We start from the raw sequence: 57671 nt of genomic DNA on the forward strand, positions 1-57671 counted from the left end.
GGAAAATCAATTGTTAGCTGGAAGGATCCTCGCTTTGAAGAATATCAATTAGTTGAAGTCTTTAACGAGTTTGCTAATATGGATGATAATAAATTTCATGTTTGGGATCCGGAAATTGGTGAGGAAAATATAAAAATAGCAGAAAGAGCTAACATTGGAATTACGTTTTCAGATATAACTTTAGCTGAGTCAGGAACTGTTGTCTTATTTAGTGAAAAAGGAAAAGGCAGATCTGTGAGTCTACTTCCAGCAACATATATTGCTATAATTCCTAAAAGTACAATCGTACCAAGAATGACACAAGCAGCTACAAAAATACACCAAATGTCACAGGCTGGGCGCATCCCATCATGCATCAATTTTATCTCTGGACCTAGTAACAGTGCAGATATTGAATTGAATTTGGTTGTTGGTGTTCATGGCCCAATTAAAGCAACATATATAATTGTTGAAGATATATAATAAGAAAAGCATCGGCACTGAAGTGACCCCTAAAAGTTAGACACGGTTATTTTGTCAGGCAGCTTGCTCAAAATGAGTTCGGTATTGTACCGGACTCATTTTTAATTTTGCCTTCATCCGTTTCGTATTATAGTATTTCATATACTTTTCCAGTTCTTGCATAAAATGCTCTATACTTTCAAATTCCTTATAATAAAGGAATTCTGATTTCATAATCCCAAAGAAATTTTCCATCACCGAATTATCGTAACAGTTTCCTTTACGAGACATACTTTGAATGATTCCTCTTTCTTGGAGGGCATGACAATACTGTTTCATCTGATAATGCCAACCTTGGTCTGAATGCATTAGTAGTTCATGCTCTTCTGGTAACCTCTCTAGAGCTTTCTCTAACATCTTTGAAACAAGTGAATATGTTGGTCTTGAGCCGATTGTATACGTAATAATTTCTCCATTAAATAAATCTAATACAGGTGATAAATAGAGTTTCTCACCAAATAATTTAAACTCTGTAATATCCGTTACCCACTTCTGATTTGGGGCATCCGCTGTAAATTGGCGATCTAAATGATTCGGCGCGATTTTTCCTACAGTACCTTTGTAAGATTTATATTTTTTCATGCGTACCAGACATTTTAGACCAAGCTCTTTCATGATACGTTGAACCTTTTTGTGATTCACTTTTTGCCCACGAATTGTTAGCTCATCACGAATACGACGGTAACCGTAACGACCTTCATGTTCTTCATAAATGGCCTTAATTTCAGCTTTTAAATCACTGTCTGAATCTGGACGTTTCATTCTCTTCACTAAATCATAGTATGTACTACGTGGAATATCAGCGAGCTTCACGAGTGCCTTCACCGGGTATTTATGCCTTAATTCATAGACTACTTGTGCTTTGTCTTGTTTGGTGATTTTTTTTGAACTAAGGCATTCAACTTTTTTAAATACTCATTTTCCATTTCTAATTGTCTTATACGCGCTTCATATGCCTCGACTGATCCTTTGGCTGGTGCCTCTTTTGGTTGGTTAGTAGATTTATTTTTCATGGATAGACGTCCCTTTTGTTTCGGTTCAAGGGCTTCTACACCACCAACCTCCATCTTTTTCTGCCAATCATACACCATTGTATAACTAGAGAGTTTAAAAAGGGCTGCGGTATCCATTAATGACGCACCAGTTTGAACCATGTAGTTTAGTACATCTAGTTTAAATCCAACAGAACAGTTTGTATAGGTGTTTTTAAGTCCTTCTTCTCCATGTAATTCATATAACTTCAACCAATATTGGAATTGTGCTCTTGTAACACCTAGCTGCTTTGCATATTCTTTTTGAGAAGTTATTTTCGAGTTATAGCCTTCAATGATCATTAATTTCGTATCACTTGTAAATTTAGTCATAAATAAAACTGCACCCCAATCGTTAGTTGTGTCTAACAATTGGGGTGCAGTTCACACTGCCGATGCTTTTTCTTATTTTGCTATTTTTTCAAGATTTCCATTCTTATCCATCCGGAATTTAGGTGATTGTACTTGCTCTTCTTCATCTTGAAGTAATGCCATTCGACGAGCACGATTCATAATTTGAATTAAGGATTGGTAGTCTTCTTCAACAACGCGGTGGTCGTTTTCAAGTTTAGAAAGCTTAGTTTCTAACTCTTTTTTCTCAGTCATTAGTTGAAGGTTTTCTCTCATTAGCTTTTCATTTTCTTTTCTTAATTCAGATGAACTACCTTCATTTGATGCTAATGATTGAATAAAGTTAAGTACCTCTTTCAGACCAATATTCTGATGTTGTGGTTGATGATTTTTTGTCATCACATGTACTTCAGAAGCTGTCATCGTAGGCATCATTGCTGTCTCCATTTGAGTATGAACCGTCGTTGGTTTAAATGACATTCTTCTTTTCATTTCTTTTCTTTGTTTTTTTGCTAGTTTTATTGCTTCGTTATACTGATTTCTAACTACGGCATTCCAGCGGAACCCGCATGCAGCTGACGTACGGTTTAACTCATCTCCTACTTCATCAAAGGCTTTTAGCTGTGTACCACCTTCTCTAATGTGGCGCAAAACTGTTTCTGCTAATAATAAATCGTCTTCTGATGACCATGCATCCTGTCTAATTTTCATAATCGTTCATCTCCTTATAATTCGTTTCTATTTTTCTACCCATTTTGTAAATGAGAAAAAATGTTAATTGTTTAGTAATACTTTTGCCAGATTTTGATGCAAATATACATAGACTAGGAGCATTTTTTGCCAAAATAATTAGTTTTAGACTGGGATCTTCTTTAGTTAGTTAGATTTATAAGGATAAGAAAAAAAGAATTTGTTTGCTTAAGGTAAAATAATAGATACGAAAAACTATAAAAGGAGATAACATACCGTCAATTGTATAAAGTACTAGATGTTAAACAAAAAGAGTGCAGAATGTAATTTTTTTTACATTCTGCACTCTGCTTTTTACATTTTTTTTCGTTTTTCGAAGTAGTCTAAACGTTTCGTTACAGTCAACTCATAGCCGTTTTCTGATGGTTTGTAGAAATTTTTTCCAAGCATATGATCAGGCAAATATTGTTGGGAGACGTAGTTCTTTTCATAATTATGGGGATATTTATAGCCTACTCCATGCCCCAATTCTTTTGCACCTTTATAATGAGCATCTCTTAAATGTACAGGTACTTCACCTGTTTTCTCCTTTTTTACCGCTTCTAAAGCATTATCAATCCCTACAATAACAGCATTACTTTTAGGCGCAGTTGCTAAATAAAGTGCTGCTTCCGCTAATGGAATTCTTGCTTCAGGCATACCGATGAAATTAACTGCATAGGCAGCAGCCTGTACAATTAGTAAGGCATTAGGGTCTGCTAAACCAATATCCTCTGCGGCATGAACATATAATCTTCTCGCGATAAACTTTGGATCTTCTCCTGCGTACAACATTTTTGCAAGCCAATATAGTGTTGCATCTGGATCTGAACCACGTATACTTTTAATAAACGCAGAAATTGTATCGTAGTGGTTATCACCCTTTTTGTCATATCTGACTATGCGCTTTTGAATTGACTCTTCGGCAATCTGTAAAGTAATACTAATACACCCTTTAGAGTCTGGATTGGTAGTTAAAACGGCGAGTTCAAGAGCGTTCAGAGCAGATCTTGCATCTCCATTTGAAACATTCACAAAATGATCAAGTGCTTCATCCGAAATAGTAACTTGATAGTTTCCAAATCCTCGTTCTTTGTCCAAAAGGGCATGATTTAGTATTTTTCTAATGTCTTCCTCATTATGTGGTTTAAGTTGAAACAACCTTGATCTAGAAAGTAGAGCTTGATTAATCTCAAACATGGGACTTTCAGTTGTTGCACCAATTAAAATAACTGTTCCGTCTTCAACGTTTGGTAACAAGGCATCTTGTTGGCCTTTATTAAATCTATGGATCTCGTCTATAAACAAGACTGTTTTTTTACTGTACATCAAAAGACGTTCTTTTGCTTCGTCAATCACTTTTCTTATGTCGGCAATTCCAGCTGTTACAGCATTTAACTGTTCAAATGTTGCTGAAGTTGAATTTGCAATAACCCTTGCAATTGTTGTCTTTCCAGTTCCAGGTGGTCCGAAAAATATCATTGGTGTAAGACGATCAGCTTCAATAGCACGTCTAAGTAAGGAACCCTTGCCAAAAATATGGTCTTGGCCGACCACTTCATTAATGGTTCTAGGACGCATCCGATTTGCTAAAGGTCCTTTTAAGTTATCATTATTTTTTGAAGAATAGTTAAATAAATCCACGGCTTTCCTACTCCTTACGAGTCTTTTGAGTCAGATTAACTGAATAAAAGTTGAAATGCAACGATTTTCTATATTGTTCTTAATCTTACCAACAGTTTTTGGAATCATGATATAATTGGGGATAGAAAAGCCACAATGTTTACGAACAGAGCCTTAGATAAAGATAAAGATAAAGATACAAGCGAGAGTAGGAGACAACTTGGGGACAAACAAACGAATATTAGGTAGAAGATGGCTTATTTTCATAGTAGGTTTACTTATTATGTCTTTAGGAATAGTCTTAATGATTGAAGCAAACTTAGGCGTTGCACCATGGGATGTTCTTCATATAGGGTTAACGAAACAAGTAGGCCTTACAGTTGGATCTTGGTCAATCATTGTAGGTTTTTGTATTATTTCAATCACAAGTTTATTAACGAAAGAGTTACCTAAACTAGGGGCCTTTATTAACATGGTACTTGTAGGTGTATTTATTGACATTTTCCGACTTTTTATTGAGACACCTGCCACAACCGTAGGTCAATATGTTATGCTTTTGGTTGGAGTCATTGTCTGTGGATATGGAATTGGTCTATATATTGCACCAAAATGTGGTGCAGGCCCGAGAGATAGTCTAATGATTGCAATTACTGAATTGAGTGGTTGGAAAGTTCAACACGTTCGTCTTGTAATGGAAATCATTGTATTAATCATTGGTTGGCAATTAGGTGGACCAGTATTTATCGGAACAGTTATTTTTAGTTTAACAATTGGTAATGTTGTAGGTTATACACTACCACAATGTCAAACTTTAGTAGATCGAATGATAGAAAGAGGGATACAAATTGAAAATATCGACAAAGGGACGCTACGGGTTAACAATCATGATGGCGTTAGCAAAGAAGCACGGTGAAGGGCCGGTATCATTAAAGTCTATAGCAAAGGATTACGATCTTTCAGAACATTATCTAGAACAGTTAATTGCACCTCTTCGAAATGCGCTACTAGTGAAAAGTGTCCGTGGGGCTTATGGCGGCTACATGTTAGCTAAAGAAGCAGACAAAATCACAGCCGGTGATATCATTCGGGTGTTAGAAGGACCAATTAGTCCTGTTGAAGTACTTGATGATGAGGAACCTGCAAAACGAGATCTTTGGATCAAGATTAGAGATGCTGTTAAAGACGTGTTAGATAACACAACTTTGGAGGATTTAGCAAACTTTGAAGACAAAGGAAACCAAGAATACTATATGTTTTATATTTAGTCCATAATATAAATTATGAATTAGGAATTTTGAATTGTGAATTGAGTAATGTATTGCTTCGAAGCTTTGCTAAGCCAATTCATAATTCTTAATTCAACATTCACAATTGATTTTAAGAAGGTGTCAAAACGAAAATGAATCCTATCTACGTAGATCATGCAGCTACTTCACCAACACATCCTAAAGTTGTAGAAGCAATGCTGCCTTATTTTTATGAAAACTTTGGCAATCCATCAAGCATTCATCAATTTGGTCGAAAAACTAGACAAGCTATTGACGAAGCACGAGCGTATTTAGCCAAAACAATCAATGCCGAAGAAAAAGAAATCATCTTTACCAGTGGAGGTACCGAGGCAGATAATCTAGCCGTAATTGGTTTTGCCATGGCAAACCAAGATAAAGGTAAGCATATTATCACATCTGCTATTGAACATCATGCACTTTTACATACGTGTGATTATTTAGAGAAGCAAGGTTTTGAGCTTACCTACCTACCTGTGGATGAAAGTGGTAAGATTTCCATAGAAGAATTAAAGCAATCTCTTCGTCAAGATACAATATTAGTGTCAATCATGTTTGGAAATAACGAGGTAGGGACGATTCAGCCGATAACTGAAATAGGACAATTGTTGTCTGAGCATGGAATTGCTTTTCATACTGACGCAGTTCAAGCATACGGAATTGAAACAATTGACGTAAAAGAAATGAACATTGATTTCTTAAGTGTTTCCTCTCACAAGATTAACGGTCCAAAAGGAGTAGGCTTCCTTTATGCTAATAGTCAAAGGAGGATACAACCTAGTCTTTATGGTGGTGACCAGGAAAGAAAAAGACGAGCAGGGACAGAGAATGTAGCGGGAATAGTAGGGATGAAGGTAGCAGCCAAGCTTGCTTTTGAACAACAAATTGAAAAGCGAGCTCAATATAATTCTTTCAGAAATCAGATGGTTACTATTTTTAGAAATTCAGGTATTAACTTTCAAATTAACGGTGATCAAGAAACATACTTACCGCACATTTTAAATGTAAGTTTTGAGGGAGTAGGGGTTGAGTCATTGCTAGTTAACCTTGACTTATTAGGTATTGCAGCATCTAGTGGATCAGCGTGTACTGCTGGAAGCTTAGAGCCTTCCCATGTGTTAGCAAACATGTTTCGCAATGATACACCACGAGTCATGTCAGCTATTCGCTTTAGCTTTGGTCTAGGTAACACCAAAGAAGAGATTAACCTAGTAGCAAATGAAACCGTAAAAATTGTTCAGAGAATTAAACAGTAAGTGAGAGGTAGTGAGGTAATGCTACAAAACAACAAAGCACCAAAGGATACAAGGGTAGTAGTTGGAATGTCAGGTGGGGTTGACTCATCTGTAGCTGCCTATCTTTTGAAGGAACAAGGGTACGACGTAATTGGTATCTTTATGAAAAACTGGGATGATACAGACGAAAATGGAGTTTGTACAGCAACTGAAGATTATAATGATGTCATCCGTGTCTGTAATCAAATTGGTATTCCATATTACGCAGTTAATTTCGAAAAACAGTATTGGGACAAGGTTTTCACTTATTTCTTAGATGAATACAAAGCAGGAAGAACGCCAAATCCTGATGTAATGTGTAACAAAGAAATAAAGTTTAAAGCCTTCTTAGATCATGCGATGTCTCTGGGGGCGGATTATTTAGCAACAGGGCATTATGCAAGAGTAGCATTCCGTGATGGAGAATACAAAATGCTTCGTGGTGTTGATGAGAATAAAGATCAAACCTACTTTTTAAACGCGTTAGGACAAGATCAATTATCCAAGACGATGTTTCCGATTGGAGATCTACCAAAGAAAGAGGTACGCGAAATTGCTCAAAAGGCACAATTAGCTACAGCCAATAAAAAGGATAGTACTGGGATTTGTTTTATTGGGGAGCGTAACTTCAAAGAATTTTTAGGTCAATTTTTACCTGCGCAACCAGGGGAAATGCAAACCTTTGAAGGTGAAGTGAAAGGAAAGCATGATGGGTTAATGTACTATACATTAGGGCAACGTCATGGTCTTGGTATTGGTGGTTCTGGTGAACCGTGGTTTGCTGCAGGGAAGGATTTAGAAAAGAATATTTTATTTGTAGCTCAAGGCTTCCATCATCCGAGTTTATACTCAGAAGGTTTAACAGCAACTAATATTAACTGGGTTAGTAATCAAGAGGTTCCTCAAACATTTACCTGCACCGCTAAATTTCGTTACCGACAGCCAGATAATGGAGTCACAGTGTATCTTGAAGAAGATGGAACGGCCAAAGTGATCTTTGATGAGCCGCAGCGTGCGATTACGCCTGGACAAGCTGTAGTTTTCTATCGAGATGATGAGTGCTTAGGTGGCGGAACAATTGATAAAATAATTAAAAAAGTGGACTGATCTCAACTAGCCATTGAGACAGTCTTTTTTTCAGATTAGACCTTAATGAAACTTAGGAGTGATACAAATGGAAAATAAACAAGCTGAGGCAGCGAAATTGATTCAAGAAGGTAAAGTAGAAGAGGCCGCAAAATTATTAAATGAAGCAATAGCAGAGAACCCAAATGATGCTGTTGCGTACGTGAATTTTGGCCATTTACTATCGGTTATTGGTGAACGTGATCGAGCAATCACATTCTATAATCGGGCAATTGAGATAGATTCGACAATGGCTACAGCCTTTTATGGTGCTGGAAATACATATTTTGAACAAGATAAATTCGAAGAAGCGATTGGTATGTTTAAAGAGGCGATTGCTAACGGTTTGGTCGAGGCTGATGCTTACTTTATGCTAGGGCTTTGTTATTCAAATATGGGTGTTTTTCCGTATGCATTAGCTAACTTCTTGACAGCAACTGAAAAAAATCCAAATGATATTGATGCTCTCTTCCAATATGGAATAACACTAGCACAAACAGAACAAATTGATGAGGCAATTGCTGTTCTTGAGAGAGTAATAACTTCAGATGAAAATCACGCAGATGCTTATTATAATCTAGGTGTAGCCTATGCTTTTAAAGAAGATGGAAAAAAGGCTTTAGAGATGTTTGAAGCGGCGCTAAAGATCCAACCAGGTCATCTTTTGGCAGGGAACGGAAAAAAACAACTAGAGGCATTGCTCCAAGACGAATAAAACTTGGAAGAGGTTAAAATTATGGTTGTGGAAAATCAAAATGATAGTCCTTTTATTAAAGGTGAATTAGTTAACGTCATTTATATGAATGAAGAAAACTTCTATACTGTTGCGAGAGTAAAAGTACTTAACACAAATCTAGAACTATTGGATAAAGTCATAGCCATAGTTGGCACACTTCCAAAGCTAGATGAAGATCATCCATATACATTTTACGGCAAAATTCTTGAACACCCGAAATTTGGGCAACAATTTCAAGTTAGTTCCTTCGAAAAAGAAATGCCCAAAACTAGTGAAGGGATTATTCGTTATTTAAGCAGTGATCGCTTTAAAGGAATTGGTCGAAAAACTGCTGAAGCTATCGTTGAAAGATTAGGGGAACAAGCCATATCAAAAATTATTGAGAATAAAGACATTTTAAAGGAAATTCCATCTTTAAAAGACGAAAAAATTCAGATCATTTATGAACAAGTTATTGAAAATCAAGGGATTGAGCAAGTACTTATTGAGCTTTATAAATATGGCTTTGGACCCCAAATGGCCATGAAAATCTTTCAAGCTTATAAAGAAGAAACGTTACAGGTACTAAAAAATAATCCATATCAGCTCATTTATGATGTTGAAGGAATTGGATTTGCAAGGGCCGATGCCTTAGGTCAAGCGATTGGATTTACAAAAGGTCAGCCGGAACGAATTCATGCTGGATGCCTTCACATTGTTCAAGAGATGTCTTTGCAAGAAGGTCATGTTTATGTTATAAGGGATAGTCTAATCAGAGAGGCTATCTCCTTGCTTAGTGATAATAACTATAACCTTTCTGTTGAAGATGTTGAGAAACAATTAGTGTTCTTAGAAGAAGAAGGACAACTTATTGTCGAAGGTGAAAATGTTTACTTACCTTCCTTATTTTTCGCGGAAAAGGGACTTGTTACAAGCATTAGTAACCTCCTTTCTAACAACCAACATATTGAAGAATTTCCGGAAGCTGAATTTTTAAAAGCTATCGGTGAAACTGAGGAAGAGTTAAAAATTGAGTATGCTCCATCTCAGAAAGAAGCAATCAAAACAGCTTTACAATCCGGTATGATGATCTTAACGGGGGGACCTGGGACTGGTAAAACAACAGTAATAAAGGGAATTGTTGAATCCTATGCCAAACTTCATGGACTTTCCTTAAACAAAAGAGATTATGGGAAAAATAATCCCTTTCCAATCATCTTAGTAGCTCCTACTGGCAGAGCGGCAAAAAGGATGTCAGAAGCAACGGGGTTACCAGCTGAAACCATTCATCGACTGTTAGGTTGGAAAGGTGGTCACTCAGGTTTTGAAAAAGATGAAGATAACCCCATTGAAGGCAAATTACTGATTGTTGATGAGGTATCAATGGTAGACATCTGGCTTGCGAATCAATTATTTAAATCATTGCCTAGTTCAATACAAGTCATACTTGTAGGAGATGAAGATCAACTTCCTTCTGTAGGACCAGGACAAGTACTTAGTGAACTACTCCACTCGAATGTCATTCCAACAGTAAACTTAATTGATATTTATCGTCAAGCTAAGGAATCATCAATTATTCAGCTTGCTCACAAAATGAAAGAAGGTCAGTTGCCAGGAGATATTACTGATGCAAAATCAGACCGTCGTTTCTTTGCATGTAGCCAGGATCAAGTCATTTCTGTAATTGAACAAGTGTGCCAAAATGCAATGAAGAAGGGTTATTCTGCTAGAGAAATTCAGGTCTTAGCCCCTATGTATCGGGGAAATGCGGGGATTGAAGCATTAAATATAAAACTACAGAGCATATTTAATCCGAAAAAAGAAAGACAGCGTGAAATTGTCTTTGGAGAAGTAACCTATCGTGTCGGTGATGTTGTTCTTCAACTTGTCAACAATTCAGAAGAGAATGTTTTTAATGGAGACCGTGGAGAAATCGTTGCCATTATGTTTGCAAAAGAGAATGTTGAAAAACAAGATCAAATTGTTATTTCCTTTGAAGGAATAGAAGTGGTTTATACAAAGCAAGATCTAAATCAGATTACCTTAGCCTACTGTTGTAGTGTCCATAAATCACAGGGTAGTGAATTTCCTATTGTCATTATGCCCATTGTAAAGGGGTATCATCGTATGCTTCGTCGAAACTTAGTCTATACCGGAATTACAAGAGCGAAGGAATTTCTAATTCTTTGTGGGGAAGTGAAAGCCTTTCAAACGGCAATCCAACAACAGAATGAAATGCAGAGAAATACAAAGCTGAGAGAGAAGCTAATTGAGCAATGTAGATTGTAGAATGTGGAATGTAGAATGCAGAATGCAGAATGTAGAACTTCCCTTTCTGAAGTGAAAATTTGTACATTGCAGTTGGAATTAGTTGCTTTGCATGTTTCTTGACAAATTACAAACGATATAAATGTTCGGAAAGGTGGGAGAATGACTTTGCGAACGTTTTCCGTTCTAAATGGTTTATCCGTTATATCTCTAGAAGGTGGAGAGGAAATCGGGAAAGTGATCGATTTGTTATTTCAGGAAACAAAAGTTAAAGGCTTGCTTATTGATAAAAATGGTTGGTTAAATCGCCATTTATTTGTACCTTTGGACCATATCCATGCAATAGGACATGATGCGTTAATTATTGATAACGTTAATATGCTGTCTTCATATGATAAAAAACAATTTCCGTATTTTACACTTCACAATGGAGTGAAAAAAATTGTTGGAAAAACGTTAATGTCGACTGAAGGCGAAAAGTTGGGCTTGGTAGAAGATGTATATTTTCATGAAAAAATGGGCAATATCGTAGGGTATGAAGTGACAGACGGATTTATCGCTGATTTGAAAGAGGGGAAACGCGTGTTGCAATCAACAGCTCCTTTAACAGTTGGTGAAGAGGTTCTAGTCATTGATCTAAATTGTTAAAGGAGGCCCTACGATGCGTTGTCCTAATTGCAAAGGGAAAGATATTGGAAAAATAGGTACAAATCAATATTATTGCTGGCATTGTTTTATTGAATTAACTATCGTAAACGGGCGATTTTCACTGCACCAAGTAGAGGAAGACGGAAGTTTAAGCTCACTTGATGACCTCTTTGAAGATGAGGATATGAGCGTAGAAAGTAGTTAATAACTTTCATCAAGTGTTAGAGGTACTGATGACCTAAAGTCTAAGCACTAACACTCTAAAATTGGTGGTGATTGAATTGCGTACAAGAACTTTATTAGCTATAGGTTTAGGTGCAGCTGCAGTTTCAATGATGGATCCTAAGCGTCGTAAACAAATGATGCGTATGATGGAACCCATGACAAACAATTTCGAAATGGCTGAAATGATGCCATCAAAACAAACAATAAAGAAGCTTCAAAAGCGCATGATGCGAACATTTTCGTAATCGAGTTAGCTCCTAGTTTAGGCTAGGGGCTTTTTTGTTTTAACTTGAATTGATAAATTCGATAATAATTTTACAACTTCTGTTAAACAATAAGGTCTACATGGATAAAAATGGGGTGATATTTTGGAACCATTACCAACAAAATGGCTTTTGCGTTTAGCGAGTCTTTTACTAATCTTATTATGTGGGTATGTATTCTTTTTGCTTTCACCAATTTGGGAACCAATTTTTATCGTAATCATTAGAATTCTAATTCCTTTTATTATTGCTGGAATTATAACTTATCTACTTCACCCAATTGTTGAACAACTAAAAAATTTGGGAATTGCCAGGCCGTTCTCAATCCTGTTAATTTACATTGTTATTATCTTTGGATTTGGATATTTATTAGTCAAAGGGACCCCGTACATTGTTGAAGAAGTAAAAGATCTATTTGTAAACATCCCGCACTTTGCAAATATTTATCGGAACGTTGTAAGTGACTTCTATAAGCAAACCTCGATGTTGCCTGATGGATTTCGGGTTACGGCAGAAGGATGGTTAACGGACATTGAAGCAGTGGCTGCAGAAGGGGTAGTTGGAACAATTGAAGGATTAGGTGGATTACTTGATTACCTACTCGTAGCAATCATTATCCCGTTTCTTGTTTTCTATTTATTAAAAGACTTTAACTTGATTGAAAAAACGGTTTGGTATCTAACTCCTCGGAAATGGAGAAGTTCTGGAAGAGAACTATTGAGAAATATTAATGTTTCTTTAGGTAACTATATAAGAGGTCAAATAATCGTTTGTGTTGCTGTAGCAATCATTGCCTCAATAGGTCTTTGGATAATTGGAATGCCATATGCACTAATTCTAGGCATTTTTATTGGTGCTACAAATATCATTCCTTATTTCGGTCCAATTATTGGTGCAATTCCCGTAGCAATAATCGCTTTTACAGAATCATTTCAACTTGTTTTATTAGGTTTGCTCGTTAACTTTGGGATTCAACTCATCGAAGGTAATATTTTATCACCACTAATCGTTGGAAAAAGCCTACATATGCATCCTATATTAATTATGTTTGCACTAATTGTTGGTGGGGAAGTAGGCGGGGTTATTGGTTTAATTATTGCAGTACCGATTTTAGCTATAGTGAAGGTATTCATCATGCATATAAGAGAGGCTATTCAAAAAAGACATAAAGAAGACGCTAGCATTTAAAAATGGAGAATGTAAAAAGAAGAATTTAGAATGGTCCGCTTTGCTTTGGAGCTAAACATTTTGCATTCTTGACAAAGGCATTTGCCATAACTATAATGACCATTATAAGAATATATTAAAACTTGATGAAGGAACCCTTTATTAAAGTCCATCTATTAGAGAGGAATTTCCTAGGCTGAAAGAAATTCTAGATGAAGGTTAATAAACTGCTACTCCTGAAAGCAGGCCAAAACCTGCCGGCCAAAACCGTTATTAACACAAGGTGATGAACAATTTGTTCATAACTAGGGTGGTACCGCGTGAGTTCAGCTCTCGTCCCTTTTTGGGATGGGGGCTTTTTCTATTTCAATTGTGAATTATGAATTATCAATGTTGAATTGCTTTGAGCTATTCTTCGAAGCACAGCATAAATAATTCATAATTCACAATTCATAATTCAAAATTTATATTGGAGGAATTTAAGGTGAAACGATTAACTTCAGTTGAAGTAAGACAAATGTTTTTAGACTTTTTTAAAGAGAAAGGACATGCAGTTGAGCCAAGTGCATCACTTGTTCCTCATGAAGATCCATCATTGCTTTGGATTAACAGTGGCGTAGCAACTTTGAAGAAATATTTTGATGGACGTGTAATTCCGGACAATCCGAGAATTACGAACGCACAAAAGTCAATTCGAACGAATGACATTGAGAATGTCGGTAAAACAGCTCGTCACCACACGTTCTTCGAAATGCTAGGAAACTTTTCGATTGGTGATTACTTTAAGAAAGAGTCTATTGAATGGGCTTGGGAGTTCTTAACTAGTAAAGATTGGATTGGCTTTGATCCTGAAAAACTCTCGGTTACTATCCATCCCGAAGATCATGAAGCATTCGATATTTGGAGTAAAGAAATTGGGATACCTGAAGAGAGAATTATTCGTCTAGAAGGAAACTTCTGGGATATTGGTGAAGGACCAAGTGGACCAAATACTGAGATCTTTTATGACCGTGGCGAGCGCTATGGTAATGATGAAAGTGATCCTGAACTATATCCAGGAGGGGAGAACGAACGTTATCTAGAAGTTTGGAACCTTGTCTTTTCTCAATTTAACCATAATCCAGATGGTACATATACACCACTCCCTAAGAAAAATATTGATACTGGAATGGGCTTAGAAAGAATGGTATCTGTTGTTCAGGACGTTCCTACTAACTTTGATACAGATTTATTTGTACCAATTATTAAAGCAACAGAAGAGATTTCAGGAGTAGCTTATGGTCAAAATAAAGATTTAGATGTTTCATTTAAGGTTATTGCTGATCATGTTCGTACAGTTAGTTTTGCTATAGCAGATGGAGCACTCCCTTCTAACGAAGGACGTGGGTATGTTTTAAGACGCTTGCTTAGAAGAGCTGTTCGTTACGCAAAATTAATCAACATCCATCGTCCTTTCATGTATGAGTTAGTACCAATTGTTGGTGAAATTATGGTTGACTTCTACCCAGAGGTAAAAGATAAAACAGAGTTTGTTCAAAAGGTGATTAAAAACGAAGAAGAGCGCTTCCATGAAACGCTAAATGAGGGTTTAGCTATTCTCTCTAAAGTTATAGAACAGGCGAAAGCAGCAAACCTAGAGCTTATTTCTGGTGAAGATGTTTTCCGTCTATACGACACGTATGGTTTCCCTGTGGACTTAACAGAAGAATATGTTGAGGAAGCTGGTCTTTCTATTGACCGTGCTGGTTTTGAGACAGAAATGGAAAAACAGAGAGAGCGTGCCCGTTCTGCTCGTCAAACAGGTGAATCGATGCAATCACAGGACACACTGTTAGGAGAGCTTAAGGTCAAGAGTGAATTCGTAGGTTATGAAAAACTTACAGCAACGTCTAAAATTGAAGTGATTATTAAAGATAAGGAACTAGTAGAGAATGCAATAGCTGGTGATGTCGTAAAAATAATGCTTGACCAAACACCTTTTTATGCTGAAAGTGGTGGTCAGGTCGCTGACAAAGGTTCCCTAAGAGCTGAAGGTGTTGTTGCTCAAGTAGAAGATGTCCAAAAAGCGCCAAATGGACAAAATCTTCATACAGTACGTGTTGTTGAAGGTACTCTAGCAAACGGAATGACTGTAATAGCAACAGTGGAGGAAACGGAAAGAATTGGTACTGTAAAAAATCACACAGCTACTCACCTTCTTCATCGTGCCTTAAAAGATACGCTAGGTGAACATGTAAATCAGGCTGGTTCACTAGTTTCTGAAAATCGTTTGCGTTTTGATTTCTCTCATTTTGGTCAGGTTACTCAAGAGGAATTAGCAAACGTTGAAGCAATTGTTAATCAAAAGATTTGGGATGCTATAGCTGTTGAAATTTCAAATAAAAACATTGATGAAGCAAAAGCGATGGGAGCAATGGCTCTATTTGGTGAAAAATATGGTGAGGTTGTTCGCGTTGTTCAGGTGGGAGAGTATAGCCTAGAACTTTGTGGTGGTTGCCATGTGAAAAATACTGCTGAAATTGGATTGTTTAAAATTGTTTCAGAATCTGGAATTGGAGCAGGAATTCGCCGAATTGAAGCGGTAACAGGAAAAGGTGCATATGAGTATATGAATGGACAGGTAGATTTACTAAAAGAAGCGGCTAGTTTAGTCAAATCTAACCTAAAGGATGTACCTGATAAAGTAGAACAATTGCAATTACAAATTCGCAAGCTGCAACGAGAAAACGAGTCATTAGCAGCCAAGCTAGGGAACATGGAAGCTGGAGATCTAATTGAAAATGTACAAAAAGTAAATGATGTATCACTCATTGCAGCAAAAGTGAATGTTGCTGATATGGATAGCATCCGTGGTTTAGTGGATACTTTAAAAAATAAACTAGGTTCAGGTATTGTTGTTTTAGCTGCTGTCAATAATGAAAAAGTAAATATTGTTGCGGGAGTAACAAACGATTTAATTAAAAAGGGCTATCATGCAGGGAACATTGTTAAAGAAGTAGCAACGCGTTGTGGTGGAGGCGGCGGAGGTCGTCCAGACATGGCACAAGCAGGTGGGAAAAATCCAACTCAGCTACAGGAAGCTTTAGATTTTGTACCACAATTTCTGAAAACAATTTCCTAAATAATTCATGTTAGTGTACAATATGGTTATTAGAATTATTAAATGTCCAGTTTATTAGTTTTAAATCAATTGTGCATTGTAGGAAAGAGGTGTTTGTGATGAGTTCTATGGACAATACGATGAAATTTAATTTTCAAGATGACTCAGAAGATACGAATGTCCAAGAGGTACTTTTAACGGTATATGAGGCATTAGAAGAAAAAGGGTATAATCCAATTAATCAAATTGTAGGTTATTTATTATCAGGAGACCCAGCTTACATTCCGAGACACAAAGACGCAAGGTCATTAATTCGTAAGCTTGAAAGAGATGAATTAATTGAAGAACTAGTAAAATCGTATTTATCACAGCACCAAGAGGGGTAATATGAGAACATTAGGTTTAGATGTAGGAACAAAAACAATTGGAGTTGCGGCTAGTGATGAACTTGGGTGGACTGCCCAAGGTATTGAAACGATTAAGCGCAACTTAGAGGATCCAGAAAAAGACTGGGAGAAATTATCGAAGCTTATCACCGAACTTGAAATAAACAAAGTCGTAGTTGGTTTGCCTAAAAATATGAATGGTACAATTGGTCCGAGTGGTGAAGCTTGTCAACAGTTTGCTGATGAAGTAAAACATCGCTTTAATTTACCTATCATTATGTGGGATGAACGTTTAACAACTGTTGCAGCTGAACGGATGCTTATAGCTGCGGATATGAGTCGGAAAAAGCGTAAAAGTGTTATTGATAAGATGGCAGCGGTTATGATCTTGCAAGGATATTTAGATTCTTCATCATAATGTAAAACGAATGCGATTAAGAAAATATGTCAATATTAACTTAAGAGTATGAAAACATTTTGATATAAAAAATAATGAGGTGTTATTGTGGAAAATACAGAAAGAGAACGTATAATTATTCCAGATGAAAATGGAGACGAGCATTTATTCGAAGTACTTTTTACTTTTGATGTAGAGGAAACTTCAAAGTCATACATGGTACTTATTGCTGTTGGCGAAGAAGAAAGTGAAGACGAGGAAGCAGAAGTTCATGCTTTCCGTTTTGAAGAAACAGGTGAAGGTGACGACGATTTACAGCTGTTTCCTATTGAAACAGACGAAGAATGGGATATGGTTGAGGAAATGCTTAACACGTTCCAGGCAGATGACGAAGAAGAAGAGTAGTTAAGAGGAGGCAACCGAAAAGGTTGCCTTTTTGCATTTCATTCGCTATTCTTTTCATGAAATTGACATAGTTAATGAAATTATGTAGAAATATAGGTATAATAGGAGTGTTGTACTTTTACGATAGAAGTCCTCTATAAGGGTTGATAAGAGGGGGAGGGAAATAATGACTACAGAAGATAAACAAAAGCAAAAACAGGAGATAAGAAAGCAGTTATTACGAGAACGTGGAGAAGAAGCAAGTATCGTACGAAAAATTGTAACCGCCTGCTTACTCTTGTTAATAATCGCCTTTGGTGTAACCGGATATTCTGCCTACCACTATATAAAGGGTGTTTTAGAGCCAGTTGATGTAACTAGTGATGAGCTAATAGATGTACACATACCAATTGGTTCAACAGGGACTAGAATCGGAAACATCTTGGAAGAAAACGGACTCATCAAAAATGCTAGTTTTTTTAGATATTATATTAAGTATAAAAATGAATCAGGTTTTCAAGCGGGCGATTACCAATTGTCTAAAAGTATGACCATGGATGACATGATTGCTGCATTAAAAGAAGGAACAGTATATCAAGAATATGCGTTATCTTTTACAATTCCAGAAGGCAGATGGTTAGAGAGTATTTTAAATACGATTTCTGAAGAAACTAATCATACAATTGAAGCCTTAACAGAAAAGGTTACAGATCGCGAATATCTTGAAGGCCTAATTAGTAAATATTCAATTCTTACTGAAGACATCTTAGATGAACGTTTACGATGGCCTCTTGAAGGGTACTTGTTTCCTGCAAGATATGATTTTGTTGAGGAAAATCCTTCGATTGAAGATATTTTAGAGACAATGTTAAAGAGAACGGAACAAATTGTTGGAAAATATTTTGAAGACCTCGAAGAAAGTGAATATACTATTCACGAAATCATGACTTTAGCCTCAATCATTGAAGGTGAAGCACAAAGAACAGAAGACCGTTATAAAATTTCCGGAGTGCTTTATAATCGCTTAAAAATCAATATGGCGCTACAAGTTGATCCAACTATTGCTTATGCACATGGTCAACATTTTTCAAGGACACTGTATGAACATTTAGATATTGACTCACCTTATAACACTTATCGTTATGCTGGTATTCCAATAGGACCAATTAATAATCCAGGTGAAGCTTCTATTAAAGCAGCTCTACAACCTGAGGACCACAAAAACCTTTATTTCTATGCAGATAGTGAAGGAAACGTTCATTATAGCGAGACATTCCAGCAGCATCAAGAGATCTTAAGAAAATATCGTAATTAACTTTTAATGCTGTATAACCTTTAGTGAGAGTGTGATTATTCGCATTCTCTTTCTCTTTATGGTACAATAAATCGTTCTTTTTAGAATGAAGATTTTTTATAAGGAGCTTTATTTATGGTGTCTGATCAAGTAAATTCTTATATTAGCTCATTAATAAAACAGCGGGGTCCTTTAGTGACGGAGATCGAGCAGTATGCTTTAGAACATGGTGTTCCAATAATGGACATTGTTAGTATTGAAGTCATGCTACAAATACTTTCCTTGGCAGAAATACGCAAGGTGCTAGAAGTAGGTACCGCGATTGGCTACTCTGCAATTCGTGTTGCAGATCATTTACCTCAGTGTGAAATTGTTACCATTGAGCGTGATGAGGAAAGATTTAAGAAAGCTGAAGAAAATGTAAAAAGAGCTAATTTAGATAATCGTATTTCCTTAATTTTTGGTGATGCATTAGAAGTTGGATCTCAAGTTGAACAGTATGGTCCTTTTGATTGTCTTTTTATTGATGCAGCAAAAGGTCAGTATAAACGCTTCTTTGAATTATATAGCCCTCTGGTTAAGCAAAATGGCCTAATTATTAGTGACAATGTATTATTTAAAGGCATTGTGGCAAATGATGGGAAAATTGCTAAAGGAATACGCACAATGGTAACTAACTTGCGAGCTTATAATGAAATGTTAATGATAAATGAACAATATGAAACGACGTTCTATCCAATTGGTGATGGAATGGCGATCAGTAAGAAAAAATAGGTGGTGACTATAATGAAAAAACCTGAATTACTTCTCACACCAACGAAGGTTGAGGATATAAGTAGATTAATTAAAGCGGGAGCTACTGCCTTTGTTATCGGTGAAGAAAAATTTGGTTTACGTCTGGCAGGAGAATTTAACAGAGATCAGGTAAAAGAAGCTGTTCGTATTGCACATGAGTCTGGAGTTAAGATTTATGTTGCAATGAATGCCCTTTTTCATAATGATAAATTAGATTTGCTTCCTGATTATCTTAAATTTTTAGCCGAAGTGGAAGTTGACGCCGTTGTGTTTGGTGATCCAGCAGTCCTTATGGCAGCAAGAGAAAATGCTCCAGGTCTGCCTTTGCATTGGAATACTGAAACGACAGCAACGAATTATTTTACGGCCAATTATTGGGGGCAAAAAGGAGCAAAACGTGCTGTAATGGCGAGAGAAATTAATATGGATGCAATTGTTGAAACGAAAGAAAATGCGGAAGTTGAGATTGAGGTTCAAGTTCATGGAATGACTTGTATGTTTCAATCTAAGCGGATGTTGTTAGGCAACTACATGGCGTTTCAAGGAAAGGATCTGAAGGTTGAAGGGCGAAGTAAAGATAGATCCTTACTTTTACATGATCCTGAGAGAGATGCAAAGTATCCAATTTTTGAAGATGAAAATGGAACACATATCATGAGCCCAAATGATATCTGCATTATAGATGAATTAGAAGAAATGCTTGATGCTGGAATAGATAGCTTTAAAATTGACGGAATTCTTAAAGAGATTGACTATCTAGAGAAAGTAACATCTCTCTACCGTGAAGCAATCGATCTATATTTTGAGGATCCCGATGCATATCAGGATAAGAAGTATCATTTTCTACAAGAAATAGAAAAAATACAACCGAAAAATCGGAAACTAGACACCGGATTTTTCTTTAAAGAAACTGTTTATTAAGGAGGGGTGTATAATGGAACAAATTTCAACAGTTACCCCAGAGGGAAAACGTGTCATCACTAAAAAACCTGAGTTATTAGCTCCTGCTGGAAGCTTAGAAAAATTAAAGATAGCTGTTCATTATGGTGCTGATGCGGTATTTATTGGTGGACAAGAGTTCGGATTACGCTCTAATGCTGATAATTTTTCAATTGAAGAAATGCGTGAAGGTGTTGAATTTGCCAAGCAATATGGGGCCAAGATTTATGTTACAACAAACATCTTTGCACATAACGAAAATATGGAGGGGCTTGAAGAATATTTACAAGATCTCCAAGACGTTGGTGTTGCAGGGATTATTGTTGCCGATCCGTTAATTATTGAAACATGTAAGCGAGTAGCACCAAAAGTTGAGGTTCATTTAAGTACACAGCAGTCATTAACAAACTGGCAAGCGATAAAGTTCTGGAAGGAAGAAGGTTTACACCGAGTTGTACTAGCACGTGAAGTTGGCTTAGAAGAGATGCTAGAAATGAAAAGAAACGTAGATATTGAAATTGAGACGTTTATTCATGGTGCCATGTGTATATCATATTCAGGACGCTGTGTATTAAGTAATCACATGACGGCTCGTGACTCTAATAGAGGCGGTTGCTGTCAGTCATGTCGTTGGGAGTACGATCTTTATGAGGAAACAAATGGACAAGAAGAAGTGATTGAAAATCCATTGTTTAGCGGTGAAGACCTACCTTTCTCAATGAGTCCGAAAGACTTAAATCTAATTGAAGGAATTCCTCAGCTTATTGAAGCCGGAATTGACAGCTTAAAAGTAGAGGGTAGAATGAAATCTATTCACTATGTTGCTACAGTCGTTTCCGTCTATCGTAAAGTGATTGATGCATATTGTGCTGACCCGGATAACTTTAAGATGGATCCTGAGTGGGTTATAGAATTAAGTAAATGTGCAAATCGTGACACAGCTTCTTCATTTTTTGAGAGTGAGCCAACATATTTAGAACAGCTTTTCGGTAGAACAGAAGGAAAGAAAACTCCATTTGACTTTGCAGGACTTGTTCTAGATTATGATAAAGAAACAAAGATTGTTACGTTAGAACAGAGAAATTACTTTAAACCTGGTGATAAAGTAGAATTTTTTGGTCCGGAAATTGAAAACTTTACTATTACAGTTGGGGATATTTTGGACGCAAAAACAGGTGAAGCAATGGATGCGGCTAGACATCCACTTCAAATTGTGAAATTTAAAGTGGATAAACCACTATTCCCAAATAATATGATGCGTAAAGGAGTACTATAATGACGAAAAAGCCCGTTGTTATTGGTGTTGCCGGAGGAACAGGGTCAGGAAAAACAACGGTAGCCAACGAAATTTATCGAAACTTTATTGATAAATCTATATTAATGATTGAACAAGATGCATATTATAAAGACCAAAGTCATAAAACAATGGAAGAACGGGTTCAGACAAATTATGACCATCCATTAGCCTTTGATAATGATCTTTTATTAAATCATTTAGAAAAATTATTGGCGTACGAAAGTATTAATAAGCCACAGTATGATTACGCTAGACATACGAGAGCTGAAGAATTCACGATTGTTGAACCAAAAGATGTGATTATACTCGAAGGGATTTTAATCCTAGAAGACAAGCGACTTCGAGATTTAATGGATATTAAACTCTTTGTTGATACTGATGCTGATATTCGCATAATAAGAAGGCTTGTAAGAGATATTGAAGAACGAGGAAGAACATTAGACTCGGTGATTACTCAATATACTTCAATTGTGCGTCCAATGCATCTCCAATTTATTGAACCAACAAAGAGATATGCCGATGTGATTATCCCTGAAGGTGGACAAAATCGTGTCGCAATTGATCTAATGGTAACAAAAATTAGAACAATCCTTGAAGAAAAAGAAATTTTGTAATAGCATAGGGAAATAGGGTTTTTATTTTCAGCTTGTTATTTCATAAGATGGTAAAGAAAAGCTTGTGCAATTTGCTTGAGAAGCGACTTGCTAAGCTTTTCTGTACATATAGTTGGCAGATTTTATACTTACGATAATTTTTGCTAAGCACTATTGAAAACCTTACCAAAATATTTTTACTGACCAGTAAATGAATGTACATTATAAGGAGTGATCGACAAGATGAGTGAAGACAAAAAGTTTTATATGACGTTGGATGGTAAAGCAAAACTAGAGCAGGAATTAGAGTTCTTAAAAGCAGAAAAACGAAAAGAAGTTGTAGAGCGAATTAAAATCGCACGCTCTTTCGGGGATTTATCTGAGAACTCTGAATACGATTCAGCAAAAGAAGAACAAGCCTTTGTAGAAGGTCGAATTGTTACTATTGAAAAAATGATTCGTAATGCTGTAATTATTAAAGAAGATGAGACAAATTCTTCCGTTGTTTCGTTAGGGAAATCTGTAAAGTTCAAAGAGCTACCTGATGGGGACGAGGAAGTTTACACGATTGTAGGTAGTGCAGAAAGTGACCCTTTTGAAGGGAAAATTTCAAATGACTCTCCAATGGCTCAAAGCCTTTTAGGGAAAACAGTAGGCGATAAGGTAACTGTTCAAACACCTGGTGGAGAAATGAAAGTAGAAATTCTAGAAATAAAATAATGATTATAGAGTGCCTAGCTTCTACCAAAGTGTAGTGTTAGGCATTTTTTTATTTGAGACAAGTTGCTCTAAGCGTAGCGTAAGCAAATTTTTGAATAAACTTCCATGAATTAGTAACAATGAGTAATGGAGGTGATAGCATGACTGTTCGCAAACGGATGATTTGGGTACTAGGAATATTTTTGCTCGCAATGTTCGTTTTTATTATTAGACTTGCATATGTTCAACTCATCGCTACTCATCACATAACAAAATACGATATTGATCTAGTTCAGGAAAGTATTAAACAGCGGACGAAAAAATTTGTTCTGCATTCTGGAAGAGGTTATTTTACTGATCGAAATGGTCAATCATTACATATGGACTATTTTCCAAGCCTTATTTTGTTCCCTTACTTAAAGGAAGAAGGCTGGTCATTATCTAAAGTTGCGCAAATCCTTAATATAGACACTGAAAAGCTTATCACATCGATTGAACATGCCAATGAGCCATTTATATTTAAGGATAATGGAGTGCGCCGAAGACTCTCGATAACAGAAATGAATAAAATTAATGAATTAAAAATTCCTGGTGTTTATGCTCATTTTGTTCAGGAGAGAACAGAAAACATTGCCCCCCACTTAGTAGGTGTTGTAGGAGAAAATGTAGAAGAGGTAAAAAAAAGATATAAAGCACAAGTGGAAAATGGAACATTGTCAGTACATACCGAAATAGGTGTATCAGGGATGGAGCGTTCGTTGGATCCGTTTTTAATATCACAAGGAAGTTCTGAGTTAAATTACTTTGTTGATAACTTAGGAAGACCACTATTTGGGTATGATGTACGTTATCATGCACCAGCAGATCCGTATCATCCAACAGAAGTTGTCACAACGCTCGACAAGGATATCCAAAATTATGTTACGGATGCGCTAAAAGAAACGGGCTTGACGTACGGAGGTGCCGTATTACTGGATGTAAAAACAAATGATCTGATTTCACTTGTTAGTTTGCCGACTTTCAATATTCATTTTCCATTTGATGAGGGAGCAAAAAACCATATTGTTTCTTCTTATACACCTGGTTCTATTTTTAAGATTGTAGTTGCTGCTGCAGCTATTGATCAAAACATTACTAATAAGTTTGATCTCTTTGATTGTAATAGAAATCTTTATGGTGATCAGGAAGAACCAAGGATGCTAGGAAGTTTAACATTCCAAGAAAGTTTCGCGCAAAGTTGTAATTATACATTTGCCAAGTTAGCATCTGAAATGTTAAAGACAGATAATCAGGTATTGCAACGTTATGCTGAAAAATTAGGATTAGTAGATAAGGTAGGTTGGAATGGCGATATTTATCGATTAGAAAATATAGCCCATTTTCCAGAAGAGGAAGAAGGGACTATTATTGTTAGCGAGGAGGATATTGGTAATCCATATGCAATTGCACAAACAGCTATTGGTCAAAAAAATGTTCGGGTTACACCTTTAGCGGTGGCAAATATGTTAGCAACCATTGCACGTGGGGGAGAAAAACGTCAAGTTCGTAGTGCTACAAAAATTAAGTATGAGAATGGAACAACAGTGGTTGAATTTCCTACACAACAGTTAGGTGATGGTAATCAAATTTCAACCTATACGGCTATGCGACTACAAGAATTGCTTCGTTCAGTAGTAAAACAGAAAAAAGGAACAGCTAATTCCAAACTTAGTAACAGTCCTTATTTAGTGGCTGGAAAAACAGGTACCGCCGAAAAAGGTAAAAATAAAGAAAAGTTGAGTCACTGGTTTGCAGGTTATTTTCCTGCCGACAAGCCTAAATATGTCTTAGTCATCGTTGATTTAGATCACCATAGTGGAAATTATAAGACACTTAAAGCATATCAAAAGATTGTAAAGTATCTTTATGAGTTTGATCAAAATTAGAGTGTTGTACTTTGTAACTAAGGTAAAATATTTTTTTCAGATATAATTATCGAAAAAATTCTAAAATTTGATTATAATGGTAACTAGTAGTCAACGTAGGAGGGAATGTAAATGAGAAATGATAACTTTTACGGTAGCGGTATTAGGAGCCAAAAAAGGAAGAAGCAAAAAGCGGACAAGATATTAAATATATCAATAGGAGTAGTTGTTTTTCTCATTTTACTAGTAGGAGGCCAGTTGTTCTTAGGAGGCAAATCTCCTGAAAAGGCTGTAAGTAGCAAGATGCCAGTACAGGCTACTCCAGTTACTAATGAAGAAACTGAGGAAGTAGATGAAGATGTTGAGGCAAAAGAGAATTTAACAGAAGTGGAAGTAGATGAAGAAACGCCAGAAGAGACAACAAATGCCAATGAGACACCTACGAACCAAAACCAAGGCGGGACTACCCAACAAACAGGGCAATGGCAGCCTATTGGAACTGTCCAGGAAGAGCCATTTGTCGCCATCTATGATAGAGATCACGTGAATTGGCTAGAGATGACAAAAGCCTTTCAAGTAGCAACTGGGTTAGATGATACCATCATACTATGGCGTGTTAGTAATGGTGGTGACCATCAAAGTGCTGTAGGGATTGTTTCAGACTCAAACAATCGAAATACTCCTTATCAAGTCAGAATTGAATGGGTAACAAATGAAGGGTGGATGCCTGTAAGTGTTGAGAAGTTAACCGAAAATCCTTTCTAATTGAGAGTAGGAATTCTTCTGCGGAAGATACAAATAATAAGGAACAAGCTGAAAAGACCTCGGATCCGAGGTCTTTTCATAAGGACATAAATAGGGTATATTTTTAGAATGAAGAATAGAAGGGAATTGATTTAATTTGCGTATTGGAATTATAGGTGCAATGGATGAAGAGGTTGAATTACTAATCAGTAAACTTGATAACAAGGTTGAAGAAAAAATTGCTGGTTGTGAATTCTTCAGTGGATTGTTAAATGGGGCGGATGTAGTTTTATTAAAATCAGGTATAGGTAAAGTAAATGCTGCTATAGGTACAACATTGCTAATAGATAAATTTAAACCTGATTACATAGTAAACACAGGATCAGCAGGAGGATTTGAGCCATCATTAGAGGTTGGCAACATTGTGATCTCAACAGAAGTCCGATATAATGACGTCGATGCTACTGTTTTTGGTTATGAATTTGGACAGGTTCCAAGAATGCCGGCTGCTTATCAACCAAACGATATGTTAGTTTCAATTGCCGAGAAAAGCGCTACTGAAGTAGGGGTTCACTCAGTCAAGGGGCTAATTTTATCAGGAGACTCATTTATGAGTGATGAAAATAGAGTTCTTGAACTTAAGCATAAGTTTCCTCAGGCATACTGTGCAGAAATGGAAGCAGGAGCTATTGCACAGGTTTGTTATCAATTTAATTGTCCTTTTGTGATTATACGTTCATTAAGTGATATTGCTGGTAGTGACGCGAAGATGTCCTATGATCAATTTTTACAGACAGCCTCAGTTAACTCAGCAAATCTTGTGTTATTAATGGTAGAACATTTAAACAATCAGTAATAGTTATTGGAGTCGATCATTCGACTCCATTGGCTTTAATTGGATGTAACCTCAGATACTACGATATGTTATACTAGAATAGCATCGAGTGGTAAAAGACTCTAATTCGGTGATAAATAGAGTTGGAGGTTACTAACATGAAAAATACGAAGGTATTATCTGATAAAGTTACAGATTATAAAAGATTTGCATTTATATTATTAGCACTAACGGTATTTATGTTTATTGGGTTAATTGTCCCTAATGAAGGTGTTACCCAAAATCAAACAATCATTTTAATAGTGGTTAGTATTTGTTCTCTTGCTTCAGCGTTCTATTTTCATAGAAAAGCAATGAAATTTCAAGAACAGTTATATAATGAAGAATAGAAAACCTCTACGAAATTCTGTAGAGGTTTTTACTTACGGTCCCATTTAAAAAGCTATTCTAATGTTATCAATTTTTTACTTTTGGATAGATTAATTTTAAAAGGAGTTTCGTTTAATAAAATGTTTGCATTTCTTTCACAATAAATATCTTCCATTTGTTCAAAAAAAAATAGATAATGGAAAAAGAAAGAAAATTTTTCATTGAAAGGGGATCATTATAATGAAAGTTAAAGTATTAGCACCAATCTTTGCTGAAGCCGCAAGCAAGTTAGTTAATGCTACGAGTAAATACTCTGATACAGTCCTTATAAAAAAGGACCACTGGGTAATTGATGCTAAAAGTTTACTTGGTATATTAGCTATTGCACTTCAACCTGGGCAAGTATTCGAACTAAGTATTGACGGAGAAGCAAAAGAAGAATTAGTAACGGAACTACTTTCTTTAGGAATTTTCGAGGTCGAAGAATAGTCAAAGAAGATTGAGTACTCATGATGAGAGTCTCAATCTTTTTTGTTTCACCACATATGACATAGTCCCTAGTAATCCACAATTATTGTTTAAGTTCACCAATATTTCAGGAAACCGTTTGCACAATCTAGAAAGCTTATAGTAATATTGGGAATGGATACCTTTGATTTAGAGACAAGATAGGGAGTTGACTACATACTATGAATAAGACCTGGTGGAAAGAAAGTGTTGTTTACCAAATCTACCCTCGTAGTTTTGCGGATAGTAATGCGGATGGTATTGGTGATTTGAAAGGAATTATTTCAAAGCTCGATTATTTAAAGTTGTTAGGGATTGATGTTATCTGGCTATCACCGGTATATAAGTCTCCAAATGACGATAATGGTTATGATATTAGTGATTATCAAGAGATAATGGATGAATTTGGGACGATGTCTGACTGGGAGGAGTTATTAGCAGAGGTTCATAACCGTGGCATGAAACTGATTATGGACTTAGTTGTTAACCATAGCTCAGATGAGCATCAATGGTTTGTAGAAGCGAGAAAATCAAAAGATAACCCGTATCGGGATTATTATATTTGGCGCCCGGGTAAAGATGGAAAAGAACCAAATAATTGGGCAAGCGCCTTTAGTGGCTCAGCGTGGGAATATGATGAAACAACAGACGAATATTTCTTACATTTGTTCTCAAAGAAACAGCCAGACCTAAATTGGGAAAACCCAAAGCTTCGTGAAGAAGTTTATAAAATGATGAATTGGTGGCTTGACAAAGGTATAGATGGATTTAGGATGGACGTAATTAATTTCATCTCGAAAGTAGAAGGACTTCCTGATGCTCCTTCTGAACCAGGAAAAAAATATGTATCTGGTCACGAATACTTTATGAATGGCCCTCGTATCCATGAATTTTTACAAGAAATGCATAAATCGACGACTGCAAATTATGATGTGATGACTGTTGGAGAGATGCCTGGGGTAAACCATGAACAAGCTAAATTATATACGGCTGAAGATCGTGGTGAAGTCAACATGGTATTTCAGTTTGAACATGTTGACTTAGATTCAGGCCCACATGGAAAGTGGGATCTTCGTCCACTTAAGTTGTCAGACCTGAAAGAAAACTTGTCTAGTTGGCAAAAGGGCTTGGAACAGATTGGTTGGAATAGTTTATATATGAACAATCACGATCAACCACGGATGGTTTCTCGCTTCGGAGATGATGGGAAATATCGAGTAGAGTCGGCAAAAATGTTGGCAACATTACTTCACATGATGAAAGGAACTCCTTATATTTATCAAGGTGAAGAGATGGGGATGACAAACGTTCGATTTGAAAGCATTGAACAATATAAAGATATTGAAACCTTAAATATGTATAAAGAAAAAAGTGAGCAAGGGCTCGCTCATGAAACAATTATGAATTCAATCTATGTTAAAGGAAGAGATAATGCACGCACTCCGGTACAATGGGATGATAGTGAGAATGCAGGTTTTACAACTGGAACTCCTTGGATTGAAGTAAATCCTAATTATAAAGAAATAAATGCAAAGGCAGTACAAGAAGATAAAAATTCTATCTTTTATTACTATCAACAATTAATTCAGCTACGTAAACAACACGAGATTATCGTTTACGGTGAATATGATTTACTGTTAGAGCATGATCCGGATATATTTGCTTATGTAAGAACTTTAGGAGACAAGAAGTTAGTAGTTGTTTGTAATTTCTACGCACAAGAACCAACGTTTGAATTACCGAACAACTTATCATTCTCAGCAAGTGAATTAATCATTAGTAACTATCCAGAAGTAGAGGGTACAGTTAAGAAATTTACATTAAAGCCTTACGAGGCAAGAGTTTATCTACTTGAATAAAATAAAAGAAACTCCGTTCTTAAGCGGAGTTTCTTTTTTGTGGTAATTCCATTAGGCTGTTTTCGCAAAGTTTGTTGCTTTCGTAAAAATCCCAAAAGCCGGATTTTTACACATAATACTAATAATTCACAACTAATTTAGTAAGTATTGCTCTTTTCTTACATAATTTATTGGCTGATATCTTCATCTAGGGTATTTTTTCGATTATTTTGGGGTAAAAAAGCCACAATGTTTACGAAAAGAGCCTTCCATTAAGATCCTCCTTTTAAAAATTGATACTAAGGTGCTTTTTTGTAACTACTATGGATGTATTTAGCTAGGTTATTCTAACATGACTTGGCTGATACTTTTATAGAGAACCACAAAATGGTGTAAATTTTAAGAATATTTCCTAAATGTCTTGAATTAGAAAGCAAGAAACGCATATAATGATATTGAGTATTATTCTCATTAAATCGGAGGAGATTTATAATGGTATATGCACTTGTAGGGCTCACAATCGTCATTTATTTTCTAATTGTCATCCGTATTTTCCATGGAATTAATGATACAAAAACAGTTTCCTTCGTTTCAAAAATGAAAAAGATTGTGAAAACAAAACTATTTTCCACATTTAATACTGAGTTAAAGTAGGTACTTTCGACGCTACCTACTTTTTCTTATCCCATAGTAGGTTACAGTCGCCATTTCTACTTATAGTTTCATGTTTATAGTTCGTTTTGCTTGTGAATACTAGTGAATATTGTTACGATTGAATAGAACTGTTCAGACTGAATAGTTAATGAAGATCTTTTTTGAGGTGAAATTATGAAAATTACAGATGAAGCAAAATCATTTATTCAAGGAGTCATGGCAGAAAATAATGTAACTGGTATTAAAGTTATATTTGCCGGCATGGGTTGAGGCGGTCCAAAATTAGGATTGTCTCTGGAAGAGGCAAAAGGTGAGGATATCGTAGAAACAATTAACGGTATTCAAGTGGCTTTCGAAAAAAGTATTAAAGAACAAACAGAAGATTTAACACTTGATTTCAAAGAAACTCCACAAGGCTCTGGTCTTGTGATGTTAGGAATTAACGAGTGTTGTTAGCAGAAAATGGGCTAGCCATCAGGCTAGCTCTTTCTTGATTCGGTAATTAAAACGTGGAAAAATGTGTTATAATAATTAATGTAACAGCTCACATTAGTTTAATAAATAAATAAGGATCTTTATTATATAACAATTGAGAGAAAGGAGTTCATATGGATAATACTGATTTTTTGAGTAGTAAAGATATGGAAAAAGTAAAACTACTGCAGGAAAAAATCAAGAGCTCGACTTGCTTTGATGAGTGTAAAAGGCTCGTAACAAAAAAAACGCTAGTTATAGAAAAAGCAAGGGTGAAAAGGGATAAGTTCTTATCCCAATAATGTTTAGATATTCCCATTCATGGTGTATAACGTTTCTTTAGAAGGAAATTCTATGAAGAGACCGTTTACTAGTGAAAGGGATTTTTTATTTGTATTTGTAATCATGATAATGTCTTTTGTGAGTGTCTTTATGAAGAGCTTTTACTTTAAGCTTATTTGAAAGTATGGTAAATTAAAACGAGTAATTTTAGGAGGTTGTCATAAATGAGTGTACATATTGGAGCAAAAGAAGGCGAAATTGCAGAATCAATACTTTTACCAGGAGACCCGCTACGAGCCAAATATATCGCGGAAACATTTCTAGATAATCCGCAATGTTATAATGAGGTTCGGGGTATGCTTGGTTATACAGGAACCTATAAAGGAAAACGTATCTCTGTGCAGGGGACAGGAATGGGAATTCCTTCAATGTCTATCTATGCTCAAGAACTAATGCAAAGTTACGGTGTAAAAAATCTAATTAGAGTTGGTACTTGTGGTGCTATTCAGGAAGATGTAAAGGTTAGAGACTTAATTATTGCTATGACTGCATCCACTGATTCCTCAGTAAATAAAGTACGTTTTAAAGGGATTGATTTTGCACCTACTGCTAACTTCGACTTGTTGAAGACAGCTTATGATATTGCTGCTAGTCGCAATAAGAAAGTGAATGTGGGGAGTGTGTTTACTAGTGATACATTCTACAATGAAGATAAAGAAGCAGTTCGTACTTGGGCAGCCCATGGTATCTTAGCTCTTGAGATGGAAACGACAGCTCTTTATACTCTGGCTGCTAAGTTTGGTGTACGAGCATTATCAATTTTAACCGTAAGTGATCATGTATTAACAGGAGAAGAGACGTCATCAGAAGAACGCCAACAGACATTTGGCGAAATGGTTGAAATTGCCTTAGATACAGCAATTCAATTTTAAAAAGGCTGTTTTCGCAAAGTTTGTTGCTTTCGTAAAAATCCCAAAAGCCGGATTTTTACACAAATTACTAAGAATTCACCACTAATTTAGTAAGTAATGCTCTTTTCTTAAATAATTAATTGGCTGATATCTTCATCTAGGGTATTTTCCGATAATTTAGGATAGAAAAGCCACAATGTTTACGAAAAGAGCCTTTAAAAAAGAAAAGCGAAGGCGTGTCTGAGGCACTTCTTCGCTTTTTTTATAAAAATATTCTAAGTGATAAACCGACAATACCGACAACAGAGACATAAATCCACAATTTTAACTTCGCTAGTTTTTTTTCAACAGTTTCGTCAGTTACCAATCCTTCTTTTTTTACAGTATCCTGGATCATCACGATTATTTTATCTTCATTCGGAAGCTTTTCTATGGATCGTTTTATCATATTTTCTGTTTTTTCTGAACTAGGCAGATCATCTAACTGCTTTAGTTTATCCTCTAGGAGCACAACTTTGGTCTTTAATTCATTAATTTCTTCTATCATATCATTCTTTTCCACCAAATCCCCCTCCTTTTCAACTTCCTACTTCCACTTCATATCATATGCAGAAGGTTCAACTTTCGAAAGGGACATGTGTCTTTAAAATTACTAAAAATTATAAAGTGTTAAACCTTGCAAGTAGTGCCTCTCTATAAACTTTTGATACCTTCTTTTGGCGCTCAGTATTATTTTTACAGTACTCATCAAGCATGACTTGTTCATTAAGCTCAAGAACACGTAATCCATCTGAGGTTTCTAAAATATCAACGGTACAAAAATTTAGTTCTAGCGCTTTTGCTGCTTGTTCAGCCAACTCTGACAATTGTGGGAGTAACTCTTGGGGTACATCAATCGATTTAGCACCACTTATTAAATTATGTTTCCAAGAGGTGGTTCGTTCTTTTGCTAACCATAACATTGGTTCGCCATTTAGTGTGACAATTCTGTACTCAAATGATGCTTCATAATAAGGACTAATCGTTGCGTCCATCTGTAAATCAAAGAGGGCTTGTAAAGACTGATCTAAGCTATCTAGGCTCGTTATTTTGTATACATTGCTCCCTTGTGATCCATTGTTTTGTTTCAAAACGACTTTTTCATTCGATTGAATAAAAAATTCTCTAGCTACATGAAAGGAATTAGATTGACTAAACCTTGAACGATTATTCATTAAGAAAACATGTTCTACCGCAGGGATTTTAAAATACTGTAGTAGATCAAACGTTCCCGATTTACTCATTGCTGATTTAGCAGCAGCACTATTGTTTAAACCAACTTCAACGTCATGCATTAAAAATGATTTTTCATTCATTACTGCTTTATATAGATAATTTGGTGTAATTTCTTCAAAGGTGACACCATCATTTTTCACTGATTGTTGGATTAAAGATAAATAAGGACGATTGGTAGGCAAGTGTAACTCTCCTTTGGAAAAATTCTGTAGCTACTATTGTATCAGAATAGCAGTAACATTGTAATTATCGTTTGTCAAGTGACATATTTTTTAAAAAATCGAGCAAAAAGATTATTAAAATTCTAAATATTATAATATAATAGAATTGAAGTTTGGTTTGGAACCGAGTGAGCGGTTGTTCAGGGTGATAAGTCAAGTTTTTCTTTTTGAGAACAACTGAAAGCACTTACATTGGAAAATAAGGGGGATATACATGAATTTTGAATTAACAAAAGAACAACAAATGATTAAAGAGATGGTTAGGGATTTTGCGAAAAATGAAATTGCTCCATATGCTGTCGAGCTAGACCAAACTGAGCGTTTCCCGATTGAGACATTTAAAAAAATGGGTGAACTAGGGCTCATGGGAATTCCATTTCCTGAAGAGTATGGTGGTTCTGGTGGAGATACGATTTCCTACATATTAGCCGTTGAAGAAATTGGGAAGGCGTGTGGAAGTACTGGTTTAAGTTACGCTGCGACAACCTCATTAGGCGCAAGTCCACTTTATTATTTTGGAACTGAAGAACAAAAAAGAGAGCACTTGGTTCCTTTAGCTTCAGGTCAATCATTAGGGGCATTTGGTTTAACCGAACCTAATGCTGGTTCAGATGCTGGTGGCACACAGACAAAAGCGGTCGTCGAAGGAGACGAATTTGTGATTAATGGCGAGAAATGCTGGATTACAAATGCTTCATTTGCTAGAACGGTAATTGTTACTGCAGTAACTGGCAAGGATGAGCGTGGAAAAAATATTATCTCCGCCATTATTGTTCCGACTGATACACCAGGACTTACGATAAGCACACCATATGAAAAAATGGGAGTGAGAGCTTCTAACACAACTGAATTAATTTTGGAAGATGTTCGTGTTCCAACATCAAATTTATTAGGCGATCCGCAAAAAGGTTTCGGACAGTTTCTTTATACTTTGGATGGAGGTAGGATCTCAATTGCCTCGTTAGCAGTGGGAATTGCTCAGGCGGCATTTGAGGCCGCTTTGAAATATTCACAAGAAAGAAAGCAGTTTGGCAAAGCAATCTCTAATTTTCAGGCCATTCAATTTAAGCTAGCGGATATGGCAATGGAGATTGAGCTAGCTAGAAATATGGTGTTAAAAGCTGCTTGGTTAAAAGATCAAGAGAAACCATTTAAAAAAGAAGCTGCATATGCGAAATTATTTGCTTCTGAAATGGCTACGAGAGTTTGTAATCAAGCCATTCAAATTCATGGTGGCTATGGCTACATGCGTGAATATCAAGTAGAACGCTATCTAAGAGATGCAAAGTTGATGGAAATAGGGGAAGGTACGTCTGAGGTTCAAAGAATGGTAATTGCTCGTCAATTGCTATCATAGGGTTAGTATAAGTGCACTTGTAATCTATCGGACTAGTTTGAAACTAGTCCCTACATAAGATTTTCCTTTTAATATCAAGTTATTTAAGTAGAGAAAAAATAAGAGGAGTGAGCCGATGTTTAAGAAAATCTTAATTGCCAATCGTGGTGAGATTGCCATTCGCGTGATGCGAACTTGTAAGCAGATGGGAATTAAAACGGTAGCCGTATACTCAGAAGCTGATGCGGAGGCTCTTCATGTAAAATACGCAGATGAAGCATTTTTGTTAGGACCACCTAGAGTAAATGAAAGCTATCTTAAAGTAGATAAAATTATCGAAATCGCCAAGCAAACAGGGGCAGAGGCAATTCATCCTGGATACGGTTTGTTATCGGAAAATGCCAATTTTGCACGTGAGTGTCAGAAAGCAGGACTTACATTTATTGGTCCTAGCCCTGAAGTCATTGAAAGTATGGGTAGTAAGATTGAAGCGAGAAAGACGATGGAACAAGCGAATGTTCCAATTGTTCCAGGTGGTAATGAACCATTAGTAGACACTGATGAAGCCGCTTCAAAAGCTAGGGACATGGGCTTTCCGGTCATGTTAAAAGCTTCAAGTGGCGGTGGCGGAATTGGAATGCAAATCGTTCAAAATGAAGAAGAATTGGTAAAGGCATTTGCTAGTAACCAAAAGCGTGCCCAAGATTTCTTTGGTGATGGGGCGATGTATTTAGAAAAATATATTTCTAACCCGAGACACATTGAAATTCAAGTGTTAGCAGATAAAGAAGGAAATACGGTGTATCTATGGGAGAGAGAATGTTCCATCCAGAGGCGACACCAAAAAGTTGTTGAAGAAGCTCCTTCGCCATTTTTAGATGATGAAACAAGAAGAAAAATGGGGGAAGCAGCAGTGAGAGCCGCAAAGGAAATCGGCTATGTAAACGCTGGAACAATTGAATTTTTAGTAGATGAAACTAAAAACTTCTACTTTTTAGAGATGAATACGAGATTACAAGTAGAGCATCCAGTTACGGAAGAAATCACCGGTTTAGACTTAGTTGAACAACAATTAAAAATAGCTTACGGTGAGTTACTATCCTTTAAACAAGAAGACGTTCGTTTAGAAGGTCATGCCATTGAAGTAAGAATTTATGCAGAAGACCCAGTGCGTTTCTTTCCGTCACCAGGCCAAATTAAAGCATTCATTCTACCGGAGGGTGAGAATGTTCGAAATGAAACAGGTGTTGACGAAACGAGCAAAGTTACTCCTTTCTACGATCCAATGATTGCAAAGCTTATTGTAAAAGGAAGCAATCGATCAAATGCAATTCAAGAGTTACAAAAAGCGTTAGCTCAGTATCATGTTGAAGGAATTAAAACAAATATCCCAATGTTACAAAGAGTAGCTGAACATGAGGCATTCTTAAACGGCGATACGACAACTAGCTTTGTAGAAAAATACTTAAAGTAAAAATAAGCAAATTCAGGAGGAATTATAAATGGAAAAAGTAGTAGCGAGCATGGCAGGAAATGTATGGAAGGTTTTAGTGAAAGAAGGCGACCAAGTTGAGGAAGGTCAAGATGTCGTGATCTTAGAGTCAATGAAAATGGAAATCCCGATTGCAGTTGAAGTATCAGGAACAGTTCAAAGTGTAAAAATTAATGAAGGTGATTTTGTTAACGAGGAAGACGTTTTAATTATCGTAGAGTAGGAGGTTTTTATCTTGATACTACCAAAGGCTATTACGGTAAAAGAAGTGGGTCCACGTGACGGACTCCAAAATGAAAAAACGGTTATTTCAGTAGAGGATAAAGTGGCTTGGATTAATATGCTTTCTGAAACAGGTTTGTCCTATATAGAAGTTACCTCATTTGTAAACCCAAAGTGGATTCCAGCACTTGCCGATTGTTATGAGGTAGCTACTTCTATTGATAGAAAACCAGGAGTTACTTATGCGGCGCTAGTGCCAAACCAAAAGGGTTTAGAAAAAGCGTTACTCGCAGATTTAGATGAAATATCTGTGTTTATGTCAGCTAGCGAAGCACACAACTTGAAAAACATAAATAAATCAATTGATGACACATTTCCTGTCTTAGAAGGCGTTGTAAAAGAAGCATTAGCAGAAGGGAAATCTGTTCGTGGTTATCTCTCAACTGTTTTTGGTTGTCCGTATGAGGGCGAGGTAGATGTAAATCAGGTATTGAGAGTTTCGGAAAAGCTATTTGAGATGGGAATTTCAGAATTGTCGCTAGGAGATACAATAGGCGTTGCTAATCCTAGGCAAGTTCAAACTCTTCTAGAGCAGTTCTTACGTCGTTTCCCTCAGGATAAATTAGCCCTTCACTTTCACGACACGAGAGGATTGGCACTAGCCAATATGTATGCCGCACTTCAAATGGGAATGACAGTGTTCGATAGTTCACTTGGTGGTTTAGGGGGCTGTCCATATGCTCCTGGTGCTTCAGGAAATGTTGCTACGGACGATGTGAATTATATGGTAAACCAAATGGGAATTGAGACAAATATTCATAACGAGAAGTTGCTAAAAGCTGCCCAATTTATTGAGCAACGCTTAAATAAAAAACTAATGAGCCATAGTATGTTAGTTCACGAAAATAATTGTTCACTAGATTCGTAGTAGGTGGAAGGAGTGGTTTAGTGGCTAGGGAAGTCATCCTATCAATACAGGAAAATGAAATCGCTACAATATTATTAAATCGATCAGAAAAGGCGAATGCAATGTCGGTTCAACTGTTAACTGAATTGCAGGACATCCTTGAGAATATTAAATATAATCCAGCGATTAGATGTGTGATTATTACCGGTTCTGGTGAAAAAGCATTCTGTGCTGGAGCAGATTTAAAAGAGCGAGCGACAATGAACCCACAAGAGGTTCGCAAAACTGTGGCACTTATTCGGAAAACGATTAATGATATTGAAGAGTTGCCAAAGCCAGTAATAGCTGCCATAAACGGTGTTGCGTTTGGAGGTGGAACAGAGTTAGCACTTGCTTGCGACTTCCGTATTGCTGCGACTAACGCAGTCTTTGGTTTAACAGAGACATCGTTAGGAATTATCCCAGGTGCAGGAGGGACTCAACGTTTATCTCGCTTAATTGGGAAAGGAAAAGCTAAAGAGTTAATTTATACAGCGCGCCGGGTAGATGCGATCGAAGCTGAAAAGATTGGCCTAGTTGAGTACGTCGAAACCGATTTTAAAGGAAAAGCATTGGAGCTTGCTCAAATGATTTGTAAAAACGGGCCAATTGCTGTCTCTCAGGCAAAGCTCGCGATTGATAAAGGTTTTGAGATGGATTTACAATCGGGGTTAGCTTTTGAACAAGCAGCATATGAAAGAACAATTCCAACCAAGGATCGCTTAGAAGGATTACAGGCTTTCAAAGAAAAGAGACCACCGAAATATATCGGTGAATAGGAGAGAAGGAGGAGAAGGTTATGTCGTTAGAAGAACGTTTACGTGAGCGTGTCGCACAAATATCTAAAGGTGGCGCAGAGAAGTACCATCAAAGCAATGCCGAAAAAGGTAAGCTTTTTGTTCGTGAAAGATTAAATCTCCTGTTAGATGAGGGAATTGAAATTGAAGATGGGCTATTAGCAAACTGTTTAGATGAAACACTGCCTGCTGACGGTGTCGTATGTGGGATGGGGAAAATTAATGGACAATCTGTTTGCTTTATGGCGAATGATTCTACAGTAAAGGCTGGATCTTGGGGAGCTAGAACAGTAGAAAAGATTATCAGAATACAAGAAACTGCAGAAAAACTGAAAGTACCGATGATTTATTTAGTTGATTCTGCTGGAGCGCGAATTACAGACCAAATTGAGATGTTCCCTGGTCGTAGAGGTGCAGGACGCATTTTCTACAATCAAGTAAAGCTGTCTGGGAAAATCCCTCAAGTATGTGTGTTATTTGGTCCATCTGCAGCAGGTGGTGCCTATATTCCAGCATTCTGCGATGTTGTCATCATGGTAGAAGGAAATGCTTCCATGTACTTAGGCTCACCTCGTATGGCCGAAATGGTTATTGGAGAAAAAGTATCTCTTGAAGAGATGGGTGGCGCAAAAATGCATTGCTCAGTTTCAGGTTGCGGTGACATCCTCGCTAAAACCGAACAAGATGCGATTGAGCAAGCGCGTCAGTACTTATCCTATTTACCAGCTAATTACACAGAAAAACCAAGGCAACTTGAGTCTGGAAATGTAAAAGAGTTTGAAAAATCAATTGAAGAAATCATTCCAAAAAATCAAAATGCGCCATTTAATATGCTGGATTTAATTAACCGCGTTGTTGATGAGAATAGTTTCTTTGAAATTAAAAAACTATTTGCGCCGGAATTACTAACTGGATTTGCGAGAATTAATGGTCAATCAGTTGGAATTATCGCCAATCAACCAAGGGTAAAAGGTGGCGTATTGTTTCATGACTCGGCGGATAAAGCAGCGAAGTTCATCACTTTATGTGATGCTTTCCATATTCCATTGGTGTTCTTAGCAGATATTCCAGGATTTATGATTGGTACCAAAGTAGAGAGAGCAGGAATTATTCGTCATGGAGCAAAAATGATTTCCGCTATGTCAGCCGCAACCGTACCAAAAATCTCTATCGTTGTTAGAAAAGCATATGGCGCAGGTCTTTATGCGATGGCTGGTCCAGCTTTTGAGCCAGATTGCTGTTTGGCTTTACCGACAGCCTCAATTGCCGTAATGGGTCCAGAGGCTGCCGTAAACGCAGTATATGCCAATAAAATTGCTCAGTTAAGTGAAGAAGAACGTCCTGCCTTTATTGAAGCAAAACGTAATGAGTATCGTGAGGATGTAGATATTTATCGCTTGGCATCAGAATTAATTATTGATGGCGTCATTCCAGCAAATTCTCTGCGACATGAGTTAAGCACGCGCTTAGAGATGTACATGTCTAAATATATGGTCTTTTCTGACCGTAAACATCCTGTTTATCCTGTGTAAGTTTAGTAATCAAAAAAGGGAGAGTGAGAACGTTGAAATCAATTTACACGTCATTTGTTGATGCCGTAAAAGACATTCATGATGGTGCAACAATTATGGTCGGCGGTTTTGGTTTAGTTGGTATTCCCGAAAATTTAATTAAAGCACTATTGGAAACAGAAGTGAAAGATCTAACCGTTATCTCTAATAACTGTGGAGTTGATGACTGGGGTCTTGGTTTGTTACTTAAGAATAAGCAAATTAAGAAAATGATTGCTTCCTATGTTGGTGAAAATAAAGAGTTTGAACGCCAGGTATTGTCGGGTGAATTAGAAGTGGAATTGGTTCCCCAAGGAACATTAGCTGAAAAAATTCGTGCCGGTGGAGCTGGTATTCCCGCTTTCTACACGCCAGCAGGTGTTGGAACACCGATTGCTGATGGGAAAGAAACAAGAATGTTTAATGGAAAAGAATATTTACTAGAAGAGGCCTTTGTTGCTGATTTTAGTTTAGTTAGAGCAATGAAAGGTGATAAGCTAGGAAACTTAATTTATAACAAAACAGCGCAAAATTTTAACCCGATGATTGCTACAGCAGGTAGAGTTACGATTGCTGAGGTTGAGGAGCTATATGAAATTGGTGAGCTTGATCCAGCTCAAATTCATACTCCGAGTATATACGTACAACGATTGATTGTTGGTAAGCAAGAGAAACGTATCGAACGATTAACTGTTAGCAATTAAGGAGGGGTTAAAATGAATATTCGTGAACGAATTGCCAGACGTGCAGAGAAAGAAGTTCAAGATGGATTTTTCGTAAATCTTGGGATTGGAATGCCAACTCTTGTTGCTAATTATATTTCTGATGATAAACAAGTAGTTCTTCAATCGGAAAATGGGTTGCTAGGAATTGGACCTTATCCAAGCGAAGAAAATGTTGATCCTGACTTAATTAATGCAGGAAAAGAAACCGTTACAGCTATTAAAGGAGCATCATATTTTAGCAGCGCTGAATCATTTGCAATGATTAGGGGCGGACATATTGATTTAGCAATTTTAGGGGCTATGGAAGTCGCTGAAAATGGTGATTTAGCCAACTGGATGATCCCAGGGAAAATGATCAAAGGAATGGGCGGAGCGATGGATTTAGTCCACGGTGCTAAAAAAGTCGTTATCATCATGGAACATGTAAACAAGAAGGGCGAACCAAAGATCTTAAAGAATTGTACACTGCCACTAACGGGTAAGGGTGTAGTTAATCGCATCATCACAGATCGCGCGGTCATAGACGTTACTGAGAATGGCTTAAAGCTAGTAGAAGTAATGGATGGCTACACAGTGGAAGATATTAAGAATTCTACGGAACCAGAATTGATTGTCGCTGAAGATTTGTTATAAAGGCTTCTAAAATGGTACCGCAGACATGAAATCATGGAACTGTTGTCCACATTAGAAGATTGAAAACCCTCCATCTAATGCTGGAGGGTTTCATTTTTAAACGTACTACTTTTTGAGTATTTCACCTAAAACTTTTAATGAATTTCTTATGTACAGACACACACAAGCTCACCCTTACATAAACATAGGATAAATGCCTATGGAGGTGAGCAAATGTCCAGTATTATTGCGGCACTTAGTTATTTCATCAGAGAAATATTTTTCTTTGTTTCCTTCGTAAAAAATAATGCATTTCCGCAGCCATTAAAAGAAGCAGAAGAACAAAAATATTTGAAGCTCATGGCAGAAGGAGACGACATCGCTAGAAACCGCCTGATCGAGCATAACCTTCGACTAGTTGCACATATTGTTAAGAAGTTTGAAAACACAAGAGAAGACACAGAAGATTTAATTTCCATCGGCACAATTGGCTTAATGAAGGCCATTGATAGCTACTCAACTGGAAAAGGAACAAAATTAGCCACTTATGCGGCTCGTTGTATAGAAAATGAAATTCTCATGCATCTGAGGGCTTTAAAGAAGGTTAAAAAAGACGTATCACTTCATGATCCGATTGGTACAGATAAGGAAGGGAATGAAATTACCCTTATTGATGTATTGCAAGCAGATACAGCCGACGTTGTTGATACGATCCAGTTAAAGATGGAAAAGAAACAAATCTATGACTATATCCATATTCTAGATGACAGGGAGAAGGAAGTCATCATCGGTAGGTTTGGGCTGGATATGCAAAAGGAACGGACACAAAGAGAAATCGCTAAAGACTTAGGAATTTCAAGAAGTTATGTTTCCCGTATTGAAAAGCGAGCGTTAATGAAACTGTTTCATGAGTTTTATAAACAAAGTCAAGGGAAGAAATGAGATAATGGAGGGTCATCTACGGATGATCCTCCATTTACATGTGATGAAGCCATAAAGAAATAAAAACCCCAAGCGAGGTGACAAAGCCAACTGTTGGCCCACCTTCTTTATACGCTTCTGGCATCATTGTAGAAGCAACCATCGCTATAATTGCGCCGCCAGCGAAGCAACTAACAATCGCTTTTATACTATTTGAGGCTTCTTCAAGCAAAGTCGCACCAGCTAGTGAAGATAAAGCAGAGAAGAACACTACTAATACCCACATAAATAAAATCTTTTTCTTCGTAAAGCCACTTTTACGTAAGCCGACGGTACTAGCTAGACCTTCAGGTATATTACTAATAAAAACAGATACAACCAGTGCTAAACTAACTTTTGCACCTCCGATAAGACTCATTCCGATCATTGCAGATTCAGGCAAAGTATCCATGACACTTCCGATGAAAATTCCCATTCCAGAAGATTTCCCCTCTTCCTGTTGCTTTGAGTCTTTAACGCTAGGACGGTCAACACCTTTCCTCTGATGGCCACCTCTATGTGATATGAAATAGTCCAAAATCGTGAACAGTAAGGCGCCACCTAAAAATCCAATCGCCACCTCGATAATTCCACTGATTTCTAAAGATTCTTCTAATAATTCATATGTTGTTGCCCCAATTAATGCCCCAGTTCCGAGGGCCATAATATATCCGATAATTCTCTTAGGTATTGTAACTTTTAAAGCTAAGATTGCCCCAAATAAGGTAGCAGAAGCTGCAAAAGTACCCCAAAAAAGGGCATTCCACATTGGAAGTCCTCCTAAAAAATAATTTTGTATAAGAAAAACACAGAAAAGAGAAAATAGTTCATTTCTAGACACTCTCTTTTAGACTTAGATAATAAACTTGATTTTATTCAGGATTAATAAGTGTTATAATAATAATAATGGTATGTTATATGTTGACAAAAATAAGATAATTATTTTATAATTATCTTGAATTCAAGATAATAATGATAAAGGTATGGTTAAAATGAATGTAAATGAAAACAACCAATCATTAAAGTTATTTATTGTATTATCAAGAGCAACTAGAGCTGTACATGATAGAGTGGAAGAGGATATTCGAAACTATGACCTTAACCCAACTGAATTCGCCGTTCTAGAATTGTTGTTTCATAAGGGCGATCAGCCAATCCAACAGATTGGAAAGAAAGTTCTACTCTCAAGTGGGAGTATAACTTATGTAGTTGATAAACTAGAAAAAAAACAGCTGTTAGTTCGCAAATCCTGTCCAAAAGATCGACGCGTTACCTATGCGGTCATATCTGATAAAGGCAGAAATTTTATGGAAGAAATCTTTCCGAAACATAAACAGGCAATTGATGAAATCTTTAATGGTCTATCAGTCGATGAGAAATCCCAGCTAATTGATCTTCTGAAAAAGCTAGGTTTCCATGCCCGTTCATTTTAGGCAAAAAGTTCTTGGAAATCCAAGAACTTTTTTGCTGTAATCAGAGGCAATATTTATTCTTCACAAATGCTAAAGCATCTTCTTTTGAAAGAACTTGCTGATTTAGATACAAGCATTCTAATTCTAATAGTATCGTTGTATAAATTGGGCTGGGTGGAATGTTTAAGGTTTTTAAATCTTCACCATTTATAAAATTTGGAATATCTACTCTCTCAATTAGGTATCGTTTTATCATATGTCTTTCTCCTGAAGGTAATTGATGTAAGATTGAAAAACATACAATTGCTTCAAAACTATATTTCTTGAATAACAAATGTAGCTCACCAAGTTTTGTAACGTTTGCAAGAGAATTATCACATAATTGTATAGAAGCAACCTCATCAATCGTATGCAAATCCGAGCTATCAAGTGCAAATTCCCGAAGTAACTGAAGTCTATTGTCATGTCCAGAAAGTAAAATGATTAAATAACAAATCCAAGCACGGTTTCTATGTCTTGGAAGGGCTAGTGTTATTTCATCGTAAAGCTTTTTATAGTCTTCCAACAATCTTAGTTTATTTTCGCCAAAACAAGTAGTAGAACCAATTAGATATTGTAAAACACCAATTTCAGACAAGCGTTTAAGAGACTCTACGGGATAATCTTCTCTTAAGAGGATACTAAGTTCGTGAGCTAGCCTTGCCTTTGAGGTTGAGGCAATCTTATCGACAGAAATATGGGCTAACTCAAGTGTTTGTTTGTCCATTTCAAAACCAAATCTTTGCTCAAAACGAACGGCTCGTAAAATTCTCGTTGGATCTTCCACAAAGCTAAGGTTGTAGAGTATTCTAATCTTTTTCTGTTTGATATCTTGATACCCATGAAAGAAATCAATAAGCTTGCCAAAATCACGGGTATTAATTTGTAGCGCCATAGCATTAATCGTAAAGTCGCGACGGAAAAGGTCTTCTCGCAAGCTAGACATTTCAACGTTAGGTAATGCAGCAGGATAGTCATAATATTCTGTACGGGCAGATGTAATGTCAATTTTTATACCAGTAGGGTGCTTCCAAGTAGCGGTCCCAAATTTTTCATGAATACGTACAGTACCTCCAAAATAGTCGGCTAACAACTTAGCAAAAGATATTCCATCACCTTCCACAACGATATCGATATCTTCATTTTCACGACCAATCACCAAATCACGCACGACTCCTCCAATCATAAAAGCACGATAGTTTAATTTGTCAGCTTGTTCCCCGATCGTTTTTAATAGCTGAAGAATATCGTGAGGGATTAATTTTTCCATTCGACGAGCTAAAGAAAGTTCCAGCGGGCTAGATTGCTGTATGACTTGGCCTGACTTAATTTTCTCACCGTGAAGTGCTTCAATGACATTGGTTCTAGAAATAATGCCGATGAGTTGATCTTTTTCTAAAACAGGTAGTCTACCGACATTCTTAGCAATCATAAGATTTTGGACTTCTTCTAGTGACATACTAGAATGAATGGTTGTTGGGTCTGTACTCATGTACCCTTTTACTGGTGCATGCCCAAGACCATGATGTTTCGCTTTATCTATATCTCGTCTTGAGATAATACCTACAAGTTTTCCATCTTCTAAGACTGGAAATCCAGTATGACCGTATCGAAGCATCATTTTTCCTGCTTCTTCTATAGAGGTAATTGTTGAAATGACCTTTACTGGACTAGACATGATGTCTTTTGCCGTCAGTGATGGCTTTATCACCTCTTTAATGCTACCTCTTACAATAGCTAATATTTCTTGAAAGTTTCCATTTTTGACCATGGCAGAAGCTGCTTTTTGATGTCCTCCTCCAGAAAACATCTTGATGATTGGTAATACATCTATCCGCTCTGACGTGGAACGTCCAACGATAAACGTACGTTTACCCATTTCGACGACAAAAAATAGTGCATCAGTTCCTGTCATCTCTAATGCCTTTCTGGCAAGAAGAGCTAAGCCACCTGTATAGTCTTTTTGCTGATGGTAGGCAACTAAGATATCAACACCGTCAAAATAATGCTCTTCACTGTGTAGAAGTAAACTTTGCAATAGTTTCTGTTCCTCATCTTGTAAAGGAGTTTCAGAAAATTTCGAGATGATTTCAAGATTTGCGCCACATTCTAAAAGATAGCTCCCAGCTATAAGATCTCTTGGAGTTGTATTTAAATAGGTAAATGCGCCAGTGTCTGTATATAATCCTAGGGCATATATGGTTGCCTCAAAAGAAGAGATTGTTATTTCTTTGGATCTCATCTCCTCAACTAATAAGGTAACTGTTGCACCTACCAGTTCTATCATTGCAGTTTTTGCTTTCACGTTCATATCGTTTGGTTGATGATGATCATAGACAATAAATTCAACCTTCTCTTTATCAATTAGGTAACTTACTTCTCCAATTCTTTGCAGAGAGGCGATATCGACTAGAATGATTTCTGTGACATTCTCCCAATTTATTTGATTAGGGTAATACAGACTAAAGGAATCCCGATATAAAGCTAAAAAACGTTCGAGCGATTTCCCTTGTTTTGTCGGTAAAACTAATTTGGCTTTAGGGTATAGCTTTTTTGCAGCTACCATCGAGGCAAATCCATCAAAGTCTAAGTTTATATGTGATAAGATTACTTGCAAAAGAAAACCTCCATCTTTACCAATTAAAAGTTACTAAGGTAATTTTAACAAATAGAGTTATGTAATGGTAGTTAGGTTATTTTTCAACAAAAAAGAACTCTCATTTGAGAGTTCTTACACTTTTTTTACTTTAAACGTACTAATCATTAGTAAGGATAAAATGAGAGTAATCCACATAAATAAAGGTCCAGGAACTGCTTCTACTAACAAAAAGCTTATTGTTAATAAACACCCGCCTGCAGTAATTGGTAAACCAACAAAATATCCATAGTGTTCAGATACATTAAATCTTGCCAATCTGATAGCACCACAAGCAATGAAAATAATGGTAAATATTGCACCAGGTGTACCAAAATCATAGAGAATAGCTGAGTATAAGAGTAAGGCTGGAGCAACTCCAAAAGATATTAAGTCACACAATGAGTCCAGTTGCTTTCCTAATTCTGAGGTAATATTTAATCTTCTAGCTACAATTCCGTCAAAACGGTCGAATACGGCAGCTAAACATATGAATAACAAGCTGGTATATAATTGCCCTTGAAGAATGAATATAATTGCAAAAGCTCCTAAACCTAAATTTAAAATAGTTAAAAGGTTAGCGGCTTGGGTTCTCATTTTTTTAATTGTTTGATCAAGATGTTGAAGTATAAACAAAATCATCACTCCTTGTGATAAACTAAGGATAGTAAAATAAAAGGGATATAATAAATGTATGTAACGTTAAATTTTTATAGTATCATATTTATTATAATGGGTGTTAGCATTTTTAGATAGACTTTTTTGACATTTTGTTGAAAAAAGGAATTATGTGGAGTGAAAATACATAAAAGCCAAGTAAGGAAACTTTGTGAAGAAAATTTATTATTTAATTTTTGGAGGAAAAAAAAGTGAAAAAAGCCATTTACCAATCTTTAATCGAACTTTCAGGTAATCGTTTTAATTCTTACCTTTTAAAGAATTTTACAAAATCAAAAGTAAGCAAATATATAAATAAATCTTTTGTTAAAACATACAACATCAATGAAGCAGAAATGGAAAAACCTTTGCACCAATATGGGAGCCTACAGGAATTATTTGTCCGTAACTTAAAAGAAGGAGCAAGATCGATTGACGAAACCCCAAATAGTATTGTTAGTCCGGTTGATGGTATTCTTGCGGATATTGGAAAAATTAATGAAAACAGTGCTTTTCATGTTAAAGACCAAGATTATAGCTTAGTTGAAATGCTTGGAAATAAAAAAAGAGCTGAAAAATATAATGAAGGTATTTATATCATTCTGTACTTAAGTCCAAGCCATTATCATCGAATTCATACACCGTTTTCTGGAACTGTAGTTGGAAAGTGGGCTATGGGCAATAAATCTTATCCTGTAAATGAGTTAGGCTTAAGACTTGGAAAACGACCATTATCTAGAAATTATCGTTTGATAACCGAAGTTAGACTGAGTAATGATAAACACTATTCTGTTGTTAAAGTTGGAGCTCTTAATGTTAATAGTATACACCCGACGTTTAAAGGTGATAGCTTGAAAAAAGGGGAAGAATTAGGTTATTTTTCTTTTGGATCTACAGTAGTTCTACTTTTCGAAAAAGATACTCTTCAAATTGATCCTTCTGTCAAAGCACCAATGGACGTTTTAGTGGGGATGAAAATAGGATCTCTTTAATAAGCAAGGAAAGGGTTTTGAAAATCATCGTGATTTTCAAACCTTTTTTGTACACAAGTGATGATAGAAAGGTGAGCAGAAAGTGAAACTACTAGCAGGTTTAGCTCAAAAAATCGTAAATGAAGTGACAGAGATTTTAGATGAAGAAGTCATTGTTGTAGACCATACAGGTATAATTATCGCTGCTAGTGATCAAACACGGATTGGGAGCTTCCATGAGGGAGCTCAAATTTCTGTTAAGAAAAAGGAAAAAATCGTTATTACCAAAGAAGATGTTTTGCGCTTAAAAGGTGTAAAGGCTGGGATTAATTTACCAATAACTTTTCATCATAAAGTTATTGGTGTTATAGGGATAACTGGCGATCCTAGTGAAGTAAATCGTTTTGGTGAGATTATACAAAGAATGACTGAGCTCCTGATTCAAGAAGCTCATTTTCATGAAAAGATTGAGTCAAAACATCGTGGGTTAGAAACGTATGTTTATGAATGGGTTCATCTTCATCAGATGAATGAGGACTTTCGAGAAAGAGGCGAAATTTTAGGGATATCCATGGACATTCCCAGGTGTTGTGCCTTGATTGAAATTACCCAATTCAATGGGGACTCTCTTCTTGAACGTGAAACTACAGAAGTACTGAGAGAGTTTTATCCAGGTGAAAATCAGGATATTTTAGTTCAGTGGGGGAGTGGCAGATATGTGTTACTTAAATCAGTTCATAATACTCTTGTAGAAGAAAGTGTCATTACATCCTTGAAATATATTCAAGGATATATAAAAGAAAATCATGGAATATCACTAACGATTGGCATCGGAACGAAGGTCTTTGACTCTTCACAACTTCATACATCGTACAATCATGCAAAGAAAGCACTAAGAGTAGCCAAAAAAAATGATGGACTGGTCTGTTATGACAATTTGACATTGGATGTAGCACTAGCAGAAATAACAGATGAAACTAGACAAGAGGTAGTAGAGAAAGTGCTTGGGATCCTGCTCAGGGAGCAGGAGTTATTAGAAACATTAGAGGCTTATTTAGAAAGCGATCTTTCTATCAAAGAAACTTCAAAAAAACTTCATATTCATATAAACACCCTTCATTATCGTTTAAAAAGGATTAGTGAATTAACAGGGTATTCCTTAAAGGAGACACGTAACTTGGTTATGTTTTACATTGCTCTCTCATTTTGGAACGAAGTTAGATAAAAACACAAAAACTTATGGACTTCCATAAGTATCTTTGTGTTTCTGAACATAGATGTAAGCGTTTTAATTTACTATAATTAAGATACAAATTTGTTATGTAAATTGTAGCGGTTATAGGGGGATGGGGAAATGATTCATCAAGATGCTAAAAAGAAATTCACTGCTATCGTAGGGGAAGTTAACTACCTTGATTCAAAACAAAGTTTGGTTGCTTATTCATATGATGCAACACCAAACTATCAAGCACTTCCAGATGCTGTAATTAAACCTAGAAATACCAAAGAAGTTTCCGAGATTGTGAAAGTTTGTAATGAGTATAAAATTCCAATTGTACCACGTGGAAATGCAACAAATCTTTGTGCTGGAACATGTCCTTTAGAAGGTGGACTTGTCATGATTTTTACACTCATGAATGAAATTATAGAGCTTGATGAAGAAAACTTAACGGTTACAGTTCAACCTGGACTCATAACGTTAGATATGATTAATGCTGTAGAAGCAAAAGGGCTTTTTTATCCGCCAGACCCAAGTTCAATGAAGATATCTACTATTGCAGGTAACATCAATGAAGGTTCGGGTGGCTTACGTGGTTTGAAATATGGTGTTACTCGCGACTACGTCATAGCGTTAGAAGTTGTATTACCGAACGGAAATATTATTCGTACTGGTGGGAAACTGGCAAAAGATGTAGCAGGTTATGATTTTACTAGATTAATGGTTGGTTCGGAAGGTACATTAGGTATTATAACAGAAGCAACATTTAAATTAATTCCAAAACCAGAAACGAAAAAGACGATGCTAGCCCTATATGACAGCCTTGAAGCTGCGGGACGTACGGTTTCAAAGATTATTGCCAATAAAATAATCCCGACAACTTTAGAGTTTTTGGATCAACCAACGATTCGTGTAGTTGAAGATTTTGCAAAAATAGGTTTACCTACAGATGTTGGTGCAGTACTTCTGATTGAACAAGATGGTCCATTAGAGGTAGTCGAAAGAGATATAAAGAGAATGGCTGAAATTTGCCAAGAAGAAAACGCATTATCTGTACAAATTGCCCAAACAGATGAAGAAGGAACAGCTTTAACTACTGCAAGACGTTCTGCCCTTTCAGCTTTAGCTAGACTAAAGCCGACGACAATTCTAGAAGATGCAACAGTTCCTCGTTCGAAAATTGCTGAAATGGTTCGTGAAATTGAAGTTATTGCTAAACGAAACAATGTACAAATTTGTACGTTTGGGCATGCAGGAGATGGAAACCTTCATCCAACATGTATGACAGACGCACGTGATAAAGAGGAAATGCACCGTGTCGAAAAAGCCTTTGAAGAAATCTTTGAAAAGGCAATTCAATTAGGTGGAACGATTACAGGAGAACATGGTGTTGGGGTAATGAAATCACCTTACCTTGCTTGGAAGCTTGGTGAGGAAGGCGTGGAAGCTATGAAAACATTAAAGATGGCTTTTGATCCAAATAACATAATGAATCCTGGAAAAATGTTTGCTAAAGAAACACGTAAACGGGTGGTGGTTAGTCGATGAGCACAACAAATGAGAGACAGCAAGAACTAGCCATCGATATGAAAGCAGGCATGGATTATGATGAGCTAATGAACTGTATGAGATGCGGATTTTGTTTACCATCTTGTCCAACATATAGGGAATCAGGTGGAAATGAAGCTGCTTCTCCTCGTGGACGAATTGCTTTAATGAAAGCAGTAGTTGACGGCATTATGGAACCAGATGAAGATTTTGAGAAACAACTTAGTCTTTGCTTAGGCTGTCGTGCTTGTGAGCCCGCATGCCCATCAGGGGTAAAATACGGGCATTTATTAGAAGCAGCTCGTGATATTATTCAAAAGAAGAAAAAGCATAGCCTTCCAGTCAGGATGGTTCGTAGCCTTGTTTTTAATCAACTGTTTCCAAAACCAAATCGAATGAGAACTGTTAGTAGTTTACTGTGGTTTTATCAAAAGACAGGAATTCAAAAAATTGCTCAAGCAACTCACTTAACAAAAATTGCTCCAGGTAATTTATCGATTATGGAAAAAGTGTTACCACAAGTGCCTTCACCTAGCCAGTTGAAAAATAGACCAACACATGTGGCGGCAGAAGGAAAAGTGAAACAGAAGGTTGCCTTCTTCTCAGGCTGTCTAATGGATACAATGTTTATGGATACGAACGATGCTACATTATTTATCTTAAGTAAATCCAATTGTGAAATAGTAATTCCCGAAAAGCAAAATTGCTGTGGAGCACTTCATGCCCATAGCGGTGAAAAGGATGGTGCAAAAGCCTTAGCCAAAGAAAATATCCTAGCATTTGAGAATGTGAAAGCTGATTTCATTGTATCAAATGCAGGAGGCTGTGGTGCTTTATTAGTTGAGTATGGTCATCTTCTAAAAGATGACCCAGAGTGGGCGGAGAGGGCAAAAGTATTTTCAGCTAGAGTAAAAGATATTTCGGAAATACTATTAGCAGTTGGCATGCCTAAAATGGTACTTGATGAACAGATTGTCACTTATCAAGATTCATGTCATTTACGAAATGTTATGGGAACTTTTAGTGCTCCAAGAAGGCTTCTGCAACAAATTGAAGGTGTAACATTTACGGAGATGAAGGACGCTGATCGTTGTTGTGGCTCTGCAGGGGTTTACAATATTATTGAGCAAGAAATGTCCATGCAAATTCTCGATGTGAAAATGGAGCAGGCAAAAGCAACGAAGGCCAGAACATTAGTGACAGCTAACCCTGGGTGTCTGTTACAAATGAAGCTAGGAATTGAACGTGCCGGGTTACAAAAAGATGTTAGAGCTGTCCATATCGTTGATTTATTAGCAGAGGCTGTAAAAAAAGGTGAATGACAAGCATAAGACAAGCACATGCCTTTCTATGTAAGAAAAAAGCTAGATCATTATTATGATCTAGCTTTTTTTGCTTTTGCTTTCTTTTCAAATGCCTTTTTTAAGTCGTCTTGAGTACTTTGATCCCATAGCTCAACGCCTACGTTATAAGCAGAGCGAGCGATCATAAAACCTGCCACAGGTGCTGTTAAGAATACGAATAGTATTGTTAATAATACCTTTCCACTAAATAACCCTTCAACAAAGTGAAAGTGAACATAAACGGCAAGCATGGTACTAATAACACCTAGTGTAGCACTTTTTGTAGCCGCGTGAAGGCGCCCATAAACATCGGGGAACCTTACAATACCAATGGCACCTAAAAGGCTTAGGAAGCCACCTAGAAGGACAAGAAGGCTAATTATGATCTCGATCAAAGATCACACCTCCCTCAATGAACTTAGCTAATGCGATCGTTCCAATAAATGCAAGAATTGCAATGACTAGAATGACTTCAGCATATGCTAACGTATTTTGAATGATCATGACAATACCAATGACTCCGATTAATGTAATTCCAATAGTGTCCAAGGCAACCACTCGATCAGACATCGTAGGCCCTTTTACGACACGAATAAAGCATACTAGAATGGATAGTGACATAATAATGAGCGAGATGTTAAGAGATAAAGTAAGCATTATTGAGTCACCTCCATGATCGCTTTTTCGAACGTATTATGAATTTGTTTAATCATTGCTTCTTTGTCAGGTACATGAATTGAATGAATGTAAATCGTGCGACCATCCTCAGAGAAATACATTGTTAATGTACCTGGTGTTAACGATATTAAACTAGAAAGTAACGTAACTTCCCAATCTGTTTTAAGCTTGGTAGGAACAGCAATAATTCCTGGTTGAATATCAAGCTTTGGACTTAAAACAATTTTAATAACATCAATATTAGCTAAAATTAGCTCTTTGATAAATAACACAATAAGTTTGACAATCGCGATTACGCGACGGAAGTAAAAATCAAATGTTAAAAACCGTCGTAAGACAAATAGGAGTGCTATCCCGACTATATAACCGATGAAAAACTCAACAGGAGAGAATTCGTTTCGGAGGAGCATCCAAATAATCGCTAAACCAATGTTTAATAAGATTTGAAATGCCATGGCAACTACTCCTTATTTAGTACAGAATTGATATAGATTGATGGATCGAGAATTTGTTCAGCTACGACTAATGAAAACTGAAAAATTGGTTCAGCAGCTAATCCTAAAGCGATTGATAAAAGTACTAACGGTGCGATAGGCAACAATAGTTTTCCAACTGGACGTTTTTTTGCTTCTTCATCTGTAAGTTTCTGTTCACCCCAAAATGCGTAAATAAAGATCTTCATCATAGAGAACAGTGTTAATAGCCCAACAACTAAGGCAACAACAACAATAAAATATCGGCCCTCTTGAATACCTGCTAAAAGAAGCGCAAACTTACTGAAAAATCCACTGAGCGGTGGTATACCAGCTAACGAGATAGCTGCAATAAAGAATAGCCAACCTAGATATGGATGAGTTTTCAACAATCCACCCATTTTCTTTAAGTCAGTAGTTCCAGTCACTTTTTGGGTTGCTCCTGCAAATAAGAACAAGGCAGCTTTTACAATGATATGATGGGCAATATAGTAGATTGCACCAGCTATCGCAAGTGGTGTGAAAATACCTAATCCCATTACCATGTATCCAACCTGACTGATAATATGGAATGATAAAATCCGTTTAAAGTCAAATTGTGAAACTGCTCCTAAAACTCCAAAGAACATAGTAGCTCCAGCTAAGAACAGAATGATATTATGAGTAAAACCTGGATCGTGATAGAAAATTAACGTAAATGTTCGGAAAATAGCGTATATACCCACCTTTGTTAATAAGCCACCGAATAAGGCTGCAATGGCTGCAGGTGGTCCATAATATGACTTTGGTAACCAAAAGTATAGTGGAAATAAAGCACCTTTCATTCCGAATACGATTAAGAATAGTATCGCAATGACATTTAAAATCCCTTGTTGCTCAAGTTCTGCTACTTTTACTGAGAGATCTGCCATATTTAAGGTTCCAGTGACACCGTAAATATAGGCAACACCCACAATAAACAAACCAGAAGCAAAGATGTTAATTAATACATACTTTAATGACTCACGAAGCTGGTATTTGGTACCTCCGTGAACGATAAGAATGTAAGAGGAGATCAGCATAACTTCAAAGAAAACGAACAGGTTAAACAGGTCCCCAGTTAGAAACGCACCATTAACTCCTGTCAATAAGAAGAAGTAGAATGGGTAGAAGTATCCTTTTTGACGTTCCTCACTAAGTGTTTGAAACGCAAAGAATAGACAAGCTAGCCCAACAATGCTAGTAAGAATGACCATCAAGGCCGCAAGTAAATCGGCTACTAAGACAATCCCGAATGGAGCCTGCCAATTTCCTAATGCTAGCGTGTGTATACCATCGTAATAAACAATATGCGCAATATACAACGATAACCCGAGTAGGGCAAACGCAGTTACTCCACTGATTACACGTTGTACCTTTAAATTTTTAGCGAACAATAATAAGACTACGCCTACAATTAACGGTAAAAGTATCGGTAGAATGACTATGTTATTCATCAGCATTTCCCCTTAATTGATCTAAATCGTCTGTTTTGTGTACTTTGTATGTGCGATAGGCTATTACAAGTAAAAATGCCGTCACACCAAAGCTAATTACGATTGCTGTTAAGATTAATGCCTGAGGAAGTGGGTCAGCATATGCTGCTGCTTCCTGTCCAAGTAATGGAGGAGCCCCTTTATTTAATCCAGCTAAAGTTAACAGGAGAAGATGGGCACCGTGCCCAAGAAGCACTACTCCAATAACTACTCGTAACAAACTTTTCGTCAAAATCATATACGTACTTACTGTAAAGATCACACCGATCGTTAAAATCATTAATATCTCCATTTATGCATCATCCTCCGCAATCGTTAAGATAGAGAGCAATGCAACCCCGACAACAACTAGATAAACCCCTAAATCAAACGGTAGGGCAGTTGTTAGATGAACTTTTCCTAAAATCGGAAACGTAACATACTTATCAAACTGTGTTAGAAACGGAAAGCCTCCAAGCATAGAAGCAATTCCGGTACCCGCAGCAATTAACATTCCGACAGCAATCATTGTCGTATAATTAAATGGTAGGACGCGCTTAATTGTTTTTACATCAAAAGCAACATACAACAGTAATAACGCCGCTGCGGTCATTAACCCACCAATAAACCCTCCACCTGGGTTGTTGTGTCCAGCAAAGAACAAAAATACAGAGAAGGCAAGAATAATGAAAGCGACAATCGTTGTGGTGGTTTTAAGCATTAAAAGATTTTTTCTCACACGTCTTCCCCTCCCGTAAAGCGTAATTTCGTTAACACGACAATACCTAATGCGGCAATTGCCAATACTAAAATTTCCAAGAAGGTATCAAGACCCCTGAAGTCAACAAGGATTACGTTAACAATATTTTTACCTGCAGCTAGTTCATAAGCATTGTCAATAAAAAATTGTGAAATCCCCTCAATTGGATTCGCATAGCTCATCGCATGAGCACTTAGTGCTGTTAATGTAATAACAACCCCTACTCCAATGGAAACCAGTAAGTTCGTTAACTTAAATCGAGGTGTAAATTTTTCTTTTCGTAGTTCTGGCAAATGGTAGAATGCCAATAGGAAAAGAACAACCATCACTGTTTCAACTAACAATTGTGTTAAGGCTAGATCAGGTGCACGGAATACAACAAATAGTAAGGCTACTAAGAACCCAATCACACCAGTTGCAGCAATTGCTGTTACTCGATGTGAGATAAACGGTAAGACAACAACTGAACCAAGTAACACAAAGATGATGATGAAAATATATGGTGGTATTTCTGCTACGTTTAATAAGTCGATCGCAAATGCATCAAACTTAACCAATGTATATCCCATTAGTCCGACCATGAAAACAGTCATGAAAACAAAGTAATCTCTCAATAACCCTGTCATCTGCATGTTTGTTACTTTTAATGATCCAGATACAAGCCAAACTAGTGAATTATCATAAACATAATTTAACGGATCTCTTTCTTTTAAGAAGAATGCTGTTTCTGCCCACTTCTTTAAATTTAAGAAAATAAGAGCTCCAAAGATAACGACACCAATTGTCATGAATAATTCAATGTTAAATCCATGCCAATGATAGATATTGACATAGAAACGCTCACCATCAGCTAGTACATTTGGCAGAATTGAGTGCATTGTTGGCTCAATAATGCTGTATGCGAGTAAGTTTGGAAAGAACCCAAAAATAACAACTAGAGAAGCAAGAATAATAGGAGGAATTAATAATCCTATTGGTGCTTCGTGTACTTCTTTTTGAAGTTTTTCCGGTTTGAAGTTTCCTAAGAAGGTACGAACAAACATCAGCATACAATATGCGAATGTAAAAATACTTGCAATCCAAGCAACAATCGGGAAGATAAGCCCTAGTGTTTGCATGTTAAAGATATCAAGTGTTGTTGCATTTACGGCAGCTGTAAAGAACATCTCTTTACTTAAGAAGCCATTAAATGGTGGTACACCAGCCATTGATAGAGTTCCGATTAACGCAACTGTAAAAGTGATTGGCATGATACTCATTAAACCACCGAGCTTACGAATGTCCCTCGTACCTGTCTCGTGATCGACGATACCTACAATCATGAACAAACTACCTTTAAAGGTTGCGTGATTAATAAGATGAAAAACGGCGGCTAACGTAGCAGTGTAATAAAGAGTTCCTACCACTGCGACATCATAATGAAATGCGGCTGACCCTAATCCTAGTAAAGCCATAATCAAACCAAGTTGACTGATTGTTGAAAAAGCTAAAATAGCTTTTAAATCTTTTTGTCTAATGGCAGATACAGATCCCCATAATAGTGTGAATATCCCAAACCCTGAAACGATCCAAAACCATTGAGGCGTTGCACCAAACACAGGAGTCATTCTTGCAACTAAATAGATACCTGCTTTAACCATTGTTGCAGAGTGTAAATATGCACTTACAGGTGTAGGTGCTTCCATTGCATCTGGTAACCAAATATGAAATGGGAATTGAGCTGATTTGGTAAACGCTCCAGCTAACACACAAAGCATAGCAGGGATAAAGAGAGGGTTTGTAATAATAACGTCTGCTTGAGCAATAATTTCACGGATACTAAATGTGTTAGTCATCACATAAAGGAGTGAAAAACCAGCAAGCATTGCAAATCCGCCTGATACAGTAATTAACATTGATTTTTGAGCGCCATATCTAGAACGTTCTTTATGAAACCAGTATGCAATAAGGAGTGAAGATGCTAAACTAGTTAGTTCCCAGAAAACATAGATAGTCATTAAATTATCTGAAAGAACAACTCCTAACATTGCCCCCATAAACATTAACAAGTAGACGTAAAAATTGTTTAACGCCTCTTTTTGTTTGTTGTATAGATAATAGATTGAATACAAGACAACCAAGGTTCCTATCCCTGTAATTAGAAGAGCAAATAGAAGACTTAGGCCGTCTAGGTAAACATCAAAGTTAATTCCCAATGACGGTACCCATGGTTGATGATAAAAGAATGTTTCTCCTTTAGAGATATTAGGTAAAAATTGAATTAAATAAATGAACAAAGCTAATGGTAGGATCATAACAAACCAACCAGTATGTACTTGACGAATATACTTATACAAAAATGGAACAAGTACAGCTAAGATAAATGGTGCTAAAACAACAAGATGTAACACCGACAAATGATATACCCCCTATTCATAATAATGTAGACTATACAAACTCCGCCCCTAGACCAATAAATTATATACTAAATTCAAGAGTCATGCATCCATCATACATTTAGCCTATCACGTTTATCAAAAATTATTAAATAAGAAGAAACTAAGGTAAAAACTATAAAAATAATTTTCATTTCACTTAAAAGACTTATTATTTTGAATAAATAGAAATTAATAAAATCTAAAATGGAGTGTATATATTTTCACTAGAAATATCATCCTTATTAATAACAAATGTATTAAAAGGGTGACGAGATATGATAA

The 57671-nt window shown here is 36.6% G+C and carries 60 protein-coding genes (2 of these 60 only partly in view); 45 read left to right on the forward strand and 15 right to left on the reverse strand.

What is annotated here, in order from left to right:
- Positions 1–462: the 3' portion of a LutC/YkgG family protein gene (locus DS745_RS13715; RefSeq protein ID WP_129078796.1), read on the forward strand. 258 nt of this gene lie to the left of the window's left edge; only the last 462 of its 720 coding nucleotides appear in the window; its start codon lies off the left edge, out of view; its stop codon occupies positions 460–462.
- 54 nt (positions 463–516) lie between these two features.
- On the opposite strand, the gene DS745_RS13720 is transcribed toward DS745_RS13715, so the two are convergent.
- From DS745_RS13720 to DS745_RS13730, 3 genes are all read right to left on the reverse strand, one after another.
- A protein-coding gene (locus tag DS745_RS13720) for an IS3 family transposase (RefSeq protein ID WP_129078797.1) occupies positions 517–1865 on the reverse strand; the annotation gives its coding sequence in 2 pieces (ribosomal slippage) (positions 517–1412 and positions 1412–1865; 1350 coding nt in all).
- Between the two features lie 72 nt (positions 1866–1937).
- The gene (locus DS745_RS13725) at positions 1938–2594 is read right to left on the reverse strand and encodes an RsfA family transcriptional regulator (RefSeq protein WP_277750925.1); all 657 of its coding nucleotides are present in this window, start codon (positions 2592–2594) and stop codon (positions 1938–1940) included.
- Positions 2595–2927: 333 nt separating this feature from the next.
- Positions 2928–4256, reverse strand: coding sequence for an AAA family ATPase (locus DS745_RS13730; RefSeq protein ID WP_129078799.1), 1329 nt, complete (start codon positions 4254–4256; stop codon positions 2928–2930).
- A 199-nt stretch (positions 4257–4455) separates the two neighbouring features.
- Between DS745_RS13730 and DS745_RS13735 the strand changes: the two genes are divergently transcribed.
- The 29 genes from DS745_RS13735 (at position 4456) to deoD (ending at position 31629) form a co-directional block, all read left to right on the forward strand.
- Positions 4456–5148, forward strand: a complete 693-nt coding sequence (locus DS745_RS13735) for a YczE/YyaS/YitT family protein (protein ID WP_129078800.1) — start codon at positions 4456–4458, stop codon at positions 5146–5148.
- Positions 5081–5500, forward strand: a complete 420-nt coding sequence (gene cymR, locus DS745_RS13740; protein ID WP_129078801.1) for a cysteine metabolism transcriptional regulator CymR — start codon at positions 5081–5083, stop codon at positions 5498–5500. Before DS745_RS13735 ends, cymR begins: the two co-directional genes overlap by 68 nt.
- Positions 5501–5634: 134 nt before the next feature.
- Positions 5635–6777, forward strand: a complete 1143-nt coding sequence (locus DS745_RS13745; protein ID WP_129078802.1) for a cysteine desulfurase family protein — start codon at positions 5635–5637, stop codon at positions 6775–6777.
- 18 nt (positions 6778–6795) lie between these two features.
- Positions 6796–7902: a tRNA 2-thiouridine(34) synthase MnmA gene (gene mnmA / locus DS745_RS13750; RefSeq protein ID WP_129078803.1), complete on the forward strand. Its 1107-nt coding sequence runs from the start codon at positions 6796–6798 to the stop codon at positions 7900–7902.
- A 67-nt stretch (positions 7903–7969) separates the two neighbouring features.
- Positions 7970–8635 carry a tetratricopeptide repeat protein gene (locus tag DS745_RS13755; RefSeq protein WP_129078804.1) on the forward strand — a complete coding sequence of 222 codons (666 nt, stop codon included), beginning with the start codon at positions 7970–7972 and terminating at the stop codon, positions 8633–8635.
- A gap of 21 nt (positions 8636–8656) precedes the next feature.
- On the forward strand, positions 8657–10924 hold the full coding sequence (gene recD2 / locus DS745_RS13760) for an SF1B family DNA helicase RecD2 (RefSeq protein ID WP_241657820.1): 2268 nt from the start codon (positions 8657–8659) through the stop codon (positions 10922–10924).
- 141 nt (positions 10925–11065) lie between these two features.
- On the forward strand, positions 11066–11551 hold the full coding sequence (locus DS745_RS13765; RefSeq protein WP_241657821.1) for a PRC-barrel domain-containing protein: 486 nt from the start codon (positions 11066–11068) through the stop codon (positions 11549–11551).
- A 13-nt stretch (positions 11552–11564) separates the two neighbouring features.
- Positions 11565–11756 (forward strand): hypothetical protein, encoded by a 192-nt coding sequence (locus tag DS745_RS13770; RefSeq protein ID WP_071317955.1) that lies wholly within the window; start codon positions 11565–11567, stop codon positions 11754–11756.
- A gap of 76 nt (positions 11757–11832) precedes the next feature.
- Positions 11833–12021: a hypothetical protein gene (locus DS745_RS13775; protein ID WP_129078806.1), complete on the forward strand. Its 189-nt coding sequence runs from the start codon at positions 11833–11835 to the stop codon at positions 12019–12021.
- Between the two features lie 123 nt (positions 12022–12144).
- Complete coding sequence (locus tag DS745_RS13780) at positions 12145–13227, forward strand: AI-2E family transporter (RefSeq protein ID WP_129078807.1); 1083 nt, start codon at positions 12145–12147, stop codon at positions 13225–13227.
- A 463-nt stretch (positions 13228–13690) separates the two neighbouring features.
- The gene (gene alaS, locus DS745_RS13785; protein WP_129078808.1) at positions 13691–16327 is read left to right on the forward strand and encodes an alanine--tRNA ligase; all 2637 of its coding nucleotides are present in this window, start codon (positions 13691–13693) and stop codon (positions 16325–16327) included.
- Between the two features lie 98 nt (positions 16328–16425).
- Positions 16426–16692, forward strand: a complete 267-nt coding sequence (locus tag DS745_RS13790; RefSeq protein WP_129078809.1) for an IreB family regulatory phosphoprotein — start codon at positions 16426–16428, stop codon at positions 16690–16692.
- A gap of 1 nt (position 16693) precedes the next feature.
- Positions 16694–17110 (forward strand): Holliday junction resolvase RuvX, encoded by a 417-nt coding sequence (gene ruvX, locus DS745_RS13795; protein ID WP_129078810.1) that lies wholly within the window; start codon positions 16694–16696, stop codon positions 17108–17110.
- 87 nt (positions 17111–17197) lie between these two features.
- A complete protein-coding gene (locus DS745_RS13800; protein WP_129078811.1) occupies positions 17198–17494 on the forward strand; it encodes a DUF1292 domain-containing protein in 297 nt (98 codons plus the stop codon).
- Between the two features lie 166 nt (positions 17495–17660).
- Entirely contained in the window at positions 17661–18788 is a 1128-nt protein-coding gene (gene mltG, locus DS745_RS13805; protein ID WP_129078812.1) for an endolytic transglycosylase MltG, read from the forward strand.
- A 114-nt stretch (positions 18789–18902) separates the two neighbouring features.
- The gene (locus DS745_RS13810) at positions 18903–19541 is read left to right on the forward strand and encodes an O-methyltransferase (protein ID WP_129078813.1); all 639 of its coding nucleotides are present in this window, start codon (positions 18903–18905) and stop codon (positions 19539–19541) included.
- A 12-nt stretch (positions 19542–19553) separates the two neighbouring features.
- Positions 19554–20483 (forward strand): peptidase U32 family protein, encoded by a 930-nt coding sequence (locus DS745_RS13815; RefSeq protein ID WP_129078814.1) that lies wholly within the window; start codon positions 19554–19556, stop codon positions 20481–20483.
- A gap of 13 nt (positions 20484–20496) precedes the next feature.
- Positions 20497–21777 (forward strand): peptidase U32 family protein, encoded by a 1281-nt coding sequence (locus DS745_RS13820; RefSeq protein WP_129078815.1) that lies wholly within the window; start codon positions 20497–20499, stop codon positions 21775–21777.
- On the forward strand, positions 21777–22412 hold the full coding sequence (udk, locus tag DS745_RS13825) for a uridine kinase (protein ID WP_129078816.1): 636 nt from the start codon (positions 21777–21779) through the stop codon (positions 22410–22412). Before DS745_RS13820 ends, udk begins: the two co-directional genes overlap by 1 nt.
- Before the next feature lie 222 nt (positions 22413–22634).
- The gene (gene greA, locus DS745_RS13830; RefSeq protein WP_129078817.1) at positions 22635–23111 is read left to right on the forward strand and encodes a transcription elongation factor GreA; all 477 of its coding nucleotides are present in this window, start codon (positions 22635–22637) and stop codon (positions 23109–23111) included.
- Between the two features lie 140 nt (positions 23112–23251).
- Entirely contained in the window at positions 23252–25015 is a 1764-nt protein-coding gene (locus DS745_RS13835) for a peptidoglycan D,D-transpeptidase FtsI family protein (RefSeq protein WP_161568267.1), read from the forward strand.
- Between the two features lie 111 nt (positions 25016–25126).
- The gene (locus DS745_RS13840) at positions 25127–25759 is read left to right on the forward strand and encodes a DUF1510 family protein (RefSeq protein WP_129078819.1); all 633 of its coding nucleotides are present in this window, start codon (positions 25127–25129) and stop codon (positions 25757–25759) included.
- A gap of 136 nt (positions 25760–25895) precedes the next feature.
- Complete coding sequence (mtnN, locus tag DS745_RS13845; protein WP_129078820.1) at positions 25896–26594, forward strand: 5'-methylthioadenosine/S-adenosylhomocysteine nucleosidase; 699 nt, start codon at positions 25896–25898, stop codon at positions 26592–26594.
- Positions 26595–26731: 137 nt separating this feature from the next.
- The gene (locus tag DS745_RS13850; protein ID WP_129078821.1) at positions 26732–26962 is read left to right on the forward strand and encodes a YrhC family protein; all 231 of its coding nucleotides are present in this window, start codon (positions 26732–26734) and stop codon (positions 26960–26962) included.
- Between the two features lie 220 nt (positions 26963–27182).
- The gene (locus DS745_RS13855; protein ID WP_129078822.1) at positions 27183–27431 is read left to right on the forward strand and encodes an HPr family phosphocarrier protein; all 249 of its coding nucleotides are present in this window, start codon (positions 27183–27185) and stop codon (positions 27429–27431) included.
- Positions 27432–27631: 200 nt separating this feature from the next.
- The gene (locus tag DS745_RS13860) at positions 27632–29308 is read left to right on the forward strand and encodes a glycoside hydrolase family 13 protein (protein ID WP_129078823.1); all 1677 of its coding nucleotides are present in this window, start codon (positions 27632–27634) and stop codon (positions 29306–29308) included.
- Between the two features lie 471 nt (positions 29309–29779).
- Complete coding sequence (locus DS745_RS24610) at positions 29780–29941, forward strand: hypothetical protein (protein ID WP_161568268.1); 162 nt, start codon at positions 29780–29782, stop codon at positions 29939–29941.
- A 174-nt stretch (positions 29942–30115) separates the two neighbouring features.
- Positions 30116–30397, forward strand: coding sequence for a HesB-like (seleno)protein (locus DS745_RS25525; protein ID WP_421721821.1), 282 nt, complete (start codon positions 30116–30118; stop codon positions 30395–30397).
- A 524-nt stretch (positions 30398–30921) separates the two neighbouring features.
- Entirely contained in the window at positions 30922–31629 is a 708-nt protein-coding gene (deoD, locus tag DS745_RS13865) for a purine-nucleoside phosphorylase (protein WP_129078824.1), read from the forward strand.
- Positions 31630–31870: 241 nt separating this feature from the next.
- Here deoD and DS745_RS13870 read toward each other — a convergent pair whose 3' ends face one another.
- Both DS745_RS13870 and DS745_RS13875 read right to left on the reverse strand, forming a co-directional pair.
- Complete coding sequence (locus tag DS745_RS13870; protein ID WP_129078825.1) at positions 31871–32170, reverse strand: hypothetical protein; 300 nt, start codon at positions 32168–32170, stop codon at positions 31871–31873.
- A gap of 97 nt (positions 32171–32267) precedes the next feature.
- A complete protein-coding gene (locus DS745_RS13875; protein WP_129078826.1) occupies positions 32268–33065 on the reverse strand; it encodes an ATP-grasp domain-containing protein in 798 nt (265 codons plus the stop codon).
- Positions 33066–33318: 253 nt separating this feature from the next.
- Here DS745_RS13875 and DS745_RS13880 point away from each other — a divergent pair, with 253 nt between their 5' ends.
- From DS745_RS13880 to sigK, 9 genes are all read left to right on the forward strand, one after another.
- Positions 33319–34461, forward strand: coding sequence for an acyl-CoA dehydrogenase (locus tag DS745_RS13880; protein WP_129078827.1), 1143 nt, complete (start codon positions 33319–33321; stop codon positions 34459–34461).
- 115 nt (positions 34462–34576) lie between these two features.
- Complete coding sequence (gene accC, locus DS745_RS13885) at positions 34577–35914, forward strand: acetyl-CoA carboxylase biotin carboxylase subunit (RefSeq protein ID WP_129078828.1); 1338 nt, start codon at positions 34577–34579, stop codon at positions 35912–35914.
- Between the two features lie 28 nt (positions 35915–35942).
- Positions 35943–36155: an acetyl-CoA carboxylase biotin carboxyl carrier protein subunit gene (locus DS745_RS13890; RefSeq protein ID WP_129078829.1), complete on the forward strand. Its 213-nt coding sequence runs from the start codon at positions 35943–35945 to the stop codon at positions 36153–36155.
- Positions 36156–36167: 12 nt separating this feature from the next.
- A complete protein-coding gene (locus DS745_RS13895) occupies positions 36168–37082 on the forward strand; it encodes a hydroxymethylglutaryl-CoA lyase (RefSeq protein WP_206662933.1) in 915 nt (304 codons plus the stop codon).
- Between the two features lie 20 nt (positions 37083–37102).
- A complete protein-coding gene (locus tag DS745_RS13900; protein ID WP_129078831.1) occupies positions 37103–37879 on the forward strand; it encodes an enoyl-CoA hydratase in 777 nt (258 codons plus the stop codon).
- Between the two features lie 20 nt (positions 37880–37899).
- Positions 37900–39429, forward strand: coding sequence for an acyl-CoA carboxylase subunit beta (locus tag DS745_RS13905; RefSeq protein ID WP_129078832.1), 1530 nt, complete (start codon positions 37900–37902; stop codon positions 39427–39429).
- Between the two features lie 32 nt (positions 39430–39461).
- A complete protein-coding gene (locus DS745_RS13910) occupies positions 39462–40151 on the forward strand; it encodes a CoA transferase subunit A (RefSeq protein ID WP_129078833.1) in 690 nt (229 codons plus the stop codon).
- Between the two features lie 12 nt (positions 40152–40163).
- A complete protein-coding gene (locus DS745_RS13915; RefSeq protein ID WP_129078834.1) occupies positions 40164–40805 on the forward strand; it encodes a CoA transferase subunit B in 642 nt (213 codons plus the stop codon).
- A gap of 213 nt (positions 40806–41018) precedes the next feature.
- On the forward strand, positions 41019–41726 hold the full coding sequence (sigK, locus tag DS745_RS13920; protein ID WP_129078835.1) for an RNA polymerase sporulation sigma factor SigK: 708 nt from the start codon (positions 41019–41021) through the stop codon (positions 41724–41726).
- A 34-nt stretch (positions 41727–41760) separates the two neighbouring features.
- Here sigK and DS745_RS13925 read toward each other — a convergent pair whose 3' ends face one another.
- The gene (locus DS745_RS13925; protein WP_129078836.1) at positions 41761–42513 is read right to left on the reverse strand and encodes a ZIP family metal transporter; all 753 of its coding nucleotides are present in this window, start codon (positions 42511–42513) and stop codon (positions 41761–41763) included.
- 223 nt (positions 42514–42736) lie between these two features.
- On the opposite strand from DS745_RS13925, the gene DS745_RS13930 reads away from it, so the two are divergent.
- Positions 42737–43177 carry a MarR family winged helix-turn-helix transcriptional regulator gene (locus DS745_RS13930; RefSeq protein WP_241657822.1) on the forward strand — a complete coding sequence of 147 codons (441 nt, stop codon included), beginning with the start codon at positions 42737–42739 and terminating at the stop codon, positions 43175–43177.
- Positions 43178–43217: 40 nt separating this feature from the next.
- Here DS745_RS13930 and DS745_RS13935 read toward each other — a convergent pair whose 3' ends face one another.
- On the reverse strand, positions 43218–45812 hold the full coding sequence (locus DS745_RS13935; protein ID WP_129078838.1) for a CBS domain-containing protein: 2595 nt from the start codon (positions 45810–45812) through the stop codon (positions 43218–43220).
- A gap of 114 nt (positions 45813–45926) precedes the next feature.
- Positions 45927–46466 (reverse strand): CDP-diacylglycerol--serine O-phosphatidyltransferase, encoded by a 540-nt coding sequence (pssA, locus tag DS745_RS13940; RefSeq protein WP_129078839.1) that lies wholly within the window; start codon positions 46464–46466, stop codon positions 45927–45929.
- A 233-nt stretch (positions 46467–46699) separates the two neighbouring features.
- Between pssA and DS745_RS13945 the strand changes: the two genes are divergently transcribed.
- The 4 genes from DS745_RS13945 (at position 46700) to DS745_RS13960 (ending at position 51547) form a co-directional block, all read left to right on the forward strand.
- Complete coding sequence (locus tag DS745_RS13945) at positions 46700–47479, forward strand: phosphatidylserine decarboxylase (RefSeq protein ID WP_129078840.1); 780 nt, start codon at positions 46700–46702, stop codon at positions 47477–47479.
- 82 nt (positions 47480–47561) lie between these two features.
- Entirely contained in the window at positions 47562–48683 is a 1122-nt protein-coding gene (locus DS745_RS13950; protein WP_129078841.1) for a CdaR family transcriptional regulator, read from the forward strand.
- Between the two features lie 129 nt (positions 48684–48812).
- Positions 48813–50225: a glycolate oxidase subunit GlcD gene (gene glcD / locus DS745_RS13955; protein WP_129078842.1), complete on the forward strand. Its 1413-nt coding sequence runs from the start codon at positions 48813–48815 to the stop codon at positions 50223–50225.
- A complete protein-coding gene (locus DS745_RS13960; protein WP_129078843.1) occupies positions 50222–51547 on the forward strand; it encodes a (Fe-S)-binding protein in 1326 nt (441 codons plus the stop codon). Before glcD ends, DS745_RS13960 begins: the two co-directional genes overlap by 4 nt.
- A gap of 53 nt (positions 51548–51600) precedes the next feature.
- Here the strand turns inward: DS745_RS13960 and mnhG are convergent, their stop codons facing one another.
- The 7 genes from mnhG to DS745_RS13995 are packed head-to-tail and all read right to left on the reverse strand — an operon-like array spanning position 51601 to position 57368.
- The gene (gene mnhG / locus DS745_RS13965) at positions 51601–51963 is read right to left on the reverse strand and encodes a monovalent cation/H(+) antiporter subunit G (protein WP_129078844.1); all 363 of its coding nucleotides are present in this window, start codon (positions 51961–51963) and stop codon (positions 51601–51603) included.
- Positions 51944–52225, reverse strand: coding sequence for a Na(+)/H(+) antiporter subunit F1 (locus tag DS745_RS13970; protein ID WP_129078845.1), 282 nt, complete (start codon positions 52223–52225; stop codon positions 51944–51946). Before DS745_RS13970 ends, mnhG begins: the two co-directional genes overlap by 20 nt.
- Positions 52225–52701: a Na+/H+ antiporter subunit E gene (locus DS745_RS13975; protein ID WP_129078846.1), complete on the reverse strand. Its 477-nt coding sequence runs from the start codon at positions 52699–52701 to the stop codon at positions 52225–52227. Before DS745_RS13975 ends, DS745_RS13970 begins: the two co-directional genes overlap by 1 nt.
- Positions 52702–52706: 5 nt before the next feature.
- Positions 52707–54194, reverse strand: coding sequence for a Na+/H+ antiporter subunit D (locus DS745_RS13980; RefSeq protein ID WP_129078847.1), 1488 nt, complete (start codon positions 54192–54194; stop codon positions 52707–52709).
- Positions 54187–54525 carry a Na(+)/H(+) antiporter subunit C gene (locus DS745_RS13985; protein WP_129078848.1) on the reverse strand — a complete coding sequence of 113 codons (339 nt, stop codon included), beginning with the start codon at positions 54523–54525 and terminating at the stop codon, positions 54187–54189. The genes DS745_RS13980 and DS745_RS13985 overlap by 8 nt, the downstream gene beginning before the upstream one ends.
- Positions 54526–54951: a Na(+)/H(+) antiporter subunit B gene (locus DS745_RS13990; RefSeq protein WP_241657823.1), complete on the reverse strand. Its 426-nt coding sequence runs from the start codon at positions 54949–54951 to the stop codon at positions 54526–54528.
- On the reverse strand, positions 54948–57368 hold the full coding sequence (locus DS745_RS13995) for a Na+/H+ antiporter subunit A (protein ID WP_129078849.1): 2421 nt from the start codon (positions 57366–57368) through the stop codon (positions 54948–54950). Before DS745_RS13995 ends, DS745_RS13990 begins: the two co-directional genes overlap by 4 nt.
- Positions 57369–57664: 296 nt before the next feature.
- On the opposite strand from DS745_RS13995, the gene DS745_RS14000 reads away from it, so the two are divergent.
- Positions 57665–57671, forward strand: partial view of a hypothetical protein gene (locus DS745_RS14000; RefSeq protein WP_129078850.1) — the 5' portion only. Its footprint extends 188 nt past the window's final position; 7 of the gene's 195 nt are visible here — the first part of the coding sequence; its start codon is at positions 57665–57667; the stop codon falls past the right edge of the window.

This window comes from Anaerobacillus alkaliphilus (genome assembly GCF_004116265.1).
GTDB lineage: Bacteria > Bacillota > Bacilli > Bacillales > Anaerobacillaceae > Anaerobacillus > Anaerobacillus alkaliphilus.

Coding starts and splice junctions, on each gene's coding strand:
- DS745_RS13725 (WP_277750925.1), bottom strand. CDS start 2,594: ATGAAAATTAGACAGGATGCATGGTCATCAGAAGACGATTTATTATTA.
- DS745_RS13745 (WP_129078802.1), top strand. CDS start 5,635: ATGAATCCTATCTACGTAGATCATGCAGCTACTTCACCAACACATCCT.
- mnmA (WP_129078803.1), top strand. CDS start 6,796: ATGCTACAAAACAACAAAGCACCAAAGGATACAAGGGTAGTAGTTGGA.
- DS745_RS13755 (WP_129078804.1), top strand. CDS start 7,970: ATGGAAAATAAACAAGCTGAGGCAGCGAAATTGATTCAAGAAGGTAAA.
- recD2 (WP_241657820.1), top strand. CDS start 8,657: ATGGTTGTGGAAAATCAAAATGATAGTCCTTTTATTAAAGGTGAATTA.
- DS745_RS13765 (WP_241657821.1), top strand. CDS start 11,066: ATGACTTTGCGAACGTTTTCCGTTCTAAATGGTTTATCCGTTATATCT.
- DS745_RS13770 (WP_071317955.1), top strand. CDS start 11,565: ATGCGTTGTCCTAATTGCAAAGGGAAAGATATTGGAAAAATAGGTACA.
- DS745_RS13790 (WP_129078809.1), top strand. CDS start 16,426: ATGAGTTCTATGGACAATACGATGAAATTTAATTTTCAAGATGACTCA.
- ruvX (WP_129078810.1), top strand. CDS start 16,694: ATGAGAACATTAGGTTTAGATGTAGGAACAAAAACAATTGGAGTTGCG.
- mltG (WP_129078812.1), top strand. CDS start 17,661: ATGACTACAGAAGATAAACAAAAGCAAAAACAGGAGATAAGAAAGCAG.
- DS745_RS13810 (WP_129078813.1), top strand. CDS start 18,903: ATGGTGTCTGATCAAGTAAATTCTTATATTAGCTCATTAATAAAACAG.
- DS745_RS13815 (WP_129078814.1), top strand. CDS start 19,554: ATGAAAAAACCTGAATTACTTCTCACACCAACGAAGGTTGAGGATATA.
- DS745_RS13820 (WP_129078815.1), top strand. CDS start 20,497: ATGGAACAAATTTCAACAGTTACCCCAGAGGGAAAACGTGTCATCACT.
- udk (WP_129078816.1), top strand. CDS start 21,777: ATGACGAAAAAGCCCGTTGTTATTGGTGTTGCCGGAGGAACAGGGTCA.
- greA (WP_129078817.1), top strand. CDS start 22,635: ATGAGTGAAGACAAAAAGTTTTATATGACGTTGGATGGTAAAGCAAAA.
- DS745_RS13835 (WP_161568267.1), top strand. CDS start 23,252: ATGACTGTTCGCAAACGGATGATTTGGGTACTAGGAATATTTTTGCTC.
- DS745_RS13840 (WP_129078819.1), top strand. CDS start 25,127: ATGAGAAATGATAACTTTTACGGTAGCGGTATTAGGAGCCAAAAAAGG.
- DS745_RS13850 (WP_129078821.1), top strand. CDS start 26,732: ATGAAAAATACGAAGGTATTATCTGATAAAGTTACAGATTATAAAAGA.
- DS745_RS13855 (WP_129078822.1), top strand. CDS start 27,183: ATGAAAGTTAAAGTATTAGCACCAATCTTTGCTGAAGCCGCAAGCAAG.
- DS745_RS13860 (WP_129078823.1), top strand. CDS start 27,632: ATGAATAAGACCTGGTGGAAAGAAAGTGTTGTTTACCAAATCTACCCT.
- DS745_RS24610 (WP_161568268.1), top strand. CDS start 29,780: ATGGTATATGCACTTGTAGGGCTCACAATCGTCATTTATTTTCTAATT.
- deoD (WP_129078824.1), top strand. CDS start 30,922: ATGAGTGTACATATTGGAGCAAAAGAAGGCGAAATTGCAGAATCAATA.
- DS745_RS13880 (WP_129078827.1), top strand. CDS start 33,319: ATGAATTTTGAATTAACAAAAGAACAACAAATGATTAAAGAGATGGTT.
- accC (WP_129078828.1), top strand. CDS start 34,577: ATGTTTAAGAAAATCTTAATTGCCAATCGTGGTGAGATTGCCATTCGC.
- DS745_RS13890 (WP_129078829.1), top strand. CDS start 35,943: ATGGAAAAAGTAGTAGCGAGCATGGCAGGAAATGTATGGAAGGTTTTA.
- DS745_RS13905 (WP_129078832.1), top strand. CDS start 37,900: ATGTCGTTAGAAGAACGTTTACGTGAGCGTGTCGCACAAATATCTAAA.
- DS745_RS13915 (WP_129078834.1), top strand. CDS start 40,164: ATGAATATTCGTGAACGAATTGCCAGACGTGCAGAGAAAGAAGTTCAA.
- sigK (WP_129078835.1), top strand. CDS start 41,019: ATGTCCAGTATTATTGCGGCACTTAGTTATTTCATCAGAGAAATATTT.
- DS745_RS13925 (WP_129078836.1), bottom strand. CDS start 42,513: ATGTGGAATGCCCTTTTTTGGGGTACTTTTGCAGCTTCTGCTACCTTA.
- DS745_RS13930 (WP_241657822.1), top strand. CDS start 42,737: ATGAATGTAAATGAAAACAACCAATCATTAAAGTTATTTATTGTATTA.
- glcD (WP_129078842.1), top strand. CDS start 48,813: ATGATTCATCAAGATGCTAAAAAGAAATTCACTGCTATCGTAGGGGAA.
- DS745_RS13960 (WP_129078843.1), top strand. CDS start 50,222: ATGAGCACAACAAATGAGAGACAGCAAGAACTAGCCATCGATATGAAA.
- DS745_RS13970 (WP_129078845.1), bottom strand. CDS start 52,225: ATGCTTACTTTATCTCTTAACATCTCGCTCATTATTATGTCACTATCC.
- DS745_RS13975 (WP_129078846.1), bottom strand. CDS start 52,701: ATGGCATTTCAAATCTTATTAAACATTGGTTTAGCGATTATTTGGATG.
- DS745_RS13980 (WP_129078847.1), bottom strand. CDS start 54,194: ATGAATAACATAGTCATTCTACCGATACTTTTACCGTTAATTGTAGGC.
- DS745_RS13985 (WP_129078848.1), bottom strand. CDS start 54,525: ATGGAGATATTAATGATTTTAACGATCGGTGTGATCTTTACAGTAAGT.